The organism is Clostridium sp. Cult2 (genome assembly GCF_021655075.1).
Taxonomy (GTDB): Bacteria; Bacillota; Clostridia; order Tissierellales; family Tepidimicrobiaceae; genus Schnuerera.
In genome coordinates this window covers 1-45,177 of the sequence record NZ_PPXX01000030.1, presented here as the reverse complement: position 1 = coordinate 45,177, position 45,177 = coordinate 1, and the positions used below count along the sequence as shown (strand labels likewise).

Annotated in this window: 43 protein-coding genes and 2 pseudogenes; 10 read left to right on the top strand and 35 right to left on the bottom strand. The window is 30.8% G+C overall.

The features are described from left to right. Window positions 1–138: 138 nt before the first annotated feature. The 10 genes from C3E90_RS03530 to C3E90_RS03485 form a co-directional block, all read right to left on the bottom strand. Window positions 139–402: an HPr family phosphocarrier protein gene (locus C3E90_RS03530; protein WP_236914223.1), complete on the bottom strand. Its 264-nt coding sequence runs from the start codon at window positions 400–402 to the stop codon at window positions 139–141. A 108-nt stretch (window positions 403–510) separates the two neighbouring features. Further along, window positions 511–1,674, bottom strand: coding sequence for an iron-containing alcohol dehydrogenase (locus C3E90_RS03525; RefSeq protein WP_236914221.1), 1,164 nt, complete (start codon window positions 1,672–1,674; stop codon window positions 511–513). A 35-nt stretch (window positions 1,675–1,709) separates the two neighbouring features. Continuing rightward, window positions 1,710–2,588, bottom strand: a complete 879-nt coding sequence (locus C3E90_RS03520) for a class II fructose-bisphosphate aldolase (RefSeq protein ID WP_236914220.1) — start codon at window positions 2,586–2,588, stop codon at window positions 1,710–1,712. A gap of 361 nt (window positions 2,589–2,949) precedes the next feature. Then, window positions 2,950–3,972: an alcohol dehydrogenase catalytic domain-containing protein gene (locus tag C3E90_RS03515; RefSeq protein WP_236914218.1), complete on the bottom strand. Its 1,023-nt coding sequence runs from the start codon at window positions 3,970–3,972 to the stop codon at window positions 2,950–2,952. Window positions 3,973–4,100: 128 nt separating this feature from the next. After that, window positions 4,101–4,910, bottom strand: coding sequence for a PTS system mannose/fructose/sorbose family transporter subunit IID (locus C3E90_RS03510; protein WP_236914217.1), 810 nt, complete (start codon window positions 4,908–4,910; stop codon window positions 4,101–4,103). 17 nt (window positions 4,911–4,927) lie between these two features. Beyond that, complete coding sequence (locus tag C3E90_RS03505; RefSeq protein WP_236914216.1) at window positions 4,928–5,755, bottom strand: PTS sugar transporter subunit IIC; 828 nt, start codon at window positions 5,753–5,755, stop codon at window positions 4,928–4,930. A gap of 63 nt (window positions 5,756–5,818) precedes the next feature. Next, window positions 5,819–6,286, bottom strand: coding sequence for a PTS system mannose/fructose/N-acetylgalactosamine-transporter subunit IIB (locus C3E90_RS03500; protein WP_236914215.1), 468 nt, complete (start codon window positions 6,284–6,286; stop codon window positions 5,819–5,821). Window positions 6,287–6,344: 58 nt separating this feature from the next. Further along, on the bottom strand, window positions 6,345–6,761 hold the full coding sequence (locus C3E90_RS03495; RefSeq protein WP_236914214.1) for a PTS sugar transporter subunit IIA: 417 nt from the start codon (window positions 6,759–6,761) through the stop codon (window positions 6,345–6,347). Between the two features lie 513 nt (window positions 6,762–7,274). Then, window positions 7,275–10,112, bottom strand: a complete 2,838-nt coding sequence (locus C3E90_RS03490; RefSeq protein ID WP_236914213.1) for a sigma 54-interacting transcriptional regulator — start codon at window positions 10,110–10,112, stop codon at window positions 7,275–7,277. A gap of 273 nt (window positions 10,113–10,385) precedes the next feature. Then, window positions 10,386–11,429, bottom strand: coding sequence for an S-layer homology domain-containing protein (locus C3E90_RS03485; protein ID WP_236914212.1), 1,044 nt, complete (start codon window positions 11,427–11,429; stop codon window positions 10,386–10,388). A gap of 179 nt (window positions 11,430–11,608) precedes the next feature. On the opposite strand from C3E90_RS03485, the gene C3E90_RS03480 reads away from it, so the two are divergent. Beyond that, complete coding sequence (locus C3E90_RS03480; protein WP_236914211.1) at window positions 11,609–11,815, top strand: hypothetical protein; 207 nt, start codon at window positions 11,609–11,611, stop codon at window positions 11,813–11,815. A gap of 512 nt (window positions 11,816–12,327) precedes the next feature. Here C3E90_RS03480 and C3E90_RS03475 read toward each other — a convergent pair. Both C3E90_RS03475 and C3E90_RS13465 read right to left on the bottom strand, forming a co-directional pair. After that, on the bottom strand, window positions 12,328–12,681 hold the full coding sequence (locus tag C3E90_RS03475; RefSeq protein ID WP_236914227.1) for a CAF1 family ribonuclease: 354 nt from the start codon (window positions 12,679–12,681) through the stop codon (window positions 12,328–12,330). A gap of 335 nt (window positions 12,682–13,016) precedes the next feature. Further along, window positions 13,017–13,124 (bottom strand): annotated as a pseudogene (locus C3E90_RS13465) (hypothetical protein); the annotation flags it as partial. Window positions 13,125–13,504: 380 nt separating this feature from the next. Here C3E90_RS13465 and C3E90_RS13460 point away from each other — a divergent pair. Both C3E90_RS13460 and C3E90_RS13455 read left to right on the top strand, forming a co-directional pair. Then, window positions 13,505–14,038, top strand: coding sequence for a hypothetical protein (locus tag C3E90_RS13460; protein ID WP_336513002.1), 534 nt, complete (start codon window positions 13,505–13,507; stop codon window positions 14,036–14,038). Further along, window positions 14,026–14,325: an ornithine cyclodeaminase gene (locus tag C3E90_RS13455; RefSeq protein ID WP_442870553.1), complete on the top strand. Its 300-nt coding sequence runs from the start codon at window positions 14,026–14,028 to the stop codon at window positions 14,323–14,325. Before C3E90_RS13460 ends, C3E90_RS13455 begins: the two co-directional genes overlap by 13 nt. Window positions 14,326–14,496: 171 nt before the next feature. Here C3E90_RS13455 and C3E90_RS03460 read toward each other — a convergent pair whose 3' ends face one another. The 5 genes from C3E90_RS03460 to C3E90_RS03440 all read right to left on the bottom strand — a co-directional run bounded on the left by C3E90_RS03460 (window position 14,497) and on the right by C3E90_RS03440 (window position 19,123). Further along, the gene (locus C3E90_RS03460; RefSeq protein WP_236914210.1) at window positions 14,497–15,639 is read right to left on the bottom strand and encodes a mannitol-1-phosphate 5-dehydrogenase; all 1,143 of its coding nucleotides are present in this window, start codon (window positions 15,637–15,639) and stop codon (window positions 14,497–14,499) included. Between the two features lie 91 nt (window positions 15,640–15,730). Continuing rightward, window positions 15,731–17,167 (bottom strand): PTS mannitol transporter subunit IICB, encoded by a 1,437-nt coding sequence (locus C3E90_RS03455; RefSeq protein ID WP_236914209.1) that lies wholly within the window; start codon window positions 17,165–17,167, stop codon window positions 15,731–15,733. Window positions 17,168–17,334: 167 nt separating this feature from the next. Beyond that, window positions 17,335–17,772, bottom strand: a complete 438-nt coding sequence (locus tag C3E90_RS03450) for a PTS sugar transporter subunit IIA (RefSeq protein WP_236914208.1) — start codon at window positions 17,770–17,772, stop codon at window positions 17,335–17,337. Window positions 17,773–17,855: 83 nt separating this feature from the next. Continuing rightward, window positions 17,856–18,416 carry a 6-phospho-3-hexuloisomerase gene (hxlB, locus tag C3E90_RS03445; protein ID WP_236914207.1) on the bottom strand — a complete coding sequence of 187 codons (561 nt, stop codon included), beginning with the start codon at window positions 18,414–18,416 and terminating at the stop codon, window positions 17,856–17,858. 14 nt (window positions 18,417–18,430) lie between these two features. Then, window positions 18,431–19,123: a ribulose-phosphate 3-epimerase gene (locus C3E90_RS03440; RefSeq protein ID WP_236914206.1), complete on the bottom strand. Its 693-nt coding sequence runs from the start codon at window positions 19,121–19,123 to the stop codon at window positions 18,431–18,433. 249 nt (window positions 19,124–19,372) lie between these two features. Here C3E90_RS03440 and C3E90_RS03435 point away from each other — a divergent pair, with 249 nt between their 5' ends. Continuing rightward, window positions 19,373–20,149 (top strand): DeoR/GlpR family DNA-binding transcription regulator, encoded by a 777-nt coding sequence (locus tag C3E90_RS03435; RefSeq protein WP_236914226.1) that lies wholly within the window; start codon window positions 19,373–19,375, stop codon window positions 20,147–20,149. 138 nt (window positions 20,150–20,287) lie between these two features. Here C3E90_RS03435 and C3E90_RS03430 read toward each other — a convergent pair whose 3' ends face one another. Together C3E90_RS03430 and C3E90_RS03425 are read right to left on the bottom strand one after the other, a co-directional pair. Continuing rightward, window positions 20,288–20,557 (bottom strand): hypothetical protein, encoded by a 270-nt coding sequence (locus C3E90_RS03430; protein WP_236914205.1) that lies wholly within the window; start codon window positions 20,555–20,557, stop codon window positions 20,288–20,290. Window positions 20,558–21,079: 522 nt separating this feature from the next. Beyond that, window positions 21,080–21,745 carry a rhomboid family intramembrane serine protease gene (locus tag C3E90_RS03425; protein ID WP_236914204.1) on the bottom strand — a complete coding sequence of 222 codons (666 nt, stop codon included), beginning with the start codon at window positions 21,743–21,745 and terminating at the stop codon, window positions 21,080–21,082. Window positions 21,746–21,872: 127 nt separating this feature from the next. Here C3E90_RS03425 and C3E90_RS03420 point away from each other — a divergent pair, with 127 nt between their 5' ends. From C3E90_RS03420 to C3E90_RS03395, 5 genes are all read left to right on the top strand, one after another. Continuing rightward, window positions 21,873–22,184 carry a hypothetical protein gene (locus C3E90_RS03420; RefSeq protein WP_236914202.1) on the top strand — a complete coding sequence of 104 codons (312 nt, stop codon included), beginning with the start codon at window positions 21,873–21,875 and terminating at the stop codon, window positions 22,182–22,184. Between the two features lie 274 nt (window positions 22,185–22,458). Next, entirely contained in the window at window positions 22,459–22,803 is a 345-nt protein-coding gene (locus tag C3E90_RS03415; RefSeq protein ID WP_236914201.1) for a transposase, read from the top strand. Window positions 22,804–23,163: 360 nt separating this feature from the next. After that, a complete protein-coding gene (locus tag C3E90_RS13225) occupies window positions 23,164–23,496 on the top strand; it encodes an AAA family ATPase (RefSeq protein ID WP_272879052.1) in 333 nt (110 codons plus the stop codon). Continuing rightward, window positions 23,489–24,025 (top strand): hypothetical protein, encoded by a 537-nt coding sequence (locus tag C3E90_RS03400; protein WP_236914199.1) that lies wholly within the window; start codon window positions 23,489–23,491, stop codon window positions 24,023–24,025. Before C3E90_RS13225 ends, C3E90_RS03400 begins: the two co-directional genes overlap by 8 nt. Continuing rightward, the gene (locus C3E90_RS03395; protein ID WP_236914197.1) at window positions 24,022–24,480 is read left to right on the top strand and encodes a DUF58 domain-containing protein; all 459 of its coding nucleotides are present in this window, start codon (window positions 24,022–24,024) and stop codon (window positions 24,478–24,480) included. Before C3E90_RS03400 ends, C3E90_RS03395 begins: the two co-directional genes overlap by 4 nt. 335 nt (window positions 24,481–24,815) lie before the next feature. Here C3E90_RS03395 and C3E90_RS03390 read toward each other — a convergent pair whose 3' ends face one another. The 5 genes from C3E90_RS03390 to buk form a co-directional block, all read right to left on the bottom strand. Then, window positions 24,816–26,306, bottom strand: a complete 1,491-nt coding sequence (locus C3E90_RS03390; protein WP_236914196.1) for a hypothetical protein — start codon at window positions 26,304–26,306, stop codon at window positions 24,816–24,818. Window positions 26,307–27,051: 745 nt separating this feature from the next. Further along, complete coding sequence (locus C3E90_RS03385; RefSeq protein ID WP_336513003.1) at window positions 27,052–27,570, bottom strand: transposase; 519 nt, start codon at window positions 27,568–27,570, stop codon at window positions 27,052–27,054. Window positions 27,571–28,104: 534 nt separating this feature from the next. After that, on the bottom strand, window positions 28,105–28,260 hold the full coding sequence (locus C3E90_RS13565) for a reverse transcriptase N-terminal domain-containing protein (RefSeq protein WP_442870554.1): 156 nt from the start codon (window positions 28,258–28,260) through the stop codon (window positions 28,105–28,107). 553 nt (window positions 28,261–28,813) lie between these two features. Then, on the bottom strand, window positions 28,814–29,578 hold the full coding sequence (locus tag C3E90_RS03380) for an IclR family transcriptional regulator (RefSeq protein ID WP_236914193.1): 765 nt from the start codon (window positions 29,576–29,578) through the stop codon (window positions 28,814–28,816). A gap of 169 nt (window positions 29,579–29,747) precedes the next feature. Then, the gene (buk, locus tag C3E90_RS03375) at window positions 29,748–30,821 is read right to left on the bottom strand and encodes a butyrate kinase (RefSeq protein ID WP_236914191.1); all 1,074 of its coding nucleotides are present in this window, start codon (window positions 30,819–30,821) and stop codon (window positions 29,748–29,750) included. A gap of 295 nt (window positions 30,822–31,116) precedes the next feature. On the opposite strand from buk, the pseudogene C3E90_RS03370 reads away from it, so the two are divergent. Next, window positions 31,117–32,222 (top strand): annotated as a pseudogene (locus C3E90_RS03370) (IS110 family transposase). Between the two features lie 196 nt (window positions 32,223–32,418). Here the strand turns inward: C3E90_RS03370 and C3E90_RS03365 are convergent. From C3E90_RS03365 to C3E90_RS03315, 11 genes are all read right to left on the bottom strand, one after another. After that, the gene (locus C3E90_RS03365) at window positions 32,419–33,315 is read right to left on the bottom strand and encodes a bifunctional enoyl-CoA hydratase/phosphate acetyltransferase (protein WP_236914190.1); all 897 of its coding nucleotides are present in this window, start codon (window positions 33,313–33,315) and stop codon (window positions 32,419–32,421) included. 428 nt (window positions 33,316–33,743) lie between these two features. Next, window positions 33,744–34,925, bottom strand: coding sequence for an aminotransferase-like domain-containing protein (locus C3E90_RS03360; protein ID WP_236914189.1), 1,182 nt, complete (start codon window positions 34,923–34,925; stop codon window positions 33,744–33,746). A gap of 79 nt (window positions 34,926–35,004) precedes the next feature. Beyond that, a complete protein-coding gene (locus C3E90_RS03355) occupies window positions 35,005–36,261 on the bottom strand; it encodes a dicarboxylate/amino acid:cation symporter (protein ID WP_236914188.1) in 1,257 nt (418 codons plus the stop codon). Between the two features lie 167 nt (window positions 36,262–36,428). Then, complete coding sequence (locus C3E90_RS03350) at window positions 36,429–37,310, bottom strand: thiamine pyrophosphate-dependent enzyme (RefSeq protein ID WP_236914187.1); 882 nt, start codon at window positions 37,308–37,310, stop codon at window positions 36,429–36,431. Continuing rightward, window positions 37,303–38,508: a pyruvate ferredoxin oxidoreductase gene (gene porA, locus C3E90_RS03345; RefSeq protein WP_236914186.1), complete on the bottom strand. Its 1,206-nt coding sequence runs from the start codon at window positions 38,506–38,508 to the stop codon at window positions 37,303–37,305. Before porA ends, C3E90_RS03350 begins: the two co-directional genes overlap by 8 nt. Next, a complete protein-coding gene (locus tag C3E90_RS03340) occupies window positions 38,490–38,789 on the bottom strand; it encodes a 4Fe-4S binding protein (RefSeq protein ID WP_236914185.1) in 300 nt (99 codons plus the stop codon). Before C3E90_RS03340 ends, porA begins: the two co-directional genes overlap by 19 nt. Further along, the gene (locus C3E90_RS03335; RefSeq protein ID WP_236914184.1) at window positions 38,767–39,318 is read right to left on the bottom strand and encodes a 2-oxoacid:acceptor oxidoreductase family protein; all 552 of its coding nucleotides are present in this window, start codon (window positions 39,316–39,318) and stop codon (window positions 38,767–38,769) included. Before C3E90_RS03335 ends, C3E90_RS03340 begins: the two co-directional genes overlap by 23 nt. A gap of 263 nt (window positions 39,319–39,581) precedes the next feature. Continuing rightward, on the bottom strand, window positions 39,582–40,973 hold the full coding sequence (locus C3E90_RS03330) for an SLC13 family permease (RefSeq protein ID WP_236914183.1): 1,392 nt from the start codon (window positions 40,971–40,973) through the stop codon (window positions 39,582–39,584). Between the two features lie 687 nt (window positions 40,974–41,660). Further along, window positions 41,661–41,840, bottom strand: a complete 180-nt coding sequence (locus C3E90_RS03325) for a DUF6440 family protein (protein WP_236914182.1) — start codon at window positions 41,838–41,840, stop codon at window positions 41,661–41,663. A gap of 269 nt (window positions 41,841–42,109) precedes the next feature. After that, on the bottom strand, window positions 42,110–42,826 hold the full coding sequence (locus C3E90_RS03320; RefSeq protein ID WP_236914181.1) for a transposase: 717 nt from the start codon (window positions 42,824–42,826) through the stop codon (window positions 42,110–42,112). Window positions 42,827–43,351: 525 nt separating this feature from the next. Then, complete coding sequence (locus C3E90_RS03315; protein ID WP_236914180.1) at window positions 43,352–45,049, bottom strand: IS1634 family transposase; 1,698 nt, start codon at window positions 45,047–45,049, stop codon at window positions 43,352–43,354. Window positions 45,050–45,177 lie beyond the last annotated feature (128 nt).

Here is a 45,177-nt window from a genome sequence, read left to right as displayed (position 1 = left end):
GTTGCCATAAAAAATTCTCCTTTCTGGTTTTGGTCTTATTTAGATTCTTGCCAGAAAAGAGAATTTTATTTCCTAAAAGCACAAATTATTTTACACTACTAAAAAGGAACTAATTCTTGATGACTGGTTCCTTATTTCCTATTCGTTAAAGTTGTCATTTACAAGTTTTACTAAAGACTTTACAGCTTTTTCAGCGTCGCTACCTTTAGCTTGTATTGAAATTGTATCTTTATTTTCTGCGCCCATGCTTAATATCCCCATAATACTCTTAGCATTGTATTCTTTACCACCTTTTACTACAGTTATTTCAGATGTAAATCTAGCAGCTTCCTTTACAAACAAGCTTGCTGGTCTAGCATGAAGACCTGTCTCGTTTTTTAACGTAACTTCTTCTTTGTACATTATTTAGCTCACCTCTTCTAACTAAATGTAATTATTGGTGAAAATTTAATCATTACTCTCCTAATATACTTATCAATTCCCATTAAATATACCTGAATATCATCAAATTTAGAGTGCCATCTCTAGAATTTTTACAATATCAGCTTTATATAACTTCTTAAACCTACCAACATAATCTGATATTAAACATTTTTCAGCCATTTCTTCAATTCTATTGCCTGAAATCCCAACTTCTGATAATCTAGTAGGCATACCTATTTTTTCAAAAAACTCCTTCGTTCTATTAATGCCTTCAAATGCTGTTTTCTTAGGATTCTGAAAGTCCATTTCAATATCCCAAACTCTTATAGCAAATTGCAAAAACCTATCTATATTACATGTATACACATATTCCATCCAAGCAGGAAACACTATGGACAAGGCTGCCCCATGTGTTAAATCATAAATTCCACTTATTTCATGGGCTATCATATGGGAAGACCAATCTTCTTCCCTTCCTGTACCTAGCAAACCATTATGTGCAATAGTCCCTGCCCACATTACTTCAGCTCTAGCGTCATAATTCTCAGGTTCTTCAATAACTACTGGTAAATTTTTTATAAGTGTCCTTAAAACTCCCTCACATAATCTGTCAGTCAAATCAACATTCCTAGTATTTGTAAAATACCGTTCAAACACATGAGACATTATATCTACCCCACCAGCAGCAGTTTGATAACTAGACAAAGTATAAGTAAGCTGTGGATTAAGAATTGCAAATCTAGGGCTAAGACTGTTATGCCAAAATATTCTTTTATACCATCCGTCTTCATTAGTAATTATACTTGCCCCACCTGATTCGCTACCAGATGCAGGAATGGTTAATATTACTCCAATAGGGATTGCTTCTACTAATTTACCCTTACCATCGTATAGTTCCCAGACATCCCCTTCATATTTTACACCTGCAGCAATGGCTTTAGCTGAATCAATAACACTTCCTCCACCAATAGCTAATATAAAATTAATATTCTCACGTCTGCATTTTTCAATTCCTTTTCTGACTAATTCAAGCCTTGGATTAGGTCTAACACCTGACAGTTCTATAAACTCAATTTCCCATTCTTTAAGAGATTTGGTTACTCTATCATACAACCCTGTTTTCTTAATAGTTTCTCCACCATAATGTAGTAACACTTTCTTGCCATACTTAGAAACTTCTAATCCTATTTCCAATTCAGCACCTGACCCAAAGATTATTTGAGTATCATTATAAAATTCAAAATTTTCCATTTTAACACCTCACGTAACATAAGTAAAACATTACTTTAGGCTTTCCCATTTGAACCAAATAATTTAATATAGTGCATTAATTCTGCTTTATAACCTTTTACAGCTTCATAGAATGCGTCATATAAATTAACTGATTTAATTCCAAGCTCCCCTAACTCTTTATCATGGTCCATATTAGAAAATTTTGTTCCCAAGTATTGTTTTAATCTTTCTATTCCAGCCATGCTCAAGTCAGTAAAAAGATTAACCTTTTGTATCCCCATTTGGACAGCTGTTTTAAGATTTTCATCTCCAGTGCCTGAACTCCCATGTAAAACTAATGGTATATCTATTAAAGAATTTAGTTCTTTAAGCAGTTGGAAGTCTAAGTAAGGAACTCCTTTGTAAGTCCCATGGGAGGTCCCAATTGCAACAGCTAAACAATCTACATTAGTCTCTTTAATAAATCTTACTGCTTCTCCCGGATTTGTTAAGCCTTTGTCTCTTGTTTCTCCATATTCATATCCTAATCCAACATGTCCTAATTCAGCTTCAACAGAAACCCCCACAGCATGAGCAATCTTAACTATCTCTTTTACTTCTGCTACATTTTCATCATAAGGCAATGTTGACCTATCAATCATTACTGATGTAAAACCAGCTCTTATTGCTCTTATAATATCTTCATACTTAGAACCATGATCAAAGTTTAAAGCTACAACAGCCTCAGGATGTTTTTGTGCATAAAATCTTGTAATTTCACTGATGATTTCAATGTGTTCTGCTCCTGCATAATCTATAATTATTGGTGCTCTTAATTCCTTTGCAGCTTCAAAAATCGCTTGAATTGTTTCCATGTTTAATACATTTGGTGCCACTACTCCATATCTACCTCTTTTAGCATCATTCAAAATATTTGCCATAGGCACTAACATTTATATCCCTCATTTCATAGACATTTTTACATATTTCTAAACTCAATTTAAAAATTTTACATCTCATAAATTTTAAGATGTAAAACAGATGATAATATCTACATAATTATTTAAGCTATTAAACAATAGTATATTCCAATAATATTAAATAAAAAAATATACATTTCTTTATTATAGAGGTATTTCTAGCTACCTTATCTTTAGATTCCTACCTATAAACACAAATATTTGTTTATTAATTAAATCATCTAATTTTATTTACTGCTAAAAAGAAAAACTTACAGTTTTATAAAAAGGTAGCTAGAAACATTTCAAACCAAGACTAAACATAGTACAAAGGTTTCTTTTCTATAACTTATTATTATTCAAATTCTATAATAGTTCTTAGTCCTTTTCCTTCAGCAACATTATTTATCCCAATTTCTATATTCTCTAAACTATACGAATCAGTAATAATATTCTTTAATAGTTCATCATAATCTCCTATTACATCCATAGCCTCTTTAAAATTAACACTACTAAAACCAGAACTACCTAAAAGACTTATTTTTGAGTAATGTATGTGGTGGGATGGGACTGATATTATTGAATCCATAGTATCGCCACCAAACATATGAACTTTACCACCTTTTCTAACATATTGAAATCCATCTTCTACAACTTTTACGTTTCCAACAGCAACTATTACTACATCACATTTTATATTATTAGTTATCTTATTTACTAATTCATTTAAATTTTCCTTTTCTACATTGACAGGTATTAGTCCAAATTCTTCTGCAATATTCAATCTCATACTATTTATATCACTAATTATTACATTCTCAGCGCCTCTTATTTTACTAATAAATCCATTGAGTATCCCCATAGCTCCAGCTCCAATTATTAATACATTATCTCCTTTTTTTGCAGAGCATTGATTTATTGTATTTATACAACATGCTAGAGGTTCGGTAAGGGACGCTACCCTATAACTAATTCGTTTATCTAATTTTAACATTGCTTTTTCAGCAAATTTTTGATTAATCACGACATATTCAGCAAATGCTCCAGCAGTAGAATATAGTTTGTTGATACAAAGGTCTCTATCATTTTTTTTACAATAAATACACTCTCCACATTCTATATAAGGAGCTACGGTCACTCTATCGCCTTTTTTACATACTGATACTTTGCTACCAACTTCTTGTACTATACCTGAATATTCATGCCCTAGCACTACTGGTGGTTTAAAAGCAGGGTGTCCCCTTAAATATGTCTTAACATCTGTAGCACAAATCCCAGCTACTTTAACCTTTATTAAAATATCATCTTCATTTAATTCATTTAACTTCATTTCTCTAATTTTAATATTTTTGATACCCTCATACATTGCAACTTTCATTTTAACCCTCCATCCAAATATAACTACTATGATATATTAATTAATTGATTGAATATTTACTATTGCTAAATTAGCTATATATTTATTGAAAAACAAATAGTGGAATTATTGTTTTTAACTTAGGCTTTTTATCCCAAGAAACCAAATCTAGCTCCTAGAACACCAAGCAACATTATTACAAGCATTATGATAATAGGTGATATCTTCTTTTTTAATAAACTATATACTCCAAATAATAACGCTAATGGTAATAAATTAGGCAATACTTGATCTAATATTGGCTGCAACTCAACGTTACCCTCTCCAAATGTGATTATAATAGGAGTTTGTATATTCACAAGTATAGATATCATAGCCCCAGCCACTGTCATTCCAACAATTTTTGCTGCACTTGTAATTCTTTGGAGTATATTACTCTCTTCAAATTGATCTAGTATATCTGTACCTAATTTATAGCCATAGTTAACAAACAGAATATGATTTACTATTGGAAAAGCGGTAAAAAATAAAAGCGCAATAAAGAAACCAGACATATTACCCTGAGCAGCAAGGGCTGCAGATAAAGATAAAAATATTGGATGAATTGTTCCCCAGAAAAAAGAATCTCCCACACCAGCAAACGGTCCCATCATTGCCGTTTTCACTCCATTGATGGTAGAATCCTCTATTGGTTCACCATTTGCCTTTTTTTCTTCCATAGCCACCATAATCCCTGTAATCATAGCCCCTAAATATGGGTGACAATTATAAAATACCAAATGCCTTTTCAAAGCCTGGACAACCTCTTCTTTTGTATCATAAAGTTTTCTAATTACTGGTATCAGCATATCTGTCATGCCAACAGCCATCATTCTTTCAAAGTTATAATTTCCTGCAAAATTAAAAGATCTCCAAATGACTCCATACATATCTGATTTTGTAAGTTTATTATCATTCATTAAACTTCCTCCCTTCTTTATACTGAAGTTTCTTCATCTATAAATCCTTTAGAATGTGTTATCTGATCATAAATTAAAGCAATACACATTCCCAAGATTGCTATTGCCACTGCATTCATATCCGTATAAGTAGCTATTAAAAAACCTATAAAGAAAAACGGCCAAGTTTTCTTGCTCGATATTATTAATAGCAACATACCAAACCCAAGAGCTGGCAACATACCCGCAGCTAATCCTAACCCCGATGAAATGTATTCTGGAATAACGTCAACTATTTTTTGCACTAATTCCACTCCAAAATATATTCCTAAGAATCCTGCTATTACCTCACCTATTGCCCATCCAAAAGTATTAATAGTGTTTAAAATATCAATACCACGCGCATTACCGTCTTCAGCCATTCCGTCAGCCCAGTGGCACAAAAAAGTATTTATAGTCATAACTAACATGCTTATCATTTGGCTTAAAACAGCTATTGGTAATACAATTGCAATAGCTTCCCCTTGATTTAATCCACCTAATATGGCAAATGCTGTAGCTAGTATAGAAGCTACATGAGGATTTGGGGGCAATGAAGCTCCAACAATAAATACTCCTATAAACATTAATTGTACTGTAGAACCTATCAATAGCCCAGTTTTTACATCTCCCAAAGCAAAACCAGTAAGAGTAGCAACAATAAGCGGACTATAATTCATTGCTGAACTCAATCCCCTTAATATAATTATTATCCAAGATATAAATATATTGTCTTTCTGACTCAACACTGGTATCATCGATATAGCTATAGTGATTAATTCCCATCCACCAGCTATAAAAGCAACAATTAAGGCTTCTTTAAACACAATATTCACCATCCCTTTTAATTTAATAGAATACTCAACTTAAAACTATAATAAAATCTATTTTCAAATTAGTTTTATTAAATCTATTCTTGAATCAGTAGGAACCATCCTAATCTCTAATTCAATTCCTTTTTCTGCGAGTTTTTTGAAATCATCAATGTCTTCCTTAGTAACTGAAACTGCCTTAGATATTTTTTTAGAACCAGGCTTTGGCTGCATCCCTCCTATGTTTACACTATCAATTTTCATTCCATTCTCTAATAATTTCAATATTGGTCTTGGTCTTTTTGTAATAATAAATATCTTTTCTTCCCCATTATCTTTCAACATTTCTATTGCTTTTTTTGTGTCCAATATTACCATCTTAACATCTTGAGGTGCAGTTGCTTTTAATATTTTCTTTAGTAAAGAATCAACAGCTACTTCATCATCAATAATAAAAATTGAATTGCATCTATATTGTCTTAACCAAGTTGTAGTTACTTGACCATGAACCAACCTATCATCAATTCTGGTAAATAATATTTCCATACTCACCGCTTCCTTTCTAATATCATAATTCTTTTCATCAAATCTTATATACTATAGATTATTCATTCGTTTCTACTATACTCACTAAATCCTTAATACCATCTATCCCAGCTTCTATACAATGGCTTTTTAATGCTGAAAGGTTTAGATTGTTTCTCATAGTCAGCGCTTCCAACAACATAGGTAAATTTACCCCTGTTATACATTCTATATTTATCTCATATCCGTTTAAATCTAAATTTAATGCAATTGAATTAGAGGGAGTACCACCATATAAGTCTGCAAATACTAGAACCCCCTTCCCATTATCCATGGCCTTTATTGATTCTATTATGTTATATTTAAAATCATCTATGCTTTCATTAGGGAAAAGGCCAATAGAATGTGCTTTATCTAGTTCACCAACAATTAGCTCAGCACTCTCTAACAATTCTTGTCCAAATTTGCCATGTGTAACAATTAATATCCCTATCATCAAAATTCTTCCTTTCATTCATTATAAAGTATTTTGGAAAATATAAAATATAGATGTTGAATTCTACATTAAGTTTAATTGACTCCATTTATTGGACAAAACCCACTAACATTTTATTAATAATTCACAATTGTTATTATGCATTCCCTTTTTTAAATTGTTGAAAATATAAGTTAAATAATCCCTTTTCTATAGTAATACAACTTTACCATAAATAACCCCCTTTGTATTTCAATTTTAAAATTAGTGTATATTTGCCCTAGTAAGTCGAAAGCTCAGCTAATACCTACCATAAATCATCCTCCTAACTTACATGTTTAATGCTTTTTTATATTTATTATCATACTGTCACTAACACTATTAGCTGCAACTATTATGCCAATAATACTGTGTTATATTAAAAAAGCAAATATAGAAAGAGGTCTAGACCGCTTTCTATATTTGCTTTTGGCTTTTTCTAGAACATTAATAAATATAATGTTCCCCGTTATATCAATCACAATAACTAGTGTGTTATTGTGTGCCAAGTAAATCTATTATATATCCTATTTCTGTGTCAGGAATTGTAATACCAAAATTTTCTTCAATATCTGTTAGTGCAAATTTAATTCTTTTATACATTGTAATATTTCCCTGAATTAATCTCTCAACATCATTATATGATAGGATTTCATTTTGAATTAACCTTTCTATCATACAGCAATTATGAAATATATATCTAATTTTAAGTTGAGTTGTATTCTCCATTTCTAAAAGTTTAATTATTTTCAAATAAGACTTATTCACTAAATTATATGCTTTTTCCGGATTAAGAAAAGTAAGCATTCCTTCCAATAGTTTGATAAACATATTATCTTCTGAAGTTTTTCCCCTAACATATATGTTATCTGAACCAATTATATTTTTCTCTAGTATCTTTATTCCATCCCCAATTATTAGCTCATCTATAGGTATAAAGGGAATTCCTGGGATATTCAAGTCTATTGTTCCTACCACTGCTACTATATTTTTCTTTTCATCCTCATTTAAAACTACATCCATATTAGATTTGCTATCTACATCTATTGGTTTTATTTTTATATTTTGTTCTTCAGCAAAGGGCAATGTGTTTTCCAATAGCTGTGCAATCTTTATAGCCGCCCCTTTTCCTGAAATACAAGTAGTTAATATTAGTCTTGGTTCTAAAATATCAGCTTTGTTCTTTACTCCCCCTCCAACTAACCTTCCTATATATGGAGTTGCTGTTTTGATTTCTTCTACAAGTACTGGTAAAGTCATTTCTGGTAAAAGACTTTTTCTTACCGCTTCAATTACAACAGGAGTAGATACAGTTTCTACAGAGCTAGTTACAATATTTGCTTTTTTATAAATGATTTCGGGAAATGCAGTAAGGGATCCCATGTCTACTAATAGGAGTACTCCTTTTCCTTCATCTATTTCTTTTGCCTTTTCAATAGTTTTCTCCAGTATATTTTCTACATTAGCATCAAGAGGCATATCTATAGCTTTACAATGATCAGTACCAAGTAAATTATTCACTACATCTGCAATACTTGATGCTGTTGATTCTCCGTGGGCTAAAACTATTACCCCAATTTTTCTATAGCTTTCTTCCAAATCAACAGCACTCAAAAACATAGTGAGAAAACCTACTTCTTCTTTAGGTATATTTATTTCTAATTCTTGCTGTAAAATTTCTCTAATTATCTTAGCTGTCCTAAACTCATGGGGATTATTTAGAGCAATTTTATTTATTTCGTTATTGTATATAATTTGTCCCTCATCTATTCTCTCCATCAAAGCAGATATATGCATAGCAAGTCCAATAACAGTTTTGCTACTAAAATCCCTTTCGAGTTTTTGCTCTGCAAATGTTAAGGCAACTTGAACCGCTTCATATACTCTAGGACTTATTATTTTAAATAATTCTTCCTTTTCTGGTATCCCTTTATCCACATTACATCTTTTTAACAGTTTTATTAAATATTTTTCAATATCACTATTAATTATTTCTGTTATCTTATCCTTAGAGTATCCTTTTGATAGGTAATTATTATATTTCTCAGTTATTTCATTATATAAATCATCAGACAAACTATAATTATCGATAGTTACAAACTTAGCTTTATCAGATTGTCTAAAAATATAGTAATCTTTTTCATGCTCTAGAAGGGCTAAAATTTCCTCACGCTTTTTATTATAGCTTAATATTCCATTGTAGATATGTTCTGGTAAAAGAGGAGTATCGATTTCAATTTCTTTTTTGTTATAGGTTTTATAATCAAGAAAACCTCTCGCACATAAAAGTTGTATATCCCCTTTAAGTTGACCTATATTCCCTCTACAATCATAAAGCAAAAATGCCCTCAATACATCTCTATAAACCTTTATGGGAACCTTAACATTATTGACTTCTTCTATTAAGAAAGTTTCAATAAATTCTAGCCTCTCAGACAATGGCCTTTTATCCAAGGAAGGAAGACTGATTACCATAGGTATTCTTCTTAAAAATGTATTTAATAATACAGAATTTATATCCTCAGTCGTAGCACCAATTATCAATACATTAGCCTTTCTATAGCCTTCTGTCTCTCCAAGCTTCCTATATATATTTTTATCCAATAATAAAAATAGCATTTCTTGACCTTCAGGAGATAATCTATGTATTTCATCTAGTAGTAAAATACCCCCATCTGCTTTTTCAATAAAACCTGCTTTCTCTTGATCTGCTCCTGTAAAAGCACCCTTTATATGGCCAAATAATTGGGATAAAATTAGTTGCGGGTTTTCAGCATATTCAGAACAATTAAATATTACAAATTCAGTATCCTCAGGAATAGTTCCCGCATAAATAGCATATTTGTACATCATTTCTGCAAAAGTCGTTTTACCTACACCCGTAGGACCCGTTACAAGAGTATGCAACCCTTTAGGCGGATATAGTATGGCAGCCTTTGCTTGCTTTATAGCCAGTTCCAAACTACCATCTACACCAATAATTTCATCGAAAGGATCCTGAGTTTTAACAGTCAATTCCAAATTTTCTGAACTAACTACTTTCAAAAAATCAGCCATACTATCAAAGATAAAATCACAATCATAATCAATAGGTATAATTCCTTCTAAGCTTTCCTTTGCTAAGAACAGTACAGGTCTACCAATTATCTTAAAAGCTCTTCCTTCTCTAACTAAATCATTTAATTCTCTACTTACATTACTCCTATCAATACCAGTAATATCAGAAATTGTTTCAGCATCAAAGCCAATACTGGAATTCTTATCTACATCTTCTAAAGATATCTCAGCAGATAAAGTTTTTAAGGCCTTAAATACTTTTTCTTTTCTTGTCATAATATCTCTTCCCCCCTGATTGATAAGATATGAATTATAACAGTTATTAATTAATAAAGGCTCTTATATTTAATAGCATTATACCATGAAACTCATTATTATAAAATGAAAGTGTATAAGCTATTATTAAATTAACTCCTGAGCAAGGCCTCATTACATGAATGTTTTGATTTTTATTTTAAATTTATTATAAAAGAAATGCACCCTAAAATTTTGGCTTTAGAGCCTTGTTTAGGATGCACTTCATTTATTAACATCTGGTTCCTTTTATCATTATTTAAACTCTTCAAAAGTTCTTTCTATCAAGACAATAGCTTGTTCCCTTGTAGCATTTCCTTGAGGAGCTACTTTATTATCACCTACGCCACCTATAATACCATGGTCGCTCATAAATCCTATGGCTTCTAATGCATAATTAGATATTTTATCTTTATCTACAAATTTGATTTCAGTATTCTTATGCTCTACCAAAGAACTATCTACTGCTTTTAATGTTCTATAGATCATTGATGCTATTTGCTCTCTTGTAACATTAGCATCTGGTGAGAATAGAGTTTCACTAACTCCATTAATAATCCCTAATTTATTTGCCTTTAATATTTCAATATTATCTGTATCTGTAAATTTGTTTGTATCTGGCACTATTGCTTCTTCACCTGATAATGCTTCATATAATTTAACTGTTAATTCACAAAGCTCTTCTCTTGTTATATTTTGTTTGTAATTATTTAATACTTTTTCTGTAACCAAATTATACTCTTTTGCTTTTTCAATTTCATCAAATGCCCAGGCTGAAGGCAAATTTTCATATTCTTCCTCGTCCAGAAAAGCATAATATAAATCTATTACTTCAAAAGTATAATTCCCTTCTTCATCCATAACCCCAAAATTACATAATAAAACTTGACCTATTAAATCCTCAATGGAATCAATATGTATATCATATGAGAATTTCCCATCCTTAAATTCCCCATAAACATGGCCCATTAGATTGCCCCCAATAATTCCTGGATAAGAATCAAGCCAGTAAGCATCTTCATCAGTAGTAACAACTTCAAATATTGTATATGTACCATCACTGTTTTTTTCAGGTATTTTCATTATAGCAGCAACTACCGTATCACTCACAAGTTCATTTTCAATAGTTACTTCCTTTAAATCAAAAAAATTAGAAACTAAGATTTTATAACCTGAATCTTCACTAATTAAATTTATTATTGTTTTGGTAGGCTCATCTGCAAATGAAACAGCAGATACTGTCATTACCATAACAATGGCAATAAAGATGGTTTTTGAAATTAATGTTTTTCTTTTCATGATATCCTCCCTTTGTCTGTCATATTTTTTGCTTTTAATATTTTCTATAATAACTTCATATTCTATATCCATTATTGAGAAAATATTGGCAATTTATGATTATATGATATCACCATTTATACAAGTCCACAACCATATAAATGATGGGGACTTGTACTTTTACAGTACCAGTAGGAAGTATGCAATTTATTAAATTTGATTCCTATTCAAGGAAAATCACCTTATTTACATCCATATTTGGTTATATAGGGGTATTATTTGCAGCATTTATCGTTAAAAGTATGGATGTGTCCATGCTACAATGGCTAGTAGCTGCAGTATTAATCTATAGTGCAATCACGATGATTCATAATTTGAAAAAAGCTAGCAAAGTAGCAGATGCTTAAAATATTATTTACATATCCTTAAATGGACATAAGCATAATTAATAAAATTTAGTAAATAAAATCTTAAAATTAATATGAAATATAGTTTATGCCAGAAAAATGGAAAATTAATCATTTTATCTAGGGAATTGAAAACTTGGCAAAGGGAAAAGGCAAAAAAGGCATACTAATATTAGGGCCTGAACCAAAAATTTAAAATTGTGGGTTGAATTATAAATCTTTTTTCAATTTAGTCAAAGATTTAGTTTTATCCTTTTGATTATTAGCAATAGCTGTAAGAACCAGAGATAACAAAGCTATATGATCAAAAGTATTAAATTAGTAATAGAATTGATATTCCTTGCAGTGGGTTTTTCAAGGTCGAGATTTTTCCATCTTGAATTATATCTCTCTGATTCAGTTCTTAGTGCATAGACTTTTTTAAAGAATATAGATTTACGGTTTATAGAAGCTCGATAATCAGCACCTATTGTAATATACCTAGTGCAACTTCTATTCTTCTTACCATTAAATTATTTGGGATGCTGACATGAACATAAAGAATCATCTTTCTTAGTTCTAAAAGGACAACAAAACTTTTGTTTTATGAAAGAATCAAAATATTGTCTACCATCCCTATGCATGGCTAAACCGGCTTCACAAATGATATTAGTATCATTTAACATCTTTCTTTGCTTGGCATTACGAGGGTTTAGAGGTATAAAAGCATGACCATAAAGTTCATTACGAACAAAGTTATGAATATTTTTAGTATCATAAACTTTATCAGCAATGAAGTATGTTTCTTTTAGAGGGAACCATTTATTAGTTTCCTTGAGAAAATCAATGGCGATGGAAAGTTCGGGGATATCAGCAGTAGTAGTAATTTCAGCAATAGGTAGACCAGAAATAGCATCAGTAAGAATAATATTTTTATATCCCCAATAGAATTCATAATTTTTTCATTATGAGCATTAGATGCAGTATGAACTCCTAATTTACAATTAGGATCAGATTTGGGAGGATTATCCTTACTAAACTTGTTTGTAGCAAAAGATTTAGGGTTATTTTGTTTAGTATTGGCAAACACAGGAGTAGCATCACAAGATATAAATGAGCTATCAACAAATCCAAGTTTAGTAAGTTTTAGTACCTGAGATTGCATGACCTCCTTTAAATACCTGTTATCTACATTCTTTATAAAACGTTGAAAAACAGAGTAAGAAGGTAGAAGCTTAAAGGGCTCAAAGCCGCAAAGATAGGCAATATAAGGGTTAGTATCATGGAAATTATAAAATTCGATAATCTCAGAATATTTTTCTAGTTTCATAACAATAACGGACCTAAAGAGGGCGTGTCTATTATAGCCTTTAGGACCAAATTTAGATGGGAGATACTTAGGGGAACTTGATAAATCAAGACATCAAAGATTTTTTCATAGAATTTGGTTTTACTATTAGATGCAAATAAATCAATACAGTTAAAGATTAATTGTTGTTCATACAAGGGCTTCGCCTCCTTTATATAGTATTTGGTGGTGCTTATATTATTCGACATAGAGAGACGAAAACCCTTTTTGAAAATAAAAATATTTTTGAATAAAAATATCTTTGGAGTGATAAGAAAAAATCACTGTTTACAACACAGTGATTCAAAGCGTTACAAGTTATGCTAAACGCTATGTCTTTAAATAAAAAGGATGTGATTATTGTGAAAATTGTTGTATTAAAAGAGCAAGACATAAAAGAAGTATTTTCTATGGAAGATGCGATAAAGGCAGATAAAGATGCTTTAGAATTTTATTCAAAAGGTGAAAGTAACATACCTTTAAGAACTAATATAGATGGGACCTATTTAACTAGGATTAGAACTGGAGCAGTTTCTGGTGCTGCTACTGATATATTAGCAAGGAAAGATTCAAAAATTTTTGCTCTGTTTGGCAGAGACGGACAAGCAGAAACCCAATTGGAGCCTGTGTTAACTGTTAAGGATATAGAAGAAGTTAGAGTGTTTGACATTAGTGAAGAACGAGCTAAGGATTTTACACAAAGAACGAGTGATAAATTTGCAGATAAATTTAATGTAAAAATCGTTGCTGCTAAAAATTCAAATGAAGCTGTGGATAACGCTGATGTAATAACCTGTGTTACCACCTCAAAAAACCTGTATTTGATGGAAAACTTGTTAAAAAAGACGCACATATTAACGGTGTTGGCTCCTATACTCCTGACATGCAAGAAATAGATGGTTATATCCTAATTAATTCTGACAAGGTATATGTAGATACCAGAGATGTAGTTCTAAATGAAAGTGGAGATTTTATAATCCCTATAAATGAAAATAAATTTTCTGAAGATGATGTTACTGGGGAGTTGGGTAAAGTAATAATGGGTAAGGTTCCATCTAGGGAAAAGGATGATGAAATTACACTATTTAAGACAGTTGGTAGTGGAGTTTTAGATGTAGTTACTGCAAGGAGAATATATGAAAAGGCTCTAGAAAAAGAAATCGGAGAGATTATTGAATTTTAACATTTGGAGGCGCCGAAATTTTTCTCGGTGCCTCATAAAAGTTTTTATACTTTTCCACAATTTTTCAATTCTACCGAAAATTTTAGTGTTTGTAATATCTATATAGTTCATAAAAATAAAAACCAGTGATTTTTAGATTACACACCACCGGTTTTATATTTTTGATATATATTATAACTTTCTATATTCTTCTGCAATTTTATCTATTAACACTTGGTTCGTTAAGCAGGTTACCTCTCGTATAACCTCTTCTATTGGCCACTGCTTAAGTAGTCTCGATAGTTTTTGGCTTTCCTCATCATTCGGATCTTTGTAAACCAGTATTTTCCCTACTGTTTGTATTAGAGCTTCATTTGAAATATTTCTCTCTTCCGTTTCACGAATTGGCTGAATAAAACGCTCTTTATATCCTAATTTTCTTATTGGTGCCCTTGCAACACGTGAAATATTGTCAGAAATGCAAGGATTCATAAAACGTGATAAAACCTTTTTAATATATTCTTCATGCTCTTCACGATTGAAATTCCATTTTTCAACTAACAACATGCCTGTTTCATTTAACACTTTGATAACCTGTCCATTTACTTTATCATCCACTAATGCTTCGGCAATTGTTTCATGTCCCTCATATTTCCCAATATAAGCTGTAGCTGCATGACCAGTATTTGCAGTAAATAATTTTCTTTCAATAAATGGTTCTAGATTAGAAACATAACGAACTCCTTTAAGCTGACTATGCTTATTTTTCAATCCCGTTTCATCTATTATCCATTCTCTATAGGGATCAACGGAAACAAATAACTTATCCTCATGCACCTGCAAAGGTACAATGCGATCTACTACACAATTTGGAAAACCAATATATTCTTCCGCATATAGAAGTTCTTCTTCTGAAAGATATTTTACAACTTTGCTCTTTAGGGCTGTACCTCCATCTATCATATTTTCACACACAATAATATCGATTGGTTCCAATTTGCTAATCTTCCTTCGCTTTTGAATTCCTTTTGCAATCAAAGGTGCAATATATGGTAAACCACTAGGCCCTATAGCTGTCGTTACAAGATCTGCTTTAGCAAAAGCTTCTACCACTCTATCGGGATTTCTTTTGTTATTAATTCCATAAACATTGTCAACCTTAATCTTCCTTTTGTCTTTTACTGCAAGTTCAATTATATATTCATTGAATTCATTCAACGCATCAATAACTTCCTCATTTATATCTACAAACGCAATTTCAAAATGATTATCGTGCAGCACCTCACCAATAAACCCTCTGCCAATATTTCCGCCACCGAAATGAATTGCCAACATGCTGTTCAACTCCCTTTAGTCCAGATAAATCTATCAATAATTTTGTCATTTCCAAAATACATATTATTTTGTATTTAAATAGCACAATTTACTATAAATTTGATTTTTTTAATTCCTCTATTAATTCTTCTAGGTTAGGATCTTCTATATAGTTCTCTATAGTAATAATTTTTTTATTATCATGAAATAGTTTTGTCCTATCTAATAAACTCTTATGGACAACGATTATATCTGAATCCTTTGGAACATCTTCTATCCTATAATGCTTTACCTCAATGCCTTCAATGTTTTCCTTTGCTAATTTCTTCCTAAAGGTTGTCGCACCTAATGCACTACTTCCTGCACCTGCATCGCAAGCAAATGAAACCTTTCTAATTTTACCATGAGCAATATCTGCTTTGTCTAAAATTTGTTTTCCGTCTAGTTTCATATTTTTTGACATCTCAACTGAACTAGCAAAACTCTCCTCATCCCCAACCGTCTTTTTATCCAATTTTAGTATTATGCTTGTAACTATAAAAGAAACTATAGTGGCAACAAGTACTCCTAATATAATACCTAAAAAGTTTCCTTTAGGTGTCAATGCTAAATATGCAAATATAGAACCGGGACTAGGTCCTGCTACAAGGCCAACTTTAAAAAATTGAAAAGTTAAAATACCTGACATACCTCCAGCTATCATAGCTAAAATTGTAGAGGGTTTCATTAAAACATATGGAAAATACAACTCATGAATTCCACCAAAGAAGTGAATAATTATTGCGCCAGGAGCAGTTCGTTTAGCAGTCTTTTCACCAAAAATACTATATGCTAATAATAACCCTAATCCTGGTCCAGGGTTTGATGCCACAGTAAAATAGATTGACTTTCCCATATTAAGTGTCTCTTGCATGCCTAAAGGATAATAAATTCCTTGATCAATTACATTGTTCAAAAATAATACTTTTGCAGGTTCATTAATAATAGATAACAAAGGTAAAAGTCCAGTGGCTACTAAGGATTCTATGGCAGATGTAACAAAATTATTAGCCAGCTCAATAAGCGGACCAATTATAAGATATGATATAAGCATTAATAAAAAACCTAAAATACCAATAGAAAAGTTATTTACAACCATTTCAAAACCAGCTGGTATTTTGTCTTCTATTAGATTATCAAATTTCTTAATTAACCATCCTCCTAAAGGTCCGATAATCATTGCTCCCAAAAACATTGGAACCTCTGAGCCAATTATTAATCCTATTGTTCCAACAGCTCCCATTACTGCCCCACGTTTGCCATAAATCATTTCTCCTCCTGTGTTAGCTAAAAGTAGGGGCAATAGAAACTTTATTGCTGGGTCAACTATTTTCGCAAGATTTTCATTTGGTATCCACCCAGTGGGTATAAACAATGCGGTTAGTAATCCCCATGCAATAAATGCGCCTATATTAGGCAATACCATATTGGTTAAGAATCCACCAAAAGCTTGTACTCTAGCACGTGTTGATCGTCTACCAGAATTTTTTTCTGACACCTCATTAATCATATACATCCCATCCTTTTTTTATTTCCTTATCTCAAGTATTTTAAAAAATATAAATACAAGTCAAAAGAAATAGTATTTTTGTTTCAATATATTACTGAACGACTTAAAAATATTTTGTTGAAATATCAACAAAACTCTTAAATCGCTAGAGTCCTTAAATAATTACATTATTCCACCATCTTAATTAAACTAATTACTTCCTCTTTAGTATCTGCATCTTTAAATCTCTCCCTAATTTCCTCATCAATTAATATAGAGGATAAGTTAGATAATAATTCCAAGTGCTCTGAATTATCTTTTGCAGCTAAAGTTAATAAAATATTTACTTTCTTATCATCTGGAAAAACAGTATGATTTTTTAACTTCAAAAACGAAATGCCAGTTTTTATTACTCCTCCCTCGTTTCTCGCATGGGGCATCGCAATACCAGGAACTATTACTATATAGGATCCATTTTTGTTAATATTTGTAATTATATCTTTAATATACTTAGGGGTTATATATCCTTTTTCAAGCAAAGGTCTAGCTCCCAGCTCTATTGACTCTTCCCATGAAAAAATGCCATCCATAAAATTTATATTATCTTGCAAATATTTACTTAACATTTTTTCTCCTTTCTACCTTAACCTATTTTTTATCATTTTTATTATTACTTTATAATCTATTTTTAATAATTAGCTAATCTGGTTTATTCTAAATTTGCATGATACTCCCAAAGGCTTGCCATATCAATGTTCTGTTGTTTAATCATCATTAGTGCCAGAGTATCACCAAGTAACAATAGACTTTGTTCAAATAAACTTGTCATAGGCTGTATTGATTGGATTTCATTTGGTAGCTGAAGTTTTGTACTTACGGGAATTCTAACAAAATGATCTGAATATGCTTTCATTGAACTGTTAGAATTTGCCCCAATATGAACAACAGTTGCATTAAACTTCTTAGCTTTTTCTGCGATAATTAATGGGAAAGCGGTTTCTCCGCTACCAGACCCCACTATCAATAAATCCTTCTCTGTAATTGCTGGTTCGGTAATTTGTCCTACTACATAAGATTTAATACCAAGATGAGCCAATCGTTTAGCTATTGCCTCAAGAGACAATAACACTCTCCCTACACCTACAAAAAAAACCTTCTCCGCCTTATTTATTTCTGCTAACAATTTATTCACATCATTAGCATCGACCTTGTCTAAAGTTCTTTGAAGTTCACAAATAATTTCTTTTTCCACTTCATAATAATCAACCATTTAAATGAGCCCCCTTATACTAAACCTTCCAAAATGCTTTTTTCCATGTTTTCTTTGTTTTCTGCTATAGTTTTATTGGGAATAAATAAACTCGTACTCCCTGCAACTAGTATATTAGCTCCAGCCTTTACCAAACTAGGTATAGTATCTAAAGATACACGGCCATCAACTTCAATATTTACATCTAATTTCCTTTCCTCTATTAATTGATGTAAATCTTCTACTTTTTTCGCTGCATAGGGTACCTGCTTCTCTCCTTTATTATTAGCAAATCCTGGATTAATTAGCATTAGCAAAACAGTTTCGCATTGAGGCAAAGAATAATCTAGAACGGACAAAGGAGTAGCCGGGTTTAATGCCAACCCCGCCTTAACGCCATTCTTTTTAATTAAATTTAAGTAACGATCAATATGAGTGCTACTTTCAAAATGAAATGATATTTGCTGGACACCGATTTTGATCATTTCCTGAATAAAAAATTCATTATTATTAGACATAATATGGACATCGAAATTCATATCCGTAATCTCCCGTAATCGTTTAATTGTATCGAGCCCCAATGGCATGCTTGGACTAAAATATCCATCAATTACATCTATATGCAAAGTATCTATTCCTTCTTTTTCGATTTCCCTAACACTTTTCTCTAAATTACATAAATCTGCACACATTATAGAAGGTGCAATTACTATTTTTTTTTCATCCATTATTATGTCTCCTTTAACTATAGTATTGAAAATAATGTAATTTTAGCAAAAACATAGCTCATATATCTTTAGTTATTGCTAGTTTCGCAACTATATTCATATTATACCAATCTAATCGCAACATGTCAACTTGTTTTTACTTGGTATTTTTAAGTTATCTGTAATTAAAACCTTGACTTTTATGATAATTAAATTATAATAGAATAAAATATTATAGACGTTTGAAAGGAGAATACTTCATTGAATAAAATGATTGCTGCAGAAAGAAGAAAAAAGATAGCGGAAATACTAATGACCAACGGAAGTATAAAAACAGCAGAAATATCAAAACAATTTGGGGTTTCTACAGAAACTATAAGAAAAGATTTGATTTACCTAAATAAGATTGGTGTTGCAGAAAAAAAACATGGAGGTGCTATTACTCCATTAGAATATGTTACTAGGGCAGTAGAACAACGTTCTACTGAAAATACTGATATTAAAAGTTCGATTGCAAGGAAAGCATTAGAATTTGTACCTGAACATGGTGTTATGTTTATTGATGGTGGGAGCACCCCCCTTTATCTTGCAAAATTATTAAATTTAAAATCTGGATATACAATATTTACAAATTCTTTGGGCGTTGCCAATATACTAGCAAATAGTAATAATACTATTCACATTACAGGAGGCGAACTCAATAGTGTTACTAAAGTACTAAAGGGATTTGGTGCTATTAATTTTTTAAATAAAATAAAAATTTCTGTATCCTTTTTAGGTTCTAGTGGATTTAAACAACATAATGGCCCTGCTGTTGTTGAGTTTGATGATGCTGAAATAAAAAAAATTGTTATTGAAAATACGAGTACAAATATCGTTCTTGCCGACAGTACAAAAACCAAATCAAGCGCACTTGTGCAATATGCCAATTGGCAAGAGATTGACTACTTAATAACTGATGAGAACTTTCCTGATTCTTTCTCAACAAAACTAAATAAATTATCAGAATTAACAACAATAATTAAAGTTCCTATTTCAAAATATTAATTTAAATAAAATTAGCCCTATAATCTTCCTACAAATACTAAGAAAAATCTCAATGAGAAATCCCTTTAAACCGGATCCCAAGAAATCCGGTTTAAACCTTTTATTCAGGATATTATTTCCTATTTTAAAACTGCTCATCTATTGCAAGTCTGACACCTTTTCCCCTCTTTTTTTTAATGTATATTTAAGCACTTTGCCTATGGGTATCCAGCGACTGTCTAAAATTCTAACTAATAATACAAAAATAAATGTTATAGCTAAACCCATTCCACATATTAATATTAGAGAAGACAGTCTGCTATATCCTATGTGGTTAGGAAAACTCCCTATTAGATGTCTTTTTATTTCCTCCAATATTAATGGATGAGAAAAATATATTCCAAAGGAATGGGTGCTAAAATTTTCCATAATAATCCCTACCACTATGAATCCAAATATTATAGTATACTTGTCCAATATAAACGACGGTTGTAGATACATATGCTACGAATATCTTTTTTATATTTCTTTCCACAAAGTTTACTAGCCTTTCATAATGCATGCCCATTAGTCAACCTGTCATGAAATAAAAGGACCAGGCAAACAAAGTTTTCCAATTATATTGGTTGAAAGTCTTGATTATTCCCGTTGCATTAGGATTTTTAAAATAATGACCATATAGAAGGATTATGCCCTGGAATATGAAGAAAAAGGCAAATACCCTAAAGGACTTCTCTTCCACTGGTTTTGTTAAGTATTTTATTAATAATGCTAATACTATATAAAATTGAAAAATCTAGAATATGAAATATCAATGGGCAAAACTTTCCCCTAATAATATATCTCTGCCAAGGGTTAATAGACTTTGCTTGTTTATAGATAGTGAGTATGCATAGGAATCATATAAAAAATAGATAATTGACCAAAGGTTATAGGGTATTAGTATCAATTTTACCTTTTCCTTATAAAATTACTAATATCGAATTCGTCTAAGAATCTATAATTATAAAATAACACTAATCCCGACACCATCATAAAAATAGGACTACCAAATCTAAAGAATTGATTTAAAAATATACCTAAATACATGGCTTTTGTGCCATATTCCGAACTAACTGCAAACCCACCTATAGCGTGAATAATCAATATTCCTATGGCAATGTAGTATAATTCTTTTATCTCTTTACGTCTTGCCATTTGAATTCTCCTTCTATCCTTGAATCTTTTTATAAGGAATTTTTTATATAAAAACATTCCCGATAAAAACCCAAATATATGAGCCCACCAGGCTATTCCACTTGCAATTCCATAAATACCTGAACAAAGTTGATTTATGAACCATATGAATAGAAAGATTGGAGCTGGCACCTTCATGAAAAATGGAATAAATGGAACTAATGTTATTATCCTAGAATGGGAAAACATTATGAAATAAGCCTCCATTACCCCTGCAATGGCTCCAAATGCTACCACCGTTGGTATATCTGACAATAGATTATATACAAAACGGGCAAAACTCGCTATTAAATCAGTCAGTATATAGAAAATAATAAACAAGAAATTTGCAACTATATTGAAGATATAAATTATGGTATTTCTAAACCATAGATAAATCATTTAAACAATTCGATTCATGGCTTAATCACCGTGCATAGCAATAAATCAATTTCTTCAATATCTGGAGCTGTTTTAACTACTAAGGATAGTAGCCGTATTTACAGGTTTTTAAGCACATCTGTGTGGGATGGTAAATTTTAAAATAGAAATCCCAGATGATACAGTTAATCCTAAACCCAGTGCTAAGAAAATAGAAAGTTTGGACTATCATTTTTCTCATACTGAAGGTAAGAATATATGGTCTCATTGTATGGTTACCTCAAACTTTACTGTAGGGGATATATCAACTCCAATTGATTATTATCCCTACTATAGGAAAGAGAAATACCAAAATATAGATAGGCCTTTTAAAAGTAAAATGCAAATAGCTGAAGAACTTATAAATAATTTTAAAGCACCGTCAAAACGTGAAAAAATCTATGTCCTAACAGACTCTTGATATAGTAATAAGGATGTTATTTATGCTAACCTCAGGCAGGGTTATCATTTTATAGGTGCATTAAAATCCAATAGACTTATATCTCCTAAAGGAACAAAACTACAGCTTTCTCAATTTACAGAGTATATAGACCCTAGTGCTTTAGATGTCGTGACCGTCAAAGGCAAAAAATATAGAGTATACACTTATGAAGAACCAATTACAAAATAGAGAATGCCTTAGTAGTAACTTATTATGAAGTTGATGGAAATGGTTTAAAAAACCTGTTTTTCTAATGTCAACAAATATTGAACTAGATGCTAAAACAATAATTAAGTATTATTCAAAGCGATGGGCTGTTAAAACTAGTTATAAATATCTGAAAGCAAACTTAGGATTTGATAAATATAAAGTACATAGCTTATTATCCATTGAAAGATACTTTCTTATTGTATTTTTAGCAATAAACTTCCTAGAGATATTCAGAATATTACAAAGTAAATTTATGATAAGGACTATAGGAGAATCTATTGATTATCAAAGATATATATCAACCATAGAATTTGTACTATATATCTATCATAAAGCCAAAAACAATGTATCGATTATAGATGTTTATAACCAGCTTAAAATAGCCTAGTTTTAAAAAACTAAAAGTTGACATAGAGACATTCTATATAAATTTACCGGATAAATATTCATATTAAGGAGTATTAGCCCAACATTGGTAATATAGCTTTTAAAATTGCAGAACTAAAGTTATGTTATCAAATATTTATGTCTTCTATTTATTCCTTATTACTTTTTTCTTCCAATGTAATTATTTTCCCCCTATTATTTTCCACTAATTTTTCTATCAATTTACCTTGTTTTCCATAAATAAACTAACTCCTTTCATAAGTCATATTTGTTGTGTGATATAATGTAAGGTAGGGTATAAAATGTAAATAAAGAAAAAGGTTGTAAATATGCCATAGAATGTTATAAAGTGGGGGATAAAATGGATAACAAAAAAGCTTTGGATATTCTAGAAAATATAAAGAAGGTTATCATAGGGAAAGATGAGGTTATTGAAAAGGTTTTAATAGCTATACTTGCTAAAGGTCATCTTTTAATAGAAGACATTCCTGGAGTAGGAAAAACCACTTTAGCAAAAGCCTTCTTAGAAGGTAGAAACTATGTTATTCCTGATGATGCAAAGGAAATGATAATGCCCGTCCTTGGTCATCGATTAATCCTTTCACCAGAAGCTAGAATCGAACGAAAGAATATGGAGGAAATTCTAAAAGGAGTATTTAAACGTGTATTTATACCGGTGATATCAAATGCCTAATATGAAGATTATACTTCCAATATTTTTAATCATACTTGCCTTTCTACTTTTTGTTGGTGGAACTATGCCCTATTTTATATTCTATATATTTATACTTACTTTTTTACTTCCTCTATTCCATAGCCTAATTATTCTTAATAGGCTTAAAGGTTCTGTCCAAATTCCAAGAGAATCTCTATATGCTGGAGATAAAATCACCATAAAGTATGAGGTAAATAATAATAGCAGATTTAATATCCCCTATTTAGAAATTCAAAGCAATATTTCGAAAAATTTAACGGGAATAGATTCATCAACGGTTATGACTATGTTAAAAGCTAAGAAATCATTCACCCATGGTGAAACAATAACTTTAAAAAGACGAGGTTATTATGAGATTGGGGAAATAGAAATTACCCTTCGGGATGTATTTGGATTTTATGCATTAAAAAAGAAAATTACATCTGAAATATCCCTTTTAGTCTATCCAGAGATAATCAATCTCTCTACTTTTAGAATAACTGCAGTTGAACAAAAGGAGATTCTGTGAAATCAATTCATTGGAAACTGTCAGCAAAATCAGATAATCTTATAGTAAAAGACTACGAAAATCGAGGGGATACTCATGTTACAGTATTTATTGACAATTACCATAAACTATTTGAAAAAGATGTAGAACGTCGTCTAGAGGATAAGGCAGCAGATATTGGTCTTAGCATAGTAAATTACTATATTAATCAAAATATCCCAGTAAATTTTCAAACCCAAGAGGATGAAAATATTATTAATATACAGGGACAACAAAAATTTCATATTAAACCTTTCTTATCCACTTTTGCTAAATTTAAAGGGAATGGGGCTATGGATTTTAATTCTTTTCTCAAAACAAGAATAGATGCCCTTGGAAAGGATGCAACAGTTATCATTATTACTCCAAACCTAGACAAATCCATGGGTACTCTTGGAATTTTATTGAAGACTCAGGAACTTCAAATTTTAATGTAGATGATAGAGGATTGTGGGGTAGTATTAATAGACCAAGAATGGAAATGGATGAAGACATTACAGGTGGTATTGGAGATTCATATGGTGATTAAATCCCCCAAAACATACTTCCTAATTTGCCAGAGAATGCACCTATTATCCTTATAGGTATTTTCCTTTTAATTGGTGCCATGAGACTTTTAATTAGATTTTTCCAATACAAATATATGGAAAAGTATAAAGAAACATTGGATAGACGTTTAAAAAAATATCTAGGTTTAAGAACCTATTATTATGGTAAATATTTCAAGTAGGGACCAACTATTAAGCTGGTCCCTTAAGTTAACTTCTGATATTCAATTATCATAATAAAAAGGTATATTTGTCATTTTTAATACTTCTGTATATTTATTGTATTTATCTTTAGTATATATGCCTACATCAAAATTAACAATATCTTCAGGAGCCACTTTCAATGTGGTCCATCTTGCCCAACTTGTAATTGGCGTGGCAGTAGTAAATTCAGGTTCTATTACTTCACCGGTCTTTGTTTTAGCATATAATCTATAATGATCTCCTGGTAAGTTTTTGACTCCATATAAACTATATTGATGAGGATTTGGATGATTTGTCTTTTGATAGATAACTTTTTCTATATAGGGTTGGTTATCTTCTTCTCTAATTATAGTTATTTCTTTCGTTGTTTTATTGCCTGCTCCATCCACTAGAGTATAAGGAAATACATTTTCACCAATATCAAGACTTACACTCCATGTCATAGTTTCGTCAACAGGATAGCTATAGTTTCTATCATATAAATATATATGGCTATCAAATTCATATAGTCTTAAATATCCAAACATATCCTTCATATTTATTTCCAATTCAGCTGTATCAGAAGTCACCTCTCTATCCTTCACGGTTATATTTAATTCAGGTGCTGTTGTATCCACCCAAAACCTTCTTGCAAAACCCCCTCTTTGACCTGATTGAGAAATTGCTTCTACATAAATAGCATGGGCTTTATCTTCTAATTCTAAAGTTATATTGAATTTATAAGCAGAACCTCTATATACAATATTTCCTGCTAAATTTTTTACTTCAGCATATTCTAGATATTCTAAATCTGCTTCATTATTATCTACTAGTATTTTGTCTAGATATTTAACATTTGTAACATAACCTTCAAAATGTATATTTGAATAATTAAATATACCCATTGGCTCAGGAACATTCATATATATTGTTGGGAAAAAGTATTTATCCTGAGCTTCTTCTTCTAGATGTTCTATCTTCTCTAGGGCAGCTATTAATTTATCTAAGTTGGTTACTGCTTTTTTCTCCAAATCCGTCAAATTTTCATATGCCAACCTAGCTTCTTCAACAGATTCCTTATCACTTAACTTTAAATCTTCCATATCAGGTAAAGCATCTATCATAGCTATTACTTTATCTACGTTAGTAGAATCTTCTAAATAGACTAAAGTTTTAGCTAAATCCTTTACTTCATCCTTACCCACAAAAACCTTAATATAGACCTCCGAGTTGATGAAAATAGATTTTGAAAAAGAACCATCTTTCATTGGAACAACATTAAAACCATTAACTTCTAATTTCACTATAGTTGTTCCCTTACACTCCTTTGGTATTTCTAGCTTCCCATGGACTTCAAACTTCTTATTCTTAAATTCACCAAAGCTTGGTTCTTCAACCCATTTCAGTCCACTCAAATCCATATCTTCCATACTAACTTTTCCTTTTCCATTATTATCAGCAAATACTCCCATACTACTAAATATCATTAGTATCACTAATATAATGGAAAAGGACCTTCTATTACTCAACACAGCTAATCCCCCCATTTCTTCTTATTGTATTGTATAATAATTATAATGGATTAGCCTATTAAAACCTATAGTTCATGGGTTATATTTTTCACATTTTAGAATAATAAGGTAATAGTCCTATTAACGTTAAGTTTACTTATAGGACAAATCACCTAAGAAAATAGTTATCAATAAAAAAGAAACCAGCCCTTAAAGACTGATTCCTATACTAATCACAATAAGTTAATAACTCCTGTTATACAAATTTTAGATCTTGTTTTCCATTATAGGATAATAAATGTCGTACATCCTATAAGCGCCAATAAAAAAGCATATACTAACTCTTTGTATCCTGATATTTTTTTTAAAAAACTATGCAGGCAATTTTAATGAGATGTATAAGTTTTTTTAAGGTACATTTTGTCTTTCTTGATAATAGATATAGCTAATAAATTTTTTGACAGTTATGTTTTTATGATGGATAATTATTTCTCCAATTGTTTTAAGGGATAACTCCTTATTAGAAACTCTAAAGACTTCTAGAAAAGCATATGCCAAAAACATACTAAAAAGTATCTTTCAATAGATATTTGGCTTCCTATACGATATCCATCAAAAGCTAGGTTCTCTTTAAAATACCGATAGCTAGTTTCAATATTCCATCTGACAAGATAATAATCTATAATTGTCTTATTATCAAGCGTGATATCTGTACTGAGAATGTATACAGGTTTTTCAAATCCAGCTTTTCTAACTTCAAATGATATTAAAAGCACCTTATTATCGGTTTAGGCAACCTTACATGATAACGATATACTTTGTATTCTTTGCCCCTGACGGTAACGGAGTCTAGGGTATTTGGATTAAGATTAGTGGCAAATTCATAGATTTTAATTTTATTAACATCAGGGTAGAAATTTCGATTAAATCTTACTCCACCAATCAAATAGTAATTTCTTGATAAAGCCTCATCTATTAATGAATTACTAGTATACCAGCTATCCATGAGGATATATATTTTTTCAAGTTTAGATGGTTTATCAAAATTCTGTATAAATTTTTTGGCAATATCTGTTTTGCTTTGAAAAGATATCCTAAGTTCTTCACATTTTTTCTCCCTGTAATAGGGTTTAAATTGCAATGATATTGAATAAGGCCCTGACACAAAATGTGAGGTTATTACACAATGAGACCAGCAGGCTCTACCTAGAGAATGTGAATAATGAAAAACTAAGGCTTCCATTGATTTAGTCCTAATATTCTTTTGATTAACTGTATCATCAATTACAAGAAAACCAATATCATTGGATTCTAGCTAATTATTCAAAAGTTGTTTTATATAGGCTAAACGATTGTAATTAAGCAATTCATCATCCAGGGAGAATTACTTAGAAATCGGGAGATACAGCTTTTATCTTTGATCTTAACAATATTCTCTGCAATCTTTGAAATAGATACCTTATCACCAATATTGATTATGCCATATTTAATTTTTTAGTAATATAACCAATTACACTTTTATTTTTGCACAACAGGAGTTAATAAGTTTATCATGAGAAATATTGTCGAAACATCTCTTTTATGCATCCTAGGTCTGAATTCAAAAGAGTTTTTGCTTCCCCAAACAGAATATAGTGACTCCATAATAATTCGGTATATCTATTGCTTGATTCTTTCATAGATTTTTGGAATACCCAAAGGTCTTAGTTTACCATTTCTTTTAAGCATAAACACTCTTTACACTGGGAGCTTTTAACTCTATTGTAGTTGAGCTTTAAGGCTTGTATTCTTTATTTATCTGTAATTAAAATTTTATTGTCTACTCCGAGAGAGTGGATTTTCCTTTATTTGTTCTTGTTATAACTTCAATTGCAATAATTCTAACTGAACATGAATGCAACATAAGTCTAATTAGATTCTTTACTTTCCTTACGTTTCTTCTATCAGCCATCCTTACTAATTTACGTTGGAAAATCCTAACATTAGCTTACACTCTGCTAAATGGAATGGCGTAAAGATATTCTCTTATCACTGCTATACCCAACACCTCTTTGTTATTGACTTTTAAGATTCGATAGCTACAGATGCTTTCATCTGTGTCCCCAGCCATAGTTGCCCTTAGGCTCTCTTATATTCTTAGCAGTATAAATTGAGTAATTTAAGTTCCTTCTCTACTCCGACCGAATTATGAATCACCTTCTAGATAATCTGTGAATACCTAGAACTTCGGTAATATATGCCTATGTGCACTCAAGAACATACTAATTATAACGAAGCTTCAAACAAAGGTTCACTTTCGTTTAACCATATTACATACGCAAGTGTCTATATAAGATAGGTGCTACCCCTACAGATTCACCATTTCTCATTACTCCCTTCACTTTCATTTCTAAAAATGTAGTTACGATAAAGCTTCAAGTGGATGATTACACTTGGTAGATGTTTCAATCCACCTCATATAGCCTACGTTTAGGAGCACCACAAAGTTTATTACAGTCTCAAATTTCAAAATTAAACTAAGCTACATATTAACGAATGTATCCAATTTTTTTTGATATTTCTTCGGCAATCTCTTTTATTGAATGTACTAATTTTTCCTTATTCTGTCTCATCCTTATTGAAGGTCCTGAAAAACTTATTGCCATAGTTGTATTGCCATCAAAATCCCTTATAGGAGCAGCATAACATACAAGCCCAACTTCACATTCTTCTAAATCCTCAGCATATCCTTTCTCTCTTATTTTCTCCAATTCCTTAATAAGTTCATTAGGATTGGTAATAGTTGTATCTGTCTTTTTTTCTAAAGTAAATGAGAATATCTTTTCTTTCAATTCATCATCAAGCATGTTTGCTAACAATGTTTTTCCCATAGCAGTACAATATCCAGGTAACTTCCCTCCTATTCTTGATGTCATTTGAATTGCAAAATTGCTTTTAGCTTTATCTATAACGATAATATTATAATCTGCATCTAAAACAGATAAATGAACAGTTTCATTATGTTCATCTCTAAGCTTTCCTAAAAAGGGTCTAATGATATCTAAATTATTCTGTCTATCTAATACTTTTGCCCCAAAATGAGCAAACTTAATTCCTAGTTTATACTTAGCACCTGATGTTTTATGAACAAACTGTTTCTTCTCTAATGTATATAGCATTCTAAAAACACTAGCCTTCCCTAAATTCAATTCTTTACTTATTTCAGAAAGGGTCAATTCTTTATGCTCACTTAATAAATCCAATACTTCTAATGTATTATAAACTGAACTCAATAGATATTTATCTTTTGTCATAATTTTATCCTCCTCACCTAATAACTTATCCCTGTGTTTTATATATATTATAACATTTATAAATTTAATTTCATCTTAACCTTAGTACAAAAATAATGTTTTCATCTTATCCAATTATCTAAACTTTAGTTTTAAAGTTTTTGGTGAGGTAAAAAATGCTGAATAAATATTATTCAGTGGATTCAAAGTCTCTTATAGTTTCTTCTCCTCGAAGTCCTTCTAATGCTCCTCTTGCCAGTGCTTCCATTTCATTCTCTCCTGGATATACTACAATAGGACCAATAAATGAACATCTTTCTTTTATTTTGTCCACAATATAATTAGAATTTGCAATTCCACCTGTTAAAAGTATAGCATCAACTTTACCCTTTAATACAGTTGCCATAGCACCTATCTGTTTAGAAATTTGATAAATCATAGAATTTAAGCATAAAGCTGCTTTTTCATCTGTTTTAGCTATCTGTTCTACAATTCTGACATCGTTTATGCCTAAATATGCCACAAGCCCTCCTTCTCCTTGAATCATCCTTTTTACCTCTTCATAAGTATACTCTCCAGAAAAACAAATATCTACTAGTTTACCCACAGGCAATGCACCCGTTCTGTTTGTTGAAAAAGCACCATCTCCAGCAAGTGCATTATCACCATCAATCATTCTTCCATTCTTATGTGGTGCTACGGATATTCCTCCTCCAAGATGAGCTACAATAAGATTAAGGTCTTCATATTTAACTCCCTTTTCTCTAGCATATCTTTTAGCAGTAGCTTTATGATTTAATACATGGAAACTACTCTTTCTTGACATAAGCGGATGCCCAGATAATCGAGCCTCAGGCTCAAATTCATCTGTTACAGGTGAATCCACTATTAATGGAATTGCTTCAATTTCCAAACAAATTTCATAAGCTATTTTACTACCTAAGTCGCTTGGATGAAATCCATATAACCCACTAGCCTGTTGTCTGAGCATTTCTTCGTTCACACGATAAATTCCACCTTCTATAGGTTCAGTATGACCACCACGGCTCACTATGGCATCTAATTCCTTTTTATCAATATTATTTTCTTCAATAAATTTCTCAATAAATTTCTTTCGATATTCAATCTGATCAAATATATCAGAAAAAGATCTAGTTTCTTCTGATGGATGTTCTATAGTTTTTCTTTTCATACATATATTATCTTCATAGTATGCAATTTTTGTAGATGTTGAACCTAGGTTAATTACTAGTATTTTATACATTAATATTCTCCTTGTATAATGTATTTAGGTTATTAGATAGGAAAACCTATAAACCTTTCCTTATTTATCTCTCAAATTTAGAAATAATTGTATTATTTGATTGACAGGATTATCAAGCTCTCCTTGAGTCTTTGAACTCGTAATAGAAAGACTGATACCTCTCTCTAATAAGCAGTTTACGAATGACTCGGATGTTGGTTGCTTTTAGGCTTCTCTCCCAATATACAACAAGGTGGTAACGCTTATTAGTAGAGTGGACTCACAATCTAAAATATATCTTTATGAGGTGTTACTTATGTTTTATTTAGGAATTGATATCGCTAAAAATAATCATGTCGCATCCTTAATTAATGAAGATGGAAAGACCCTTTTTAAAGCTTTTTCTTTCTCCAATACTTCGGATGGTGGAGAAGCTCTACTTTCCAAATTAAACTCTTTTTCCAGCAATATCTCTGACTTTGTTATAGGCATGGAAGCTACAGTTCATTACTGGTTGGCTTTATATTCTTTTCTTTATGATAATGGTTTTACCATTCATGTTATTAATCCTATTCAAACAGATGGTTGACGTAGAGGAACCGAGAGCTGTAAAAGAAAAACTGATATTATTGATTCTTTACTAATTGCTGATCTCATCGATATGGCTCCTTTGTAAAAACCTCTCTTTCCAATAAGGATATATTTTCTCTCATAAATTTAACCCGTTTTCGCTCTTACCTTGTTCAGTCTATTTCTGTCTTAAAGAGAAAGGTAATCAGTATTCTTGACCAAGTATTTCCTGAATATCAGTCTATTTTTTCTGACGTCTTTGGCAAAACCTCTAAAGAACTTTTGCTACAATTTTCATCACCCATTGATTTTGAAGATATTTCTACTGAATCTTTAGCTGAACTAATTAAATCCAAAGCTATAAACTCTTTTGGAATTACCTTTAGCAAAGACAGCTTTACTTTTCAATTAAAAGCACTTATTCAGCAAATAAACTTTATTGAATCTCAAGTTAAGAATACAGAAAATAAAATCAATAGGCTTATATCATTTATTGATTCCCCTATTACAACAATCCCAGATATTGGGAATGTAATTGGAGCTACTACTCTTGGAGAAATTGGTGATATTAATAAGTTTGACTCTCCCAAAAAAATAGTTGCTTATGCTGGTATAGATGCCATCGTTATTAGTTCTGGTGAATTCCAGGCTACACATACCGTTATGAGCAAAAGCGGATCTCCTTATTTAAGAAAAGCCTTGTTTCAAGCTGCATTAGTAGCTTCATTTAACAATCCGGTTTTAAATGCATATTATCTTAAAAAGCGAGGTGGGGGAAAGCATCTCCTTACTTGTATTGGTGCTGTTTCAAGAAAATTATGCAATATAATTTATGCTATACTCAGAGATTAAAAGCCATATGAAGTAAGAATCGATAGATGACACCTAATTCCCTATGCCTTTAATTAATGTCTTTTAAAAGCTTGTTTTCAGCAGGGCTTATTTGCCATGCTTAAATTTAACATTAAATATTCTAGAATTTATTCTGTTTAATTGCTTGACTTTTTATAGTTGGTCTTTCTTGTTGATTTTATTCTTTGTAATAATATTATGATGTATAGACAGCGAGTGCTATAGAAAGAAGCTTTTCTTCCATTGAGGCAGTTCTAGATGTGAAAATTATAGGAACTGAAGTTCCAACCGTTGCAGCTGCTACTTTTTTCTTGCCTATATAAGAAATTGCTTTAGTAAGTGTGTTTCCAACTGTTAAATTTGGTACTAATATTATATCTGCATTTCCTGCAACTGTACTTGTTATACCTTTTGTTTTAGCTGCTTCTTGTGATATAGCATTATCAAATGCAAAAGGTCCATCTACTTCGCAACCTTTTATTTGACCCCTATCAGTCATCTTACTTAATAAAGCTGCATCCACTGTGTCTTGCATATTTGGGTTAACTATTTCTAAAGAAGCTAATACGGCAACTTTAGGTTTTTGAATTCCTATTTTATGAGCTAAATTAACTGCATTTTCTAAAATTTCTTTTTTCTTCATTAAATCAGGTGCTACAGTTATAGCACAATCAGTTATAAACATTAAACCTTCATTATTTTCTTTTTCTAAAACTGATATTTGAGTTATATGATTTCCAGTATTTAAACTTTTTTCTTTGTTTAAAACTGCTTTTAGAAATGTGGAAGAGTGTAACATTCCTTTCATAATAGTTGAAGCTTTTCCTTGATTTACTAAATCTACGGCTGTATCTGCTGCTTTTTTATGATCTATTTTATTAATTATTTCAGATTTAACAGTCAAATTATTTTCTTTTATAATGTTTTTGATTTTTTCTTTATCCCCGACTAAAATAAATTCTGCAAGTTTAATTTCCCCAGCTTTTTCTATAACTTTTAATATTTCTAAATCATCCGGCACAGCTACTGCTATTTTTTTTGATTCGTTTTTAATAGCTAATTCCATTAATTGTTCAAAATTTTTTATAATCATTTATTCTCATGTATGATGTATTTAAGCACAAATACATCAATACTCTCCTTTCCTAAATATTTTTCATATAATCTTTATTAACACTGTAGATTATTAATTTTTTTATCTCAATATCGTTATAAGCTTTTTGGTTTAGCTTTAATAATATTAGTAATTGTATATGGCATAGTTCTCAACCCCCATTTTATATTTGTGTGATAACTTTTATTTAACAAAGGTTGAAGATTTATACTATATTCATTTTTTTGAAAACACTACTAATTATGATATTATTTTTGCAGAACCAAATTAAATAAAAAGGCTATTGCATTGTTAATTAATTGAAGCAAATACAATAGCCGTATAATCTATGACTAAATCCAGATAATTATTAAAGTGGGTAGTAATATTTATTATCTTTATGAAAATAATAAATAAAAATAAATTTATTAATAGTAACTCTGCAATAAATTTCCAAGTCTTTTCATACCTTTTACTATATCATCTTTTTCTACATGAGAAAAACTGAGACGTATAAAATTATTATGCCCCTCCTCTGTAAAAAAGGAACTTCCTGGAACAAAAGCCACTTTAGCTTTTTTTGCAGCTTCTATAAGTAATTCGTTTGTGTTAATATCTTCTTTTAATTCAAGCCATACAAAAAACCCACCAGATGGAATGGTATGTTTTATATTTTTTGGGAAATATTTTTTTATGCAGTCCAACATTACATCTCTTCTTTCTTTATAAACATTCCTAAGTTTCCCAATATGTTTATTGATATTATATTTTTTCATATACGCACCAGCAATTTTCTGATTAATTGAACCACATTGTAAATCAGAACTTTGTTTAGCAAATATATATTTATTTAAAATTTCATCTGATGCACATACCCATCCTAATCTTAAACCTGGTGAAAATATCTTAGAAAATGAACCCAAATAGATAACCCACCCATCTTTATCAAAGCTTTTAACAGCTGGATGTCTTTCTCCTTCATATATTAAATCTCCATATGGACAATCTTCAACTATAGGAACTTTATATTTTGAACCAAGTTCAACTAACTGCTTTCTTCTATCATCACTCATACATACACCAGTAGGATTTTGAAAATCTGGGATTGTGTAAATCATTTTTACATTGCTATTTTCTTTTAAAGCTTTTTCAAGCTCTTCAATTATCATACCATTTTCATCTATAGATATTCCTACATACTTAGGCTTATATGGCTGAAAAGCATTAAAAGCTCCTACATAACTTGGACTTTCACAAATTATAGCATCTCCTTCATTTATAAATATTCTTGCAGAAAGTTCAATACCTTGTTGTGAACCCGATGTTAATGCAATGTTTTTTTCTGTAACATTTACACCAGCAGCTTTCATTCTTTGATTAGCAATAATTTCTCTAAATGTCTTATAACCTTCTGTGCTACTATATTGAAGTGCTTCTCGCGATTCAAATTTAATAACATCATAAGTTAAAGGTAATAGTTCTTCAACAGGAAATAATGCTTCTTCTGGTTTTCCAGCTGCAAAAGAAATAATCTCAGGATTATCAAATAATTTATTTCTTATTTCAGACGGTTTCAATAATTTTGCTCTCTCAGAAAATCTAATATTCATAATATCTTATACCTCCTATTATTATAAAAAATAATAATACAACAAAGTTAACTGTACACCACTTGATATAATAATAAATTTATGCTGCCACATTTTTTGCATAGAATACTTCTTTGTCTAAATCACCTGTTTTTGATGCTATAAATACCATGCCAGTAGTATCACCAATAACATTAAGTACTGTCGCCCCTAAGTCAAGAAGAGTATATACACCTGCAATAACAGGTACAATGTCTTGTGGCAAACCCATAACGCTCAATGTAATAGTACTCATAATGATTCCACCTCCTGGTACACCAGCAGCACCAATTGACATAACAACACAGAGAATAATTCCAAAAGCAATTTGTGCAATGGATAATTCTATATCATAAATATAAGATGCAAAAATAATGTAACTCGCATATTCAGCTGCTGCACCATTCATATTAATTGTAGCAGCTGGGGCAGCAATCAAATCTACAATGTAATCAGCAACACCACAATTTTTTTTCGTACAATTCATAGTAACTGGTAAAGTACCTACACTAGATAATGAAGTAAAAGCCATAACAATAACTGGGAATATGTTTTTATAATATTGTAATGGACTTAATTTTGCACCTATCTTAATAAACAAGCTAAGAACAATGATGGCAAAAGCTAAAATTGCAACCCAGTAAGCTATCAAAAAAGTTCCTACACTTGCTAACATTTCAAATCCGGTAGTTCCTACCATAACAGCCATCATTGAGCATATACCTATAGGAGCAAATTTTAGTACCATATTTATCATATTTGAAACAACTTCGTTCAATCCATCTATTACATCTAGTGCTTTTTCAGCATTTTTGTATTTTTCACGAATCCCAGCTAAAATAATACCAAATACAATAGCAAAAAACACAATTTGTACCAAATTACCTTCTGACATTGATGCAAATGGATTATCAGGTATCCATGAAATTATATTTTCAATTAAAGTAGAACCTGCGGACATTTGTATACTTTGAGTAGTACCAGGGTCCCAATGCATGCCAGCTCCTGGTTTAAATATTTTCATAGAAATTATCCCAAACGTCGCTGCAATACTAGAGCCAATAAATACATAACCAATAAACATGCCACCAATCTTACGTAGCTTACTTATATCAGCTACGCTTGATATTGCTTTAATTATACTAAGTAATATTAATGGGTAAATACACATTCTCAATAGCCGCATAAAAATATCACCTAGAAACTTTATTACCACTATCTTGCTACCAAATATTATTCCTAAGATAATCCCTAGAATCAATCCTATCATTATTTTAGCAGATAGTGAAAGTTGACGCTTCTTTTTAGTTTTTTCCATTATTAATACCCCCTATTTTTTATTTTTGTGTTAAAAAATATTGTTTAGGCACACAAACTTTGATTGGTAATTTGATATTGATTTTTTATTTAGGTTATATTAGAAAAATGTTTTAGTTTTAATAATTTTTGATTTTTATAAATATAATTCTTTTAATTGTTTTAAATCTAGATATTCATATTTTCTAATTTCTTTATATAATTTTTGTAGTTATTAATAGTGTTTTCTTGCAATTCTTTTTTCTGCTCATCTGTTAAATGCTTAAACCTTCCTTGTAAATTCACATAATCGCCTATTGGTTTAAGCTTTTTGAATTTAGTGTTAATTTTTACTTTTCCATTATCATACTCATATAAAATCCATGACCCTGTTTGTACAGCTAATCTTGCTAATTCAATCGTTTTAGCTGGATTATATCTCCACCCTGTAGGACATGGAGTCTGTATATGAATTAAAGAGGGACCATCTATATACTTTGCTTTCTGAACTTTTCTCCTAAAATCACTTAAATTGTGAATAGATGCTGTTGCAGCATAAGGAATATCATGAGCTATGGCTATTTGCAATAAATTTTTTCTTTCTGTAGGTTTTCCAGCTGGTGTAGTAGTTGTAATTGCATAATATGGTGTTGAACTACTTCCCTGTATTCCTGTATTCATATATGCTTCGTTGTCATAGCAAATATATAATATTCTATCTTTCCTTTCTAAAACTCCTGATAAAGATTGTAATCCTATATCTACAGTCCCACCATCACCTGCAAAGGCTAATACAGTAGTTTCCTTATTCCCTTTTGCATTTAAAGCTGCTCTTACCCCTGCTGCACACGCTGCACTATTTTCAAGATTTCCCTGAAACCCTGGTATTTTTAAAGCTGCTTCTTTTCCAAATCCTGAAAATAATGCTGCACATCCTGGAGGAATTATAGCTATAGTATCTTCGCCTAATACATCTAAGGTATTTCTAATAATTAATTCCAACCCACATCCTGCACAAGCACTAACACCATGTGAAACTAAACCTTTAGAATTATGTTGAATATTATACATTCTTAATCACCCGCCTAATTTCCATTGGATTCTCTTTTAAATCTATCCATTCAGTATGGTCTTCTCTTTTATCATCTTTTATTTCTAATAACTCATTATATATCTTCTCAATATTCTCAACAGTAACATCTCTCCCACCAAGTCCACCAACATAGTGTCTAATATCAGCTGCTTCGTCTTTTAATGCTGCACAAGTTTCACTCCAAACAGGTCCTCCTTGGCTTCCTAGTCCAGCACTTCTATCAAATACTCCTATTACACTTTTCTCAGCCAATATTCTTCTTAATTGTTCAACTGGAAATGGTCTAAACATTGTTATCTTTACTAGTCCAACTTTTTTATCCTCTGCTCTCATCTTATCTACGACATACTTTGCTGTACCACACATAGATCCTAAGGCTATAAGTACAACATCAGCATCCTCAATTTTATAACCTTCCACTACTTCAATCTTTCTTCTAAATTTCTTTTCGAATTCTATTATAATATCATCAGCAATCTTAAGAGCATTATCCATACTTACTTTCTGTTGATAGCGCATTTCAGTATAATCCTCTGGCCCTGTTAAATTACACAAAAACATTGGATCTTTTGTATCTAAATATGTATTTTTTGGTATATACGGTCCTACAAATTCATCCACTAATTTTTGATCCGGCACATCCACTTTTTGCATAGAATGAGATAAGAAAAATCCATCTAAACAAACCATTGCAGGTGTTATTACCCTTTCATCCTCTGCAACTCTATACGCTATAAGCATTAAATCTAATACCTCTTGAACATTTTGACAATAAAATTGCAACCATCCCATATCCCTTTGAGACATTGTATCTCCATGTTCGCACCACAATGTCCACGGTGCAGCTACTCCTCTATTTACTACTGGCATAACTATAGGTGCTCTATTACCTGCTGCCATTCCAAGAACTTCATGCATTAAAGCTAGTCCATTTGAAGAAGTTGCAGTTGCTGCCCTTACTCCTGTTAACTGTGCTGTTGTTGCCACAGACATTGCACTATGCTCAGATTCAACTCTTATATATTCAGCATTAAGCTCACCTAATGCAACCATTTTTGCTAATCTTTCTGACATTGAACTTTGAGGTGTTATTGGGTATACTGATACTACTTGAACTTTAGCTAATTTCATCGCTTCAGCAGCGGCTTCATTTCCATCTAGCATTTTATAGGCCATGACACCTCACTCCTTTCTGGTACCATACTAATACACTTTTTAGGACATTCGTTTGCACAAATTCCACATCCTTTACAATAATTAAAGTCAAATGTTACACACTCTTTATCTTCCTTTTTTACTTCAACAATATTGACTGGACAAACCACTGTACAAGTACCACATTTTATACATTCCTCAAAATTTACCTTTGGCCTTTCTAATCTCCAACTACCTGTATTTGAAGCAATAAATGTGGTAGCTACAGGACCTTGTACATTATGCTTTATTAATTTTTTCATAGGCATCTCTTGCTGCTTTTGCATTTCCATCACCTGCCTTTTCACCAAACATTGACATAATAGCTGCTTCTACTGAATCTATTTTTAATAATCCAGTTATTGCTAATGCTCCAAGCATTGAACTATTAGGTATTCTTCTGCCTGTGTTTTTAAATGCAATTTCAGTTCCATCCACATAGTAAATTTCTTTAAAATTATACTTTCTGTACTCGTCTAAAACGTTTTCATCTTCCGTATTTAAAACTAAAATACTATTTTCGTTGATACCCTCAGATATATCTACCCCCTTATCAACAACAGTGTAATCCATAACCAATACAATATCAGGATTGTAAACGAATGAATTCACCAATATTGGCTTATTATCCATTATAATGCTAGTGTTAACAGGTGCTCCACGCCTTTCATGACCATATGCTGGAATCGTAATGGCATATTTGTCTTCATGTAAAGATACAGCTTCTGAAAACACTTTCCCTGCAGTTACTATTCCCTGACCTCCTAATCCATAGAACTTTAATTTAATCACTTGTCTCCGCCCTTTCCTTTCTTAATATAAGTACAAGATTTGCTAGATAAAATTTAATATTATTTTTCTCCATGTTAAATGGTGTTTCTCTAATGTAAATTATACCTTGTCCTAACAGTAATGTCAATGATTTTTCAGAATATTTTTTCTACATACTATATTCTGTTTATTCTAGCGAAACAATATGCATAAAAAAATAGGATAGACATTTGTCCTACTAAACAAATGTCTATCCTATTTTTTATCAAATATATAAATTTGTATTATAGTAAACCAGTCACATGCCACCAAGGTATTTGAATTAATAGTACTGTTATAAACACCACTAAGGTAAGCGGAATTCCCATCTTCATAATATGTGAATCATTATACATTCCATACTCTTCGCCTATACCAACTAATATTGTTATATGTTGATAAGGAAGTAAATAATGAAATGCAACCGATGTATAGACTAATAATGCAGGTACTAAAGGGTTCAGTGATGATGAACCAGTATATGCCAAAAAGGCGGGTATTGCAATACTCATGACTGCAATGACGCTTCCTAAAATCATATGAAGTCCTATAGATATTGTAACTACTAATAATCCAAAAAGAAATATATTCTTAGGTACTGAAGATGGTAATATATAAGAAACTATCCAAGAATTCATACCTGTTATTTCTCCTATTTTACCTATTGCTAATGCAGCATTCAAAAAAAATAGAGTATCAATAGGAACAGTTTTCCATGACTCATTAGTTAAAACTTCTCCAATCATCGGCATACTCATTAATATAGCAATAAGTATTGTTACCCATCCCAAGTCTACATTATGTATAGAATCAGTCATCCAAAGTACTATAGCTATCATTACCCAAAATATAGTCTTCTTTTCCAAATTTGTTAACTTGCCCAAATTAGCTAATTTTTCTTGGACTGCCTTTTTATTAATATTTATTGTAGAACTGGGCTTGAAAATTATTAACAACAATATACAAGTAAGTATACTTGCAGCTAATGAGGGCATGCCCATATGGTAAAACCAATCCATCCATCCAAATTTTTGACCAGCAAAATCTACAGCTAACATGTTAATAGTACTATCCCCGGTTAAAAATACCATTGCTGTTGGAACAGTGGCTACAAATACAGAAAAACCAATAATTACCGCATCCTCTTTTGTTATTTTTGCACTTTTAATAACTACCTTCATTATAGAAAGTATTAAAAAGGCCCGAGGCCAGGGATGGGGAATTAACAAGCTTAATATAATTTGAAGAACAAAGGTGGATATTATTATGCTATTAAAAGAATTAACAAATTTAATAACAAACAAATATGCAATTCTTTCTCCCAATCCTGACCTATTAACAGCATCAGCTATTAAATAGGCACCAATCACCAGATATATAGTAGGTAAAGCCCAAAGAGAAAATACATCAGACGCTGAGGCTATATTTAATGATACTAAGCTAGTTAGATACAGGATAGATATAAATCCAACATTAGCTACTCCTGTTGCCCAAAATACAACGGTCATTAAACTTAGAGCCATCGCTTTTTGTCCATCAGTAGAAATATTGGTTATTTCAATATTCCAAATGATAATCGCAATTATGATACCGAATATAAGACCAATATTCTTTTTATTTTTGCATAATCGTAACATTGTAATCCTCCTTTCAATAATGAAATTAATTTCATCAAGAAAGGAATGGGTGAAGTGATTAATGATATTTAGTATATAATATAATTTATCTAGTTGCAAGTACTTTCTAATGAGATGTTATTATCTTACATAATCTAATGATTCTATTTTACCACCTACACCTTCTTCAAGGTCTTATTACTTCTAAAACAATATTCTTCACTTCGAATTCCAGCTAGTTTCTCCAATATTACTTAACCATAGCAACATCCTCATAAATTTATCTAACTTTATACAATTCGATAAATTTCTAGGATTTTGATATGTACCTTTTTATCCCAACACTCATGTACAACACTAGGTGCTTGAAAATAAATCCACCTTTTTAAGCTGGAGCAATTGTTGTGTTTTTACAATTATTATCTTTCAAATAAGCAAATTTAATGTCTTCCAAGATTGGCTTCTCATTACTAACTGTTATAAAATAAATTACCTGTCAATTGACAATAACAACTCCATCTATAAATATAGCAAATTTTCTATCTAATCTGATATTATATTTCTTTCCTTTCATTTCTCTAATAATAACAACAGTTATACTTAAACTGTGTTCCCACCTAACAGCCAATGTTTTTCATAAGCAGTCTGTCATTAGATATAATATTTATCTTCTTCTCATCTTTATATTATCCCAATAAAACATTTTCGCTAATATACATCTAATGGTGTAACAACTGATTCACCGCCTTTATCTAACAATACAGTCATTTCTCCTGCATATCCATCCCAAGTAAATAGATAATTAACACTAGTTTTACTATCTACTATTATTTTAAAACCTGACAATCTTCCATCTTTGTGAACGGTAATAAATCTCTTATCAGACATCTATTTCCCTCTAACCTAATGATTCTTTTATAAGTTATAATTTATTAACTCCTGTTGTGCAAATTTTGAACCTTGATTTCCATTATAGGATAATAAATGATATGCATCCTATAAGTGTCAATAAAAAAGCATATGCTAACTCTTTGTATCTTGATAGTTTTTTTAAAAAACTATGCGGGCAATTTTAATAAGTTGTATATGTTTTCAAAGGTACATTTTGCCTTTCTTGATAATAAATATATCTGACAAATCTTTTGGTAATTGTATTTTCATGATGAATAATTGTTTCTCCAATGGTTTGTTTTAAGAGATAATCTTCTATTAGAAACCCTAAAGACTTCTAGGAAAGTATATGCCAAAAAACATACCAAAAAGTATCTTTCAATAGATATTAGGCCTATAATACGGTATTGGTCAAGGCCTACGTTTTCTTTAAAATTATGATAACTAGTTTCAATATTCCATCTGACCAAATAGTAATCTATAGTTGTCTTATTATCAAGCGCAGTATCTGTACTAAGAATGTATACAGATTTTTCAAATCCATTTTTTCTAGCTTCAAAAGATATTAATAGCACCTTGTTATCAATTTGGGCAACTTTACCTTGATAACGGTATACCTTGTATTCTTTACCCCTGACGGTAACGGAGTCTAGGGTATTTGGATCAAGATTATTAGCAAATTCATAGATTTTAATTTTATTACCATCAGGGTGGAAATTTCGATTAGATCTTACTCCGCCAATCAAATGGTAATTCTCTGACAAGGCTTCATCTATTAACGAATTACTGGTATACCAGCTATCCATAAGGATATATTTTTTAAGCTTTGATGGTTTATTAAAATTCTGTATAAATTCTTTGACAATATCCGTTTTACTTTGAAAAGGTATCTCAAGTTCATCACACTTTATATCTCTGTAATAGGGTTTGAATTGAAGGGAACCGAGTAAGCCCCTGCCACAAAATGTGAAGTTATTAAACAATGGGACCAGCATGGCTTATCCAAAGAATGCGAATAATGAAAATCCAGTGCCTCCATTAATTTAGTTCTGATATCCTTTCAATTGACAGTATCATCAATTACAAGGAAACCAATATCATCAGAGCATAGTTCATTATTTAAAAGTTGTTTTATATAGGCTAAACGATTGTAATTAAGCAATTCATCGTCCAGGGAGAATTACTTAAAAATCGTGAGATACAGCTTTTATCTTTAGCCTTAACAATATTCTCTGCAATCTTTGAAATGGATACCTTATCACCTATATTGATAATGCCTTCTATTATTGTAGCAAGATGATTAATTGTGGTTTATTCATTCCATAATTTACATCTTCTAAAAAATTGATTATTTCTTCGGTTCTTTCCAACGTTAGTTGATTTAGCACATAATTTTTAGTATAGTATCTTGAGTTCTGCAGCAAAATCAAAGAATAAGGCCTATAAGCATTGTAAACACAATGTTTATAGGCCTTTAACAATTACAAAAGAGTGTAGTTCTACACCTATTATTTTTTAGAATTTGCAATTAAGTTTTTGATATCACTCTGTTTCCAAAATCTTTTGGTAATATCAGTATTTAAAATATTTGAAAATGACTTAGAAACATCATCTGCATAATCTAACATATAATAATTTTCATCAAGATAAGTTACGCTTAAATTTTTAATAGAATTAATTAATTCAGAAATACTAAACTCGTAATTAGTTTCTTTTTCTAATAATCTAATTAAAATTAATGCTAAAAAGCAAATGAAAAAATGTGCTTCAATATGACCTTTTTTTCTAACATAAACAGGTCTAGATTTAAGTTGACTTTTAGTAATCTTAAAACTTTCTTCAATCTTCCAAAGCCCTTTGTAACGTTCAATAATTTCTCTATCAGGCATATTTAATTCACTGCTGACAATTAAATAATAACCATCATATTTTTCTTCTTCCGCAATTCTATCTTCATCAATATATAAATAATCACCTTTCTCTAAAATTTCACCAGTTTCCCTATCTAAATATTCATCTTTAATATACTTGTAAGCTCCTTTATTCAGACTACCCTTCTTTAATTTAATTAATTTATTAGCCTTATCTAAAACCTTTTGTCTGTCTTTCCTAGCTTTTCTTGCATATTTTTCAGAATAAAAAACAACTTGTTTTTGTTCAATCTCAACTTGAACCTTTTTCCCTTTAGCATTAGTAATCCAAATATTAGTATTAACAACCCTTGATTTGAATTTATACTCATCGCCCATGTCTTTGTAGTCATTAGCATTTAAAACATAATCTTTTACCTCTTTAGATGAACCTCTAACAGATTTTGAATATATATATCCATTTTTATGTATAACATTGTAAGCAATGTTCTCTCCTGTATTCATACCTTTATCTGCAACAACAATAACTCTACCTAAATTAAAATCTTTTTTCAATTCATCAAGAACAGGCATTAAAGTATTACAGTCATTAGTATTACCTTCAAATAATTTAAAAGAAATAGGAATACCTTCATCATCCATTAACAAGCCCATTTGAACTATTGGATTAGGTCTATGTTCTTTAGAAACTCCTTTTATCCTAAAATTATCTTCATCAGATTCAAAATAATAATTAGTAACGTCATAAAAGACATTATCGAGATTTCTACCATATTCACATCTAATATATTCATGAATATGTAAAATCAAATCCTTTTTGTATTTAGCAAAATAATCTAAAGATCTATACACATCATCAATTGAAAAATCAGAATCCATAAAATATTTTTCTAATAATTCAGTGGACTTCTTTTTTGAACAAGGTTCCATTACTCTTAGAAAACTTAAAGCTTGTAAAATTTTATTCAAAGAAAAATCAATATTTAAACTCTGTTGCTTATTATCTAAAAAATAACCAATATTTAACTTATGATAAATATAACTTAAAACAACAAAACCAAAGTTTTTCCTTAAAACTTCATTATTCTTAACAGATTCTGATCTATCAAAAGAAAACTCTAAGGGAGCATTATTAAGCTTTTCTTCTTCAGTCATTTCTTTAGCTAAATTTTTAAAATGTTCAATAGGATCCTCATAAATATCTTCAAACTCATCTAGAAATCCAATACTTTTTACAGCACGTTGTTTATTCTTTTTAGTAATTGGATCTCTTAATCCTTTAACAATGGACAAATATATGCGACCATTAGGCCTTTTATCTTTCTTTAAAAACATTTACATCACCCATCTATATTATACCATAGAATGGCATAGAATAACAGTGAAATATATTAAATTTGACAAAAAAATATCCCCTAACCAGGATAGTCAAAGGATTATATTAACTTTATATTGAATTTTTG

Coding starts and splice junctions, on each gene's coding strand:
- C3E90_RS03530 (WP_236914223.1), bottom strand. CDS start 402: ATGTACAAAGAAGAAGTTACGTTAAAAAACGAGACAGGTCTTCATGCT.
- C3E90_RS03525 (WP_236914221.1), bottom strand. CDS start 1,674: ATGGAAAATTTTGAATTTTATAATGATACTCAAATAATCTTTGGGTCA.
- C3E90_RS03520 (WP_236914220.1), bottom strand. CDS start 2,588: ATGTTAGTGCCTATGGCAAATATTTTGAATGATGCTAAAAGAGGTAGA.
- C3E90_RS03515 (WP_236914218.1), bottom strand. CDS start 3,972: ATGAAAGTTGCAATGTATGAGGGTATCAAAAATATTAAAATTAGAGAA.
- C3E90_RS03510 (WP_236914217.1), bottom strand. CDS start 4,910: ATGAATGATAATAAACTTACAAAATCAGATATGTATGGAGTCATTTGG.
- C3E90_RS03500 (WP_236914215.1), bottom strand. CDS start 6,286: ATGGAAATATTATTTACCAGAATTGATGATAGGTTGGTTCATGGTCAA.
- C3E90_RS03495 (WP_236914214.1), bottom strand. CDS start 6,761: ATGATAGGGATATTAATTGTTACACATGGCAAATTTGGACAAGAATTG.
- C3E90_RS03490 (WP_236914213.1), bottom strand. CDS start 10,112: ATGACAAGAAAAGAAAAAGTATTTAAGGCCTTAAAAACTTTATCTGCT.
- C3E90_RS03485 (WP_236914212.1), bottom strand. CDS start 11,429: ATGAAAAGAAAAACATTAATTTCAAAAACCATCTTTATTGCCATTGTT.
- C3E90_RS03480 (WP_236914211.1), top strand. CDS start 11,609: ATGCAATTTATTAAATTTGATTCCTATTCAAGGAAAATCACCTTATTT.
- C3E90_RS13455 (WP_442870553.1), top strand. CDS start 14,026: ATGCAAGAAATAGATGGTTATATCCTAATTAATTCTGACAAGGTATAT.
- C3E90_RS03460 (WP_236914210.1), bottom strand. CDS start 15,639: ATGTTGGCAATTCATTTCGGTGGCGGAAATATTGGCAGAGGGTTTATT.
- C3E90_RS03455 (WP_236914209.1), bottom strand. CDS start 17,167: ATGATTAATGAGGTGTCAGAAAAAAATTCTGGTAGACGATCAACACGT.
- C3E90_RS03450 (WP_236914208.1), bottom strand. CDS start 17,772: ATGTTAAGTAAATATTTGCAAGATAATATAAATTTTATGGATGGCATT.
- hxlB (WP_236914207.1), bottom strand. CDS start 18,416: ATGGTTGATTATTATGAAGTGGAAAAAGAAATTATTTGTGAACTTCAA.
- C3E90_RS03440 (WP_236914206.1), bottom strand. CDS start 19,123: ATGGATGAAAAAAAAATAGTAATTGCACCTTCTATAATGTGTGCAGAT.
- C3E90_RS03435 (WP_236914226.1), top strand. CDS start 19,373: ATGATTGCTGCAGAAAGAAGAAAAAAGATAGCGGAAATACTAATGACC.
- C3E90_RS03430 (WP_236914205.1), bottom strand. CDS start 20,557: ATGGAAAATTTTAGCACCCATTCCTTTGGAATATATTTTTCTCATCCA.
- C3E90_RS03425 (WP_236914204.1), bottom strand. CDS start 21,745: ATGATTTATCTATGGTTTAGAAATACCATAATTTATATCTTCAATATA.
- C3E90_RS03420 (WP_236914202.1), top strand. CDS start 21,873: ATGGTAAATTTTAAAATAGAAATCCCAGATGATACAGTTAATCCTAAA.
- C3E90_RS03415 (WP_236914201.1), top strand. CDS start 22,459: ATGTCAACAAATATTGAACTAGATGCTAAAACAATAATTAAGTATTAT.
- C3E90_RS13225 (WP_272879052.1), top strand. CDS start 23,164: ATGGATAACAAAAAAGCTTTGGATATTCTAGAAAATATAAAGAAGGTT.
- C3E90_RS03400 (WP_236914199.1), top strand. CDS start 23,489: ATGCCTAATATGAAGATTATACTTCCAATATTTTTAATCATACTTGCC.
- C3E90_RS03380 (WP_236914193.1), bottom strand. CDS start 29,578: ATGACAAAAGATAAATATCTATTGAGTTCAGTTTATAATACATTAGAA.
- buk (WP_236914191.1), bottom strand. CDS start 30,821: ATGTATAAAATACTAGTAATTAACCTAGGTTCAACATCTACAAAAATT.
- C3E90_RS03365 (WP_236914190.1), bottom strand. CDS start 33,315: ATGATTATAAAAAATTTTGAACAATTAATGGAATTAGCTATTAAAAAC.
- C3E90_RS03360 (WP_236914189.1), bottom strand. CDS start 34,925: ATGAATATTAGATTTTCTGAGAGAGCAAAATTATTGAAACCGTCTGAA.
- C3E90_RS03355 (WP_236914188.1), bottom strand. CDS start 36,261: ATGGAAAAAACTAAAAAGAAGCGTCAACTTTCACTATCTGCTAAAATA.
- C3E90_RS03350 (WP_236914187.1), bottom strand. CDS start 37,310: ATGTATAATATTCAACATAATTCTAAAGGTTTAGTTTCACATGGTGTT.
- porA (WP_236914186.1), bottom strand. CDS start 38,508: ATGGCCTATAAAATGCTAGATGGAAATGAAGCCGCTGCTGAAGCGATG.
- C3E90_RS03340 (WP_236914185.1), bottom strand. CDS start 38,789: ATGAAAAAATTAATAAAGCATAATGTACAAGGTCCTGTAGCTACCACA.
- C3E90_RS03330 (WP_236914183.1), bottom strand. CDS start 40,973: ATGTTACGATTATGCAAAAATAAAAAGAATATTGGTCTTATATTCGGT.
- C3E90_RS03325 (WP_236914182.1), bottom strand. CDS start 41,840: ATGTCTGATAAGAGATTTATTACCGTTCACAAAGATGGAAGATTGTCA.
- C3E90_RS03315 (WP_236914180.1), bottom strand. CDS start 45,049: ATGTTTTTAAAGAAAGATAAAAGGCCTAATGGTCGCATATATTTGTCC.